General features: G+C 74.3%; 24 protein-coding genes and 1 pseudogene. 9 read left to right on the top strand and 16 right to left on the bottom strand.

The features are described from left to right. Positions 1-256, top strand: a pseudogene (locus tag AB0K00_RS51880) (transposase); the annotation flags it as partial. 101 nt (positions 257-357) lie between these two features. On the opposite strand, the gene AB0K00_RS51875 reads toward AB0K00_RS51880, so the two are convergent. The 4 genes from AB0K00_RS51875 to AB0K00_RS51860 form a co-directional block, all read right to left on the bottom strand. Then, positions 358-1,167, bottom strand: coding sequence for an SDR family NAD(P)-dependent oxidoreductase (locus AB0K00_RS51875; RefSeq protein ID WP_363538263.1), 810 nt, complete (start codon positions 1,165-1,167; stop codon positions 358-360). A 65-nt stretch (positions 1,168-1,232) separates the two neighbouring features. Continuing rightward, positions 1,233-2,147, bottom strand: coding sequence for a hypothetical protein (locus tag AB0K00_RS51870; RefSeq protein ID WP_363538262.1), 915 nt, complete (start codon positions 2,145-2,147; stop codon positions 1,233-1,235). Positions 2,148-2,274: 127 nt separating this feature from the next. Beyond that, positions 2,275-3,405 carry a hypothetical protein gene (locus tag AB0K00_RS51865; RefSeq protein ID WP_363538261.1) on the bottom strand — a complete coding sequence of 377 codons (1,131 nt, stop codon included), beginning with the start codon at positions 3,403-3,405 and terminating at the stop codon, positions 2,275-2,277. Positions 3,406-3,423: 18 nt separating this feature from the next. Beyond that, positions 3,424-4,551, bottom strand: a complete 1,128-nt coding sequence (locus AB0K00_RS51860) for a C39 family peptidase (RefSeq protein WP_363538260.1) — start codon at positions 4,549-4,551, stop codon at positions 3,424-3,426. 146 nt (positions 4,552-4,697) lie between these two features. On the opposite strand from AB0K00_RS51860, the gene AB0K00_RS51855 reads away from it, so the two are divergent. Together AB0K00_RS51855 and AB0K00_RS51850 are read left to right on the top strand one after the other, a co-directional pair. Beyond that, complete coding sequence (locus tag AB0K00_RS51855) at positions 4,698-8,417, top strand: hypothetical protein (RefSeq protein ID WP_363538259.1); 3,720 nt, start codon at positions 4,698-4,700, stop codon at positions 8,415-8,417. A gap of 134 nt (positions 8,418-8,551) precedes the next feature. Beyond that, positions 8,552-9,265 carry a hypothetical protein gene (locus AB0K00_RS51850; RefSeq protein WP_363538258.1) on the top strand — a complete coding sequence of 238 codons (714 nt, stop codon included), beginning with the start codon at positions 8,552-8,554 and terminating at the stop codon, positions 9,263-9,265. Positions 9,266-9,269: 4 nt separating this feature from the next. Here the strand turns inward: AB0K00_RS51850 and AB0K00_RS51845 are convergent, their stop codons facing one another. Genes AB0K00_RS51845 through AB0K00_RS51825 form a run of 5 tightly spaced genes read right to left on the bottom strand, consistent with a single transcriptional unit; the run spans position 9,270 to position 16,018 of the window. Then, entirely contained in the window at positions 9,270-11,765 is a 2,496-nt protein-coding gene (locus AB0K00_RS51845) for a M48 family metalloprotease (RefSeq protein WP_363538257.1), read from the bottom strand. After that, positions 11,762-12,289 carry a hypothetical protein gene (locus tag AB0K00_RS51840; protein WP_363538256.1) on the bottom strand — a complete coding sequence of 176 codons (528 nt, stop codon included), beginning with the start codon at positions 12,287-12,289 and terminating at the stop codon, positions 11,762-11,764. The genes AB0K00_RS51845 and AB0K00_RS51840 overlap by 4 nt, the downstream gene beginning before the upstream one ends. A gap of 32 nt (positions 12,290-12,321) precedes the next feature. Further along, the gene (locus AB0K00_RS51835; RefSeq protein ID WP_363538255.1) at positions 12,322-13,194 is read right to left on the bottom strand and encodes a vWA domain-containing protein; all 873 of its coding nucleotides are present in this window, start codon (positions 13,192-13,194) and stop codon (positions 12,322-12,324) included. A gap of 11 nt (positions 13,195-13,205) precedes the next feature. Then, on the bottom strand, positions 13,206-14,615 hold the full coding sequence (locus AB0K00_RS51830) for a hypothetical protein (RefSeq protein ID WP_363538254.1): 1,410 nt from the start codon (positions 14,613-14,615) through the stop codon (positions 13,206-13,208). Further along, the gene (locus AB0K00_RS51825) at positions 14,615-16,018 is read right to left on the bottom strand and encodes an OmpA family protein (RefSeq protein ID WP_363538253.1); all 1,404 of its coding nucleotides are present in this window, start codon (positions 16,016-16,018) and stop codon (positions 14,615-14,617) included. Before AB0K00_RS51825 ends, AB0K00_RS51830 begins: the two co-directional genes overlap by 1 nt. Positions 16,019-16,209: 191 nt before the next feature. Between AB0K00_RS51825 and AB0K00_RS51820 the strand changes: the two genes are divergently transcribed. Continuing rightward, on the top strand, positions 16,210-16,635 hold the full coding sequence (locus AB0K00_RS51820; RefSeq protein WP_363538252.1) for a VOC family protein: 426 nt from the start codon (positions 16,210-16,212) through the stop codon (positions 16,633-16,635). 14 nt (positions 16,636-16,649) lie between these two features. Here AB0K00_RS51820 and AB0K00_RS51815 read toward each other — a convergent pair whose 3' ends face one another. Next, positions 16,650-20,846: a hypothetical protein gene (locus AB0K00_RS51815; protein ID WP_363538251.1), complete on the bottom strand. Its 4,197-nt coding sequence runs from the start codon at positions 20,844-20,846 to the stop codon at positions 16,650-16,652. Continuing rightward, a complete protein-coding gene (locus AB0K00_RS51810; protein WP_363538250.1) occupies positions 20,843-22,225 on the bottom strand; it encodes a hypothetical protein in 1,383 nt (460 codons plus the stop codon). Before AB0K00_RS51810 ends, AB0K00_RS51815 begins: the two co-directional genes overlap by 4 nt. 189 nt (positions 22,226-22,414) lie before the next feature. On the opposite strand from AB0K00_RS51810, the gene AB0K00_RS51805 reads away from it, so the two are divergent. Genes AB0K00_RS51805 through AB0K00_RS51795 form a run of 3 tightly spaced genes read left to right on the top strand, consistent with a single transcriptional unit; the run spans position 22,415 to position 25,919 of the window. Next, positions 22,415-23,728, top strand: coding sequence for a hypothetical protein (locus tag AB0K00_RS51805; RefSeq protein ID WP_363538249.1), 1,314 nt, complete (start codon positions 22,415-22,417; stop codon positions 23,726-23,728). A 1-nt stretch (position 23,729) separates the two neighbouring features. Then, a complete protein-coding gene (locus AB0K00_RS51800) occupies positions 23,730-24,680 on the top strand; it encodes a PfkB family carbohydrate kinase (RefSeq protein WP_363538248.1) in 951 nt (316 codons plus the stop codon). 27 nt (positions 24,681-24,707) lie between these two features. Then, complete coding sequence (locus tag AB0K00_RS51795; RefSeq protein WP_363538247.1) at positions 24,708-25,919, top strand: hypothetical protein; 1,212 nt, start codon at positions 24,708-24,710, stop codon at positions 25,917-25,919. A 10-nt stretch (positions 25,920-25,929) separates the two neighbouring features. Here AB0K00_RS51795 and AB0K00_RS51790 read toward each other — a convergent pair whose 3' ends face one another. The 3 genes from AB0K00_RS51790 to AB0K00_RS51780 are packed head-to-tail and all read right to left on the bottom strand — an operon-like array spanning position 25,930 to position 39,234. Further along, positions 25,930-31,173, bottom strand: a complete 5,244-nt coding sequence (locus AB0K00_RS51790; protein ID WP_363538246.1) for an amino acid adenylation domain-containing protein — start codon at positions 31,171-31,173, stop codon at positions 25,930-25,932. Next, positions 31,170-34,433 (bottom strand): amino acid adenylation domain-containing protein, encoded by a 3,264-nt coding sequence (locus AB0K00_RS51785; protein ID WP_363538245.1) that lies wholly within the window; start codon positions 34,431-34,433, stop codon positions 31,170-31,172. Before AB0K00_RS51785 ends, AB0K00_RS51790 begins: the two co-directional genes overlap by 4 nt. Next, positions 34,420-39,234: an amino acid adenylation domain-containing protein gene (locus AB0K00_RS51780; RefSeq protein ID WP_363538244.1), complete on the bottom strand. Its 4,815-nt coding sequence runs from the start codon at positions 39,232-39,234 to the stop codon at positions 34,420-34,422. The genes AB0K00_RS51785 and AB0K00_RS51780 overlap by 14 nt, the downstream gene beginning before the upstream one ends. A 167-nt stretch (positions 39,235-39,401) precedes the next feature. Between AB0K00_RS51780 and fdxA the strand changes: the two genes are divergently transcribed. After that, positions 39,402-39,710 carry a ferredoxin gene (gene fdxA, locus AB0K00_RS51775; RefSeq protein WP_363538243.1) on the top strand — a complete coding sequence of 103 codons (309 nt, stop codon included), beginning with the start codon at positions 39,402-39,404 and terminating at the stop codon, positions 39,708-39,710. 69 nt (positions 39,711-39,779) lie between these two features. Continuing rightward, entirely contained in the window at positions 39,780-40,199 is a 420-nt protein-coding gene (locus AB0K00_RS51770; protein ID WP_363538242.1) for an SRPBCC family protein, read from the top strand. A gap of 48 nt (positions 40,200-40,247) precedes the next feature. Here the strand turns inward: AB0K00_RS51770 and AB0K00_RS51765 are convergent, their stop codons facing one another. Both AB0K00_RS51765 and AB0K00_RS51760 read right to left on the bottom strand, forming a co-directional pair. Further along, positions 40,248-41,786: an amino acid adenylation domain-containing protein gene (locus AB0K00_RS51765; protein WP_363538241.1), complete on the bottom strand. Its 1,539-nt coding sequence runs from the start codon at positions 41,784-41,786 to the stop codon at positions 40,248-40,250. Between the two features lie 44 nt (positions 41,787-41,830). After that, a partial coding sequence (locus AB0K00_RS51760) for a beta-ketoacyl synthase N-terminal-like domain-containing protein (RefSeq protein ID WP_363538240.1) occupies positions 41,831-44,414 on the bottom strand: 2,584 nt, incomplete at its 5' end.

The raw sequence follows: 44,414 nt of genomic DNA, 5'->3' as shown, positions 1-44,414 counted from the left end.
ATGGGAACGGCCTGCGCCACCGGACCGGCTCACCCCGGCCCGCGTCCGACGCGACTTTCGGCACCTCCGCGCGACCAGCACCTGCCCCGCGAACGCACCGAAACCCACCCGGGCAGGACCCGGACGACCACCAGGCCAACCGAACCGCCACCCCACTCAACGCCACGACGTCCACACCGTCACCAGCAACGAACCCGGCAAACCAAACCTTGGAAAGAAGAAATCGACCAACCCTCGGCCGCGCCGCACAGGTTAAAGATCAAGCTCAGGGCATGCACTGGAAGTGGACGCTGCGGTGCAACCGTGGAATCAGCTGCTTGCACAACGCGCGGATCAGGCCGGTTGCCTGCCGGCCCGCTACACGCCGACGGCGGCGGCGCTCGCGTCCCAGAGGCGCGCCGCCGCGGCCGGGTCGCTGGCGTGCGGTGCCGGCGTGGTGAGCTTGTGCCCGACGTAGTAGCCGCCGTTGGTCAGCTCGGCGGCCGGGACGGTGGCCAGCCAGACCAGCAGCGCACCGGCCTGCTGCGGGGTGGTCAGGAACGGCGCGAACCGGTAGACGAGCCGGATCGCGCCCTCGCCGAAGTTGGAGCGCACGACCCCGGGGTGGAACGAGACGCTGGTGACGTCCGGCCAGCGGCGCGCGGCCTGCGCGGCGAACAGGATGTTCGCGGACTTCGCCGCCCCGTAGGCCCGCCCCCAGCTGAACTTCTCCGGGTCGCCGGCGAAGTCGTCCGGGTCCGGACGGCCGCGCGTGTGCACCCGGGACGCGGTGGAGATCACCCGGCCCCCGGTGAGCCGCTCCAGCAGGAGGTTGGTGAGCAGAAACGGGGCGAGGTGGTTGCCCTGGATGGTCGCCTCGTAGCCGTCCACCGTCCGCCGGTAGCCGCCGACCATGCCACCGGCGTTGTTCGCCAGCACGTCGATCGCCGGGTACGTCTCCGACAGGTACGCGGCGAGGTCACGCACCTCGGCGAGCCGCTCGAAGTCGGCCCGGAACCGCCCCGGCTCACGGCCGCCGCCCGCGGCCCGCACCTGCGCGACCGCGGCGTCCAGCCGCTCCACGGTGCGGCCGACGACCACCACCTGATCGCCCTGGGCGGCGAACTGCACGGCCGCCGCCAAACCCACACCGGAACTCGCGCCGGTGACCACGACAGTCCGCTCCATCATCGAAGTATCCCGCTATGGAGGGTGTCGCACGACCCGAGGCCCGGCGCCCGCCTGACCTTGCGTCAGTCCGCCGGCGGTGGCGCCGCGGTCTCGGCGGGGATCTGTTCGAACGTCTGCACCGTCCAGAACACGGCGAACAGGCCGGCCACGATGATCTCCAGCCAGAAGAGCGTGAAGACGCCGGTCAACCACAGCACCAGCAGCAGGACGGTGGCGCCGATCATCACCAGGGCGATGACGCTGTACCGGTTCCTGGGCAGCGTGGTGGGCGCCTGCCCGTCGACCGGCGGGCGTTCCTGCTGGTGCCGGCGGGCGTTGATGAACACCACCGCCAGGATGCAGCCGAACAGGCCGAAGGCGGCGACGTAGTGCGCGGTGTCGATGAACCGGTCCTCGGCCCCGACGAACACGCCCAGGGCCGCGGCGTAGACCAGGATCGCCACCAGGATGCCCAGCCAGGTCGACCTGCCGTGCCGGCCCGAGGGGCGCTCCCGCACCACGATGACGACGGTGGCGAGGATGCCCAGGCCGCCCAGCACCAGCAGCGCGAACATGTTGTTCTCCACGTTCGCCCGGGCGGCGGCCTCCAGCGCCCGCACCGACAGGCAGTCCACGCCGTCGGGCAGCTTGTCAGTGGCGACGCCGCACAGCCGCACCGCGGTGCGGAAGTCGTTGTCCCGGGAGGTGGGGACGATCGCGACCACGGCCGCGAACATGCCGCCGAGGTTGAGCAGCACGTCCTCGAGGTCGGTCGTCCCGCGCAGCGCGATCATGCACGCGCCGAGGCCGATCAGCGAGCCGACGAATAGGCTCTGCGCCGGCGTGTAGTAGTACGCGCTCACCGACGACAGCAGGTGCCAGCCCTGCTGGCCGGTCTGGTAGATCACCGACACGCCCAGGCCGATCAGGAGGGCGACCATGGCGATGCGTACGTAGCGGTACGACCTCGCCCACGTCTCATTCGGTAACGGACGCACCTGGCTCACCGGAGACCTCCCGTCGACGGGTCACCGCACGGACGCGTTGCGTACATCCCACGGCTGAGAGCAAGGTGCTCCGCCACCGGTTCGGCGTCCAGCGTCGTGTCCGCAAGCCGACGCTCGTTCACGGGATCGTGTAGACGGTGGCGGTGAACGGGCCGCCGGTGGTCCGAGTGACCGCCGCCGTCAGCACGGTCCCGTCGCTGCACGCCTTCGGGGTCAGCAGGACCGCCTCGGGGCTGTCGGACGGCGGCTGCGGCACGCGCAGCACCACCTCCGGCGCGGCGCCCGGCCGCCAACGGACCAGTTCCTCGCCGTCGATCTCGCGTTTCCAGTACACGTAGCCGCCGCAGCCGATGAGGCTCTGCCCGCGCGCCACCCCGAGGTCCACGACGTGGGTGCCGTCGGTGGCGGTGATCGGCGAGGCGGGCTGCACCGCCGCGCCCGGCTGCTGGACCGTGCGCACGTGCCAGCCGCCGACGGAGGCCGTGTCGAACGTGTCGCAGGCGTCCGGCGCGATCGTGTACGGCACCCCGGCCCGGATGCCGCGCCCGACCCGGCACCCGCCGAACCCGGCGCCCTTGAACAGGGTCCAGGTGGCGCCGTGCTCGCCGCTGCGGACGTACAGGATGAACTGTCCCTCCGGCGCGCACTCCACCGTGCGGCCGCGCATGGTGCCGAGGTCGACCTCGCCGACGCAGTTGCTGAACCCGCCGCCGACGCCGGCGCTGTAGATGTACCTGCCGTCCGCGCTGACGGTCGCCTGCGGGCCGTAGCGCGACAGTGGCGGCGCGCCGGGCACCTCGGCGACATTCACGGCCCGCCCCGTGGCCAGGTCGTGAATGACGCCGCGGGCCCCGCCCTTCGCCCCTTCCGGTGACTCGACGTCCTCGTCGACCAGCACGACGACGTCGCCGTACAGTGCCGCGAAGTCCGTCTGGAACCGCCGGTCCGGCACCTGGTGGCGCAGCACGACGCCACCGCCGTCGGTCCCGGCGCCGGTGCCGCGCCGTTCGACGACGACCGAGCGGGTGTCGCGCGGGTCGGGCCGCACCACGTACTTCGCGCTGACCGCGAAGACGCCGCTGAAGTCCTGGCTCGGCCACACCCCGGCGATCGGCCACCGGCCGGCCGGAGCCGCCGACGGCGTGTGCACCGCCGGCGGCTCCCCCCGTTCGGCCGGTTGCTCCGGCGTGCAGCCGGCCGCCAGTACCGCGAATGCCAGCACCGCCAGGCCGGGCCGCCGGACCGCCATCGGTTTCCTCCCCTGCCCTCAGTACGCGATGTTGCGCTGGCCGGTGTTGGCCAGGTTGGCCTTGCGGACGTTGGTGATGGTCTCGGTCGCGAACAGCGAGGGGTAGACGTAGTTCTGCGCCGCGCCGCCCGCCGGTTCGAAGATGCTGATGTTGCCGCCGTTGATGTAGTAGCCCTCACCGACGTCGAAGTGCCCCGAGGTAGTGCCGGGGTAGTACGACGAGACGGCCGGGCTCAGCTTCGGATGCAGCTGCACCGGGGACCGGCGGTCGACGATGTGGTTGCGCATGATGCGCGCCCAGTCGGCGTCGGTCCAGCTGGTGATCGAGATGACGATGTACTTCCCGGCGTAGTCGGTGCGGTCCCAGTTGGTGTAGGTGTTGATGGCGTCCTTCAGGTCGTAGACGTAGGTCGAGCCGCCCGGCCCGACGTTGAGCACGTCCGCCCAGTAGGCCTGGTTCTTGTTGTTCGGCGACACCGGGTCGTTCCAGGCGAACGCCTGCAACGAGGTCGGGCCGCAGTAGTAGCCGGTCTCCTGCTTCTTCGCCCGGTCGGAGCGGATCGTGTCGTAGAACGTCTGCGCGGCCAGCGACGTGGTGGCGGCCGTGGTCGTGGCGGACGGCGTCACCCAGGACGCGAACGCCGGGTAGCGGGTGGCGAAGTCCGCCGGCAGCGGCCGGCCCTTGGCGACGGCGTCGAAGTAGACCACCTTGCCGACCGCGGCCCGCGCCTCGGCCAGCTCCGCCTTCTCCACGGCCTCCCGGGTGGCCCTGGGCTTGCCGGCCCACCGGCGCAGCCCCGCCGCGAACGGCAGGTCACCGGTGCCGCCCGCGTCGGCCGCCGCCGCGGACACCTGCGACGTCAGCGCCGCCTGGTCGAAGCCCTCGGGCATCCAGCCCTTGTGCAGGCAGTACGTCATGCCGTCGATCGGCAGGCACCGCACGGCGAGACGCGCGAGCTCCGCGTCCGACGCCGACGCGAGCTGGGCGTCGCTCGGTGCCGCCGCGACGATCCGGGCGACCGCCGCGTCGAGCGTGGACACCGGCGCGGCCCCCGCGCCGGTCGGTGCGCCGGTCACCGCCGCGATCACCGCGGCGCCCGTGAGCGCGGCCAGGACCGTCCTGGCCCGAATGGATCGATGCGTCATTCCTCCCCTTCCGTAGAACCTGGGACGTGCAGCGTGGTGCGGGTCGTTCGGGGACCACGCTGGGCGGTGCGCGGGTTGACCGGTAGGTTGTGCGGCGCCGGACAAACAACGCCGGACAACCCCGTAGGACGACCATCAGCAGCGAGGTGACCGTGGGCCGGCCGGAGAAGCCCATCGACCCGCAGGCGGGCCCCGTGCAGCGGCTCGCGTGGCAGCTCCGGCAGCTGCGCGAACAGGCCGGCAGTCCCGGCTACCGGCTGCTCGCGCGGCGGGCGCACTTCTCCGCGAGCACCCTCGCCGAGGCGGCGAAAGGCGACCGGCTGCCGTCGCGGGAGGTGACCCTCGCCTACGCCGCGGCGTGCGGCGGGGACCCCGACGAGTGGCTCGCCCGCTGGACAGCCGCCGAGGAGGCCCTGGCAGGGCAGTCCGGGCCGCCCGCGCAGACCCTCGAACCGGTGCCGTACCGCGGGCTCACCGCGTATCGGGCCGAGGAGGCCGGCTGGTTCTTCGGCCGGGACGCGCTCGTCGAGCGGCTGCTGGCCAAGGTACGGCGGGTGCCGCTGGTCGCCGTTCTCGGCGCGTCCGGCGGCGGCAAGTCGTCGCTGCTCGGAGCCGGGCTGATCGGCACCCTCGCCAACGACCCGGGGTGGCGCACGATGCTGCTCACCCCGACCGCGCAGCCGCTGGAGGCGTTGTCCGGCGAGGTCGCGAAGTTGTCCGGCACCGACCGCGACCGGCTGCGCGAGGAGCTCGAGCGGGACCCGGCCGCCGCCGACGTCGCGATCCGCAGTGCCCTCGCCGCCGGCCCGCCCGGCGCCCGCGCGCTGCTCGTCGTCGACCAGTTCGAAGAGCTCTACACCAGCTGCACCGACCGGGCCGCCCGCCGCCGGTTCGTCGACGCGCTGCTGGACGTGAGCCACGGCCCGGACCGGCGCACCACGGTCGTGCTCGGGGTGCGCGCCGACTTCCTCGGCCACCTGGCCCAGCACGCCGAGCTGCTGGCCGCGCTCGGCGACGACGCCACCGTGCTGGTCGGCCCGGTCGGCGGCGCGGACCTGCGCGAGATCGTGACCCGGCCGGCGGCGCGGGCCGGGCTGAGCGTCGACACGGACCTGCTCGCGACGCTGCTCGCCGACGTCGCCGACGAGCCGGGCACGCTGCCGCTGGTCTCGCACGCGCTGCTGGCGACCTGGCAGCGGCGCACCGGGCCGGCGCTGACGTTGCGGGAGTACCAGGCGAGCGGCGGGGTGCGCGGCGCGATCGCGCAGACCGCCGAACGGGTCCACGCCGGCTTCGACGACGACGAGCGGCAGGCCGCCCGGCGGATCTTCGTGCGGCTGACCGCGCTCGGCGACGGCACCGAGGACACCCGGCGGACGATCAGCCGGGCCGAGCTGGACGGGATCGCCGACGAGACGGTCACCGGGCGGGTCCTCACGGAGCTGGCCGAGGCCCGGCTGATCGTGCTCGGCGACGGCACGGTCGAGGTCGCCCACGAGGCGCTCATCCGGGCCTGGCCGCGGCTGCACCGCTGGCTCACCGACGACCGCGCCGACCTGGCCGTGCACCGGCGACTGACCGGGGCGGCGCAGACCTGGGCGGCGCTGTCGAACGACGCCGGCGCCCTGTACCGCGGCGCGCAGCTGGTCGCCGCCCGCGGGCTCGCCGAGGACCGGCCCGGCGAGCTGAACCGGCTGGAGCAGGCGTTCCTGCGCGCCAGCAACGTCTGGGCGGAGGCCGAGCAGCGCACCGCCCGGCGCCGCGCCCGGCTGCTGCGCCGGCTCGTCGCCGGCGTGGCCGCGCTGCTGGTGCTGGCGCTGCTCGGCGGTGGCATCGCCGTGCGGCAACGGCAGGACGCCCGCCGGCAGGAGCTGGCCGCGCTGTCCGGCGAGTTGTCGCTGCGGGCCCGGTCACTGCTGGACACCGACCCCGAGCTGGCCGGGCTGCTCGCCGTCGAGGCCGCGCGGCTGCACCCGAGTGTGGAGAGCCGGGGCAGCGTGCTGAGCGCCGCCGCCGCACCGCGCCGCACCGAGCTCAACGTCGGTGGCCTGCCCATCGCCGCGGTCGCGTTCAGCCCCAGCGGTGCGCTGCTGGCCGCGTCCGCCAACGACGGCACGATCGGGCTCTGGGACCCGGCCCGCCGGGTGCACCTGGGCACGCTGCCCGCCCATCGGGGTCGCGCCGGCGGCATCGCCTTCACCGCCGACGGTTCGCGCATGGTGACGGCGGGCTTCGACGGCACCGTCGGATCCGTCGCCGTCTGGGACACCTCGACGCGTCAAGAGGTGGCCCGGTTCACCGAGGAGGCGATGACCTCGGCGCTCGCGTTCAGCCCGGACGGCAGCCGGGTGGCGGTCGGCGCACCGGGTGGGATCGCGCTGCACGACCTGCGCACCGGGCGGCGCACCGTCCTCGGTGGACACTCCGCGCCGGTCGCGTCGCTCAGCTTCAGCGCCGACGGGCGGTGGCTCGCGGCCACGGACGGCACCGGGCGGTTGTGGGACCTCAACGGCGCGCCCACGCCGGTCGACCTGCCGGGCGGGCCGGTCGCCGTGCTCGCCTTCGCCACGACCGGCACCGTCCTGGCCGGCTCCGCCGAGACCGACGGCGTGCGGTTGTGGGACGTCGGCAGCGGGACGCCGCGGCTGCTGCCGCCTCTGCCGGTCGACGGCCGCACCGCGTGGACGATCTCCGCGCCGTCGGCCGGGCGGCTCGCCGTCGCCGACGAGAACGGCGCGATCACCGTGTGGGACCTCGGCACCCGCCTGCCGCTGCGCACGTTCCAGGACCGGGGCCGCACCGAGACGGTCTCGGTCGCCCTCAGCGCCGACGGCACCATGCTCGCCTCCGCCGGGTTCAACGGCACCATCGTCGTGCGCGACCTGACCGCCGCCGCGTTCGGCGGCGCCACCGCGCCGGTCCGCGACCTCGCCGTCAGCCCGGACGGCACCGCGGTCGCGGCCGCCGGCAGCGACGGCGTGGTGCGGCTCTGGCACGCCGACGGCCGGTCGCTCGGCGCGCTCACCGGGCACCCCGACGAGGTCGCCGCGGTCGCCTACGACACCACCGGCCGGCAGCTCGCCGCCGTGACCCGGACCAGCGTCGTCACCGTCTGGGACGTCGCGCGGGGCGTCCACGCCGCACCGCCGTTCGCCGCCCGGCCGTCCGGCCCGTCGACCGACATCGCGTTCGCCCCGGACGGCGGGCTGCTCGCCACCGCGACGTTCGCCCCGGTCGTGTGGGATGTGCGGCACCTGGACCGGCCGGCGGACGTGACGGGGCGGTACCCGTCCCGCATCGTCACGTCGCTGGCCTTCACGCCGGACGGGCGGCGGCTGCTCGGTGCCAGCGTCGGCGGCTTCGTCAACACCTGGGACGCGAGCACCGGGCAGCAGCTCGGCCGGGTCAACACCGGCCAGCGGGCGGTCCAGTCCATCGCCGTCTCCCCCGACGGCACCCGCTACGCGACCGCCGGTGACAGCCGCACGATCAAGCTGTGGGACACGGCCACCGGGCAGCAGCTCGCCGAACTGGCCGGGCACACCGCGTCCGTGCAGGTGGTCGCGTTCAGCCGGGACGGGCGGCTGCTGGCCTCCGCCGGCGACGACCGGACCATCATCGTCTGGGACGTGGCCACCCGCCGGCCGGTGGCCCGGCTGAGCGGCCACGCCGGCCGGATCCGCGGCCTGGGGTTCACCACGGACGGGCTCGTCTCGGGCGGCGACGACGGCCGGCTGATCGGCTGGACGCTCGACGTGCGGGCGGCCGAGGAGCGGATCTGCGCGGCGGGCCGGGTGCTGAGCCGGGCCGAGTGGGCGGCGAACCTCGGCGACCGGCCGTACCGACCGGCCTGCGCCGCCCCCTGAGTCCGCCGCCGATCGTCCCCCGGGCGCACTCCGGTGCCCGGGGAACGTGACCCGAACTGGGCCGCCGGCCGACCGGTCGAACGACCGCATCCGGGGAATTGTCGCCCGCACCGGCAGCCGCGATGCTCGTTGGCATGCGCCATTTACGCGGCTGGTCCCTGCTGCTCGGCCCGGTCACAGCGGTCGCGGTCACGGCGGGATGCGGCACCACCACGGGGATGCCGGCGACTCCGGCCACGGCGGCCACCACATCGTCCGCCGCGGCGCAGCTGCCGGATCTGCACCCGGCCCAGGGCGACCTCACCGCCGCCCTGCTGGCCACCGCCGACCTACCGGGCGGATACACCACGATCGACGGCGGGGCCAGCCCGGCGGGGCAGCTCGGCGGCGGCGTGGAGCAGTGCGGAGCGGCCGGCGGCCCGACCACCGCGCCATCCGGCGCGTCCGCCGCCGCTCAGGTCTTCTTCCAGGGCGGGCCGATCGGCCCGTTCCTGACCGAGTCCGTGACGGTCACCGACGGCGCCCAGGCCCGCGAGTCGGTCGCCGCGATGGCACAGGCCGCCAGCCGGTGCGCGAACTTCACCGGCCAGGTGCCCGGCAGCGCGGCGACCATGCGCATGGCGATCGGTCAGCTCAGCGTCGGCGCGCTCGGCGACGCGACCGCCGCGGTGCGGGTCACCGCGACCGTCGACGGGTTTCCCGTGACGATCCACGCGCACCTCTTCGCGGTCGCGTACCGCGGCCTGCTCATGCTCGTCGTCCTCGCGCAGCTCGACGAGGTCAAGGCCGACGATGCCGAAGCCCTGGCCCGCAAGGCGTTCGAGAAGCTCCGCAAGCTCGGCGGGTGAGCCGTCACGGCGCCGACGCGCAGTAGCGCAGCAGGTTGCCGATGCCGGCCGCGGCCCGGTTCAGCTCGCGCAGGCTCAGGGCGGCGCCGGTGGCCTTGCCCAGGACCTGCATGGTCGGGTCGTCGGCGGCTTGCGCGGTCCGGGCGATGGCGGCGAGGTGACCGGCCGCGGTGCTGTCCGTGGCGCCGGCGATCGGCACGCTGCGGCTCAGCTCGAGCATCCGCGCGCACGCCTCGCCGCGGCGCATCGGCGGCACGGGGCGGCGCAGCTCACGGTCGACCTCCGTGACGTCGTAGGCGAGCCGGAGGTCCGCCACGGTCACCGGCACCAGCCACTCGCTGACCGCGAGCACCGCCACGGCGGCGACGACCGCACCGGCGCCGGCGCGAACCGCCACCGGGGCGACCCGGCGCCACCCCGCCCGCACCGGCCGCCCCGGCGCCGGCACCGGAGCGGGCGCGGGTGCGGGTCGTTTCGGCCGGTGCGACGCGAGCCGTCGCAGCCAGCAGCCGAGCGCCGCCGCCGGCAGGCATGCGAGCAGGAGGACGGCGTACAGGCCGAGCATCATCAACGCCAACGAGGCCTGGGGCGCGCGGTCGGATGCGTCCTCGCCCGGCAGGTGCCCCAACCCGGCGACCGTGGCGAGGAAGCCGCGACCGGTGGGCGCCGCCGAGGTCACGTGCAGGACCGCGCACAGCAGCAGGCCCGCCGCCACGGGCAGCATCAGCCAGCAGATGCGGGCCAGCACCGCCCACATGACACCGCGGCCTCCGGTACGCACGCCGAGGCCGAACGCCACGACGGCCGACACCACCACCGCCGGGAAGAACAGCAGGTAGGCGACCGGCCACAGCATGACCGGCCGCGGGTCCGACCAGGTCCGGACCACCGCGTCGTGCAGCAGCGCGTAGTCCGGGAGCACCACCAGCCAGTACCCGGCGAGCATCAGGCCACCGGCGACGGCGGCCGGGACCGGCGACGGCGCGTTCCGGCCGGCGGACGCCCCCATCCACCACAGCGCGAGCAGCGGCGCCGGCGAGGCCACCAGCAACGCAAGCGCGAGCACCAGGCCCTGACCGGCGGCGAGGTCGGCGGCGAGGAGGTCGAGCAGCCGGAACCAGGCCCCGACCCAGATCCCGGTGACGGCCGCCGTGCGGGTCAGCGCCCACAGGTAGGCCCCGGCGCCCCGGCCGGGCGGCGTGTGCAGCAGCCACCGCAGCACGCCCTGCATCAGCGCGGCCAGCAGCACGCCGGCGGCCAGCGCCGCGCCCGGCCGCTGCGTGACGAGCATGACGGGGCCGATGGCGCCCGGCACCTGCGGGGTGAGCAGGTAGCCGCCGAACACGCCGGCCGCGTACGCGATCGTGGCCGGCCAGGTGCGTGGCGGCGGCCCGACCGACACAGCCCGCCAGGCCGTCGCGCCGAGCACCGCCGCCGTGAGCCCCCCGAAGAGCGCCCCGCACACCAGGTCGGGCCCTGGTCCGCCGCCGGGCCAGGCGAGCACCGCCAGGTGGTGCGCGGGTGGGTACGCCAGCCCGGTCAGGGCCCCGGCCGCGCCGACCACCAGGACGTCGATCGCGAACAGCCGCCGGCTATCGCCCAGCATCGCCACCCGGTCGGCGACGGACGGGTGGTACCGTGCCCGCTTCCCGCCCTCGAACGCCCGCAGCGCCGCGATCATCGAGGGACGCGGCCGCACCCGCAGGTCGGCGTAGAACTCCCTGGTGCGCAGCACGGACACGCGCAGGACGAACAGCACCGCCAGCAACGCCAGGAGCCGAAGGCCGAACGTCACCAGCAGCACCGGGTTCCACCCGGCCAGGACAATGAACGGCAGGACGACGACAGCGACGAACGCCCGCCACACGGCGATCGTGAGGTAGGTCAGGTCGATGTCACGGTTGCGGATGTGGGCCAGCTCGTGCGCGATGATCGCGTCGCGGTGCGGCCCCTGGAGGTCCCTGAGCGCGATGCTCAGGGAGTACCTGCCGATCCGGCCGAACGCGCGGGTGACGTGGCGCGCCGCGTCGACGTGCACGGACACCCGGCGGCCGGGACCCAGCTCCCGCCCGACCGCGGCGGCCACCACCTCGGCGAGGGCGGGGTCGTGCAGCTCGATCGGGGTCACCTCGCGCCGGATGAGCACCGGGGTGAGCAGGTAGAGCACGATCGTGACCAGCACGAGCACGCCGACGAGACACCCGGCCGAGACGGCCGTGCGCAGATCCGCCCACGCCGCGCATTCGGTGTACCAGTCCAGCAGCCGGTCGGCGCCGACCCGGTCATGGATCCGCGCCGCCTCGACCGCGCAGCGCGTGTGTGCGGTGCCGACGACGTCGAGGTGCTCGAGCATCCACGTGTACACGTAACCGGCGCCGGTCAGCGTCGCTATCATCAGCAGCAGGAACCGGCCCGTCGTGGCCGCCGGCGACGCGAAGGGATCCGGCCCGGCGCCGGCGACCGCGGCGGACCCCGGCGGGCGCGGGCCGGTGTCGATCACTCCGGCCCGGCCGGCGGCTCGGCCTGGTTGAGCAGCTCCGGCAGGTGCGAGGTCAGCGCCGCGGTCAGCGCGGTCGCCACGAGCTGGGCGGTCTCCGCGTCGGCCCGATGCCCCACCATCCGGCGCACCGCCTCGCCGACCGCGGCGGCGTCACGGGCGGACAGCTGCGGCAGTGGGGTCGTCGCGCCGCGCGGCGCCGGCCGTCGCGCCAGCCTGCGCCGATATGCCCAGCGACCGACCCGGGAGGCCTGCTCGGTGAGCAGGTTCACCGCGACGCCCGCGGCGACCGCGTTGAGCGCGACGACGACGACCTGCACGATCAGGGGGCCGGAGTCCGCGCCGAGCGCCGCCGGCACGTGCGCGGTCCTGGACGTCGTGACGGCCCGCGTGATCGCCCGCCGGGTGGGTGCGCCGTGGTAGAAGCTGACCAGGACGACCGGCAGTTGGGGCAGCAGTCGCTCGTCGATGCTGCGCAGGATCTCTTCCGCGGCGGTCGCGACCGTCGGTGGCGGGTGCTCGGACATGGTTCGGGGTCTCCTTCCGGCGGGACCGGGGGTCAGCGGACCTGGAGCTGCTGCTGCACGAGATCCGCGATGGTCTGGCCGATGGCCAGCGCCGTGGCGTCGGCGTCGGTGCCGTCGAAGTACCGTGGCGCGGCGTTCGGCAGCGCCACCGACCAGTCCGCTGGCACGACGATCGACGGGTCGGGCACCAGCAGCCGCACGTGGGCGACCCGGTTGGCGGCGAGCAACGCCTTCGAGTCGTCGGCCGACGCGGGCAGGTCGTTGAGCTGACCGTCCGACAGCAGCACCAGCGCGGTGCGGCACTTCGTCTTCGGGAAGGCCGCCGCGGCCTCCAGGAGCGGCTGGAGCAACGAGCCGTCGCTGACCGACGCCGCCGCGCCGGGCGAAAGCGTCTTCGTCGCCCGCACCGGCTGCTGCCGCACCCCGACGCTGCCGGCGAAGTCGACGACCGCGACCTGGTCGGTGTCCTTCAGGTTCTTCGGCACCCAGGTCAGCAACTGCCGCAGCGCGGCGTCCCGGTAGGTGGCGTAGGACCCCATCGACCCTGACACGTCCAGGGCGACGATCAGGCGGATGCAGCTCGAGGTGCGACCGGGTGGCAGTTTCCATCCTTCGATCCGCGACGGCGGCGCGGCCGGCGACGGCGGGGGCGGTGGGGGCGGCGACGTGGTCGGCGCGGCCGACGGGCTCGGCGCGACCGACGGCGCGATCGACGGCGAGGCGGACGGGGACGCGGGCGCCAGCGCCTCCGGCCGGGGCTTCGGGTCGGGCCTGGTGCCGAACCAGGTGAACAGTCCCGCCAGCAACAGCAACGGCAGCAGCGCCAACGCCACCCGGCGCGCGGTGTCATAGGGGGCGAGCCGGCCCTGACGCAGCAGCGCCGGACCCCGTTGCAGCCGGAGCATGTCCTGACCCCCTACGGCTGTCGGTGGTTGTTGACGACCGCCACCGGCTCGGTCGCATCCACGATCGGGTCCGCGGTCGCATCCGGTCGCTGCAGCGGCAGCGGCACCGTCGGCAGGGTCGGCGCCGGCGGCTTGCCGGCCCGCTCCTGCACGCGCATGAGCCGGCCGCGCAGGCTGTCGATCTGACCCGACACGCCTTGCCGGTCCTGCGGCTGGAAGTGCGCCAGCGTGTCGATGGCGTCCTCCACCGCCCGCAGCGGCCCCAGCGCCAGCTGACCGCCGAACAGGTCCAGCTGCTCCGAGTCCGGCACCCGCAGCAGCGACGCGTCGACGCCGTCGCGGTGGGCGCCCCTGGCCTGGTTGAGCGGGTCGCGGGTCGGGGTCTCGGCCTCCGCACGGTTGTCGCTGATCATCGTCGCGCCGATCGCGACGATCCGCTCGCACAGGTTGAGCTGCGCCTGGATCTCGTGCCGCAGCTCGATCCAGACCTTGGCGTGGGTGGCCGCCGAACGGATGTAGCGCTGCCGCAGCTTCCGGAACGCCCGCATGCGCCGGCTGGTCTGGGTGCGGATCTCCGAGGGCAGGAAGACGCGGGCCGCGATGTCACCGACCAGGATGACCACGAACATCCACGCCATCGGCCAGGCCGGGATCACGGTGAGCGCGCCGAACGTGTCGTTCGCCGACGCGAACCGGTTGTGCACCAGCAGGAGCGTGGCGGTCGTCGCCGCGATCGCGATCACGGCGGCGACCATCGTGCCGAGCCGCTCACGCCGCCCGATTCCCTCGTAGTCCATGACCCACCGGTGGCCGAGCCGGCCGAGCACCCGCGCGGCCAGGACCCCGGCCGACGGCAGGAACAGCGCCAGCAGGAACGCGGAGATGCGGGGGATGCCGTACCACGGCACCCGGCGGTCGATGTCGGCGGCGAACGTCCCGTACCAGAAGACGACCTCGACGACGAGGAAGACCGTCTCCACGACCGTCAGGGTGTGCTCGCCGATCAGCGGCCGGTGCGGATCGAAATCCTCGGCGAACCGCTTGGACCGGCCGGTGAGGAACCGCCGGATCCTGCCCCTGGCCGGTGCCGGCTCCTCTGCCGGCGGCTCCCCCGGCACGGGCGCGTGCCAGTGCCCGCTCCACTGCGCCTCGTCCTCGCTCTGCTGCAGGTCGTGCCAGGCGACGGTGGCGTCGCGGGCGGCGTCGACCACCGCACGTTGCCCCTTCACCAGCCGGGCGGCCCGGCGACGGTCGGTGGCAGCGAGCGTCTGGTCGACCTGGATGAGCACCGACAGCTCGGCGTTGGTGACGCCCGGGCCGGCGACCTCCGCGCCTTTGCGGACCTCTCGCTTGAGCTCCACCCGGCGCCGGCCGACGACCCCGCCGAAGAACGCACCGAGGGCGTCGAAGAAGCGGGACATCAGCGGGCGCATCCCTTCGGCCCGATGACGATCACGACCCGGCGGTTCTTCGCCGCGGCCGCCTCGTCGTGCACGTTGCCGACGATCTCCGGTACGGCCGGACGCGACGACCCGTAGCCCTCAGTGGTCAGCCGCGACCGGTCGACGCCCAGCTGCACCAGCCGGCCGGCCACGGCTTCGGCCCGCTGCCGGGACAGCTTCAGCTGACCCTCCTGCGTGCCGTAGTTCGCCGTGTGACCGGCGACGACCGCGACCCAGTCGGCATGGCCCTTGAGCGTGTTCGCCACGTCGCTGAGGACCGTCCCGGTGTCCTGCTGCAGCGCGGCGCTGTTCGGGCTGAACAGCAGCGCCGTGGGCACCGTGATCTCCGTGCCGCAGCCGTTGGTCGTCTCGGTCGCCTTCGGCAGCTTCACCTCGTCCGCCGGCATGCCGGACGGCGCCGGGGTCGCGCTGCCACCGACCCGCGCGTCGAAGGTGACACTCGCCCCGGCGGCGCCGAGAACCGCTGTCCACACGCCTTCCAGGGACGTCCGCAACGCCTGCGGCAGCACGGTGCCGGTCTCCCCGAGCCCGGACCACACCACGGTCTGGCCCTGCAGGGTCGGCGGCAACGACTTCGCGTTCTTGATCGTGTCGGCCAGCATTTTCGGGTCGCTGTCAAAACCGGACCGGTTCAGGTCGAGATCGCCGGTGTTGGCGAGCCCGTCGGAGATCACCAGCAGTTTCTTGGGATTCTCCCGGGACGCCGCACCCAATGCGCCGAGAATGTCGCTGCCCGCGGCCGTCGGCAGCATCCGGTCCTCGTGCACCCAGAGACCGACGCACTCCAGCATCAGTTTTCGCGCATTGTCGGCGACCTGGGAATCGACGCCCGGCCGCGGGTCGAGTGCGACGACCCGCCCGACCGTCACCGCCTCACCCGCGCCGTGCACGGCCACCATCACCAGCTTGTTGCCGGCGACCTGCGCCTCTTTCAGCGCGCCCTGGACCGCCGGTGGCAGCTGTCCCCGCGCCGCCGACGCGGTGTTGTCCACCACCAGCGCCGTCGTCTCGGCCTTCTCGCCCGGCTTGATCTCCGCGGCGTCGGCGCACTGCGCCGCCGTCACCTCGCCTTTCTTTCCCGATTCGGCGGCGCTGTTGCCGTCACTGCCGCAACCCACCACCATCACCGCGGCCGTCGCCATGACCGCGCTAAGGACCCAGTTCGACTGAGCTTTCACCGCTGTGTCCATCCCCTTGGTTCGAATCTTGAAATGCACAGGTGTCCATGCACTGCAACATCCCGACCAATGGCACAACAACAGCATTCCCCCGGCAGAGCAGGCCCCGGCCGAAAAACGGTCCGTAACGACGGTTACCGCACCGACCCTGTAGTCGGCGCTGTTCAGGAACCGGCGCCACAATGGCAGACAATGCGCGCCAGGTGCCGCCTGAACGGACGAATTCGAACGCCATCCGCCGACTCGCCCCAGGGTCTGCACCCGCGACGACCAGATCGAGCCGATCGGGTGGCCCGCCGGTCGAACTCCGCCAACCAGCCTTCGGCGGCTACGCTGTCGCCAGCACCCGCCAAGCTCGACGGGAGTAGCCGCCGATGAGCGAACCGGAAGCCATCTTCGACTGCCGACCGAACCTCCTGGTCAACGATCTGCGGGCCAGCCTGGAGTTCTACCGCTCCCGCCTGGGCTTTCACGTCGGTTGGCACTGGTCCGACCGCCAGTCCCGGTTCCTGCAGGCCGACGAGCCTGCCGAACCAGGCGAACCCGGGACCGCGCTCGTCGGCCGGGACCAGGCCCAGATCATCCTGACGCAGGCCACGGGCGTCCACACCACCCGGCTGCATCTCGACGTCCACACATCAGCGCAGGTAGACCAGCTGTTTCAGGAATGGGCAGACCACGGGGCGGTGATTGCCGAGCCTCCCACGTTGCGTCCATGGGGAATGTACGAAATGCGCCTGCACGACCCAGACGGACACGTCCTCCGTGTCAGCGCCCCACCAGCCGTCACGAACAGTTGACCCGGGCTGTCGTCCTAGTCGGGCCTGATCGAAGTCGGCCGGAAGTCGATGGCCAGCACGCCGTCGTCGGTGGCGAGGATGGCGCTGCCGTCCAGGACGGTCATGGCTTTGATCGGATAGCCGATGCGGGCGAGGCCGGTTTCCCGCCGGCCGATCGGATCCCACCGGCGCACGCTGGTGTCCTCGCAGGCCAGGACGATGCTCGGCGTTCCGTCCGCGGCGTGGTCGACGGCCATGGCCAGCACGCCGCTGCCGACGCGCCAAGGCTCGGCGGTCTGCGTGCCCGAGGTGTCCCACAGCCGCAGGTGACCGTCGGCGCCGCCGGAGACCAGCACGGTCGACCCGGCCGGGTACGCGACGGCGACGACGGCCCGCACCCAGCCGGTGTGACCCCGCCAGGGGCCGTCCGAGGTGGCCGCGCCGTCGGGGTCCCATTGCCACAGTCGCAGCGTGCCGTCGGCTGATCCGGACGCGACGGCGTCCGTGCCGTCGGGCAGGGGCACGGCGGTGAGCGCCCACACCGCGCCGAGGTGGCCGGTCCAGGCTGCGCCGACCTGAGCGCCGGCGACCGGGTCCCAGAGGCGGACCGTCGAGTCGCTGCCACCGGTGACGATCAGGGAGCGCCCGTCGGCCGCGGTGACCTCGACCGCGACCCGGACCTGGCCGGTGCCGGCGGTCTGGACGACCCGGTCCTCGGTGCTGCCGTCCCAGATCCGCAGCGTGTAGTCGCGGCCGACCGACATGAGCCGGCCGTCGGCCAGCGCGACCAGTGACAGCACCGCGTCCGGGTGGGCGGTCCACTGGGCCAGTTGCCCGGCCGTGTCCGGCTCCCACTGCCGGATCTCGCCGTCGTTGCCGCCGGTCACCACGGTCGGGGTCGCACCGGGGCGGGTGCGCACCGCCACCGCGAGCACCTCACCGATGTGCGGGTCGTGGATCCGGTCCGTCGCCGCCGTGGGGTCCAGGGCCGGATCCCACAGCCGGACGGTGCCGTCGCCGCCGGCCGAGACGACCAGCCCGCCTCGTCCCGCCCGGGGCGCGCCGACCAGTGCCGTGATGCGTTCGGTGTGCCCGGTCCACGGTCGCCCGACGGGCCGGCCGTCGGCCGGGTCCCAGAGCCGCAGGGCGTTGTCGCCGCCGGCCGCCACCACCATCGTGCGGCCGCCCGCGGCGACGGTCGTCAAGGCTTGGACCGCGCCGCTGGACGGGTCCTCCCAGTCGACGCCGACCTGCGTGCCGTCGGCCGGATCCCAGCGGCGGATGACGCCGTCACTGTCGCCGGAGACGATGTGCAGGGTGCCGTCCTCGGCGGGCAGGGTGGTGACGGCGACGACCGGCGCGTCATGGCCCGTCCACTGCCGGTCGTGCGCGGGGTCGGCCGGGTCCCAGATCGCGATGCCGCCCCGCTCGTCGCCGGTGACGACCCGGATGGAGCCGTCCGGCGCCGCGAACGTCGCCAGTCCCCGGGACGTGCGCGCGTCCCGCCGCGCGGCGCCGATCTCGGCACCTGACTGCACGTCCCACACGCGCACCCGCCGGTCCTTGTCCCTCGACACCGCCCAATGACGGCCGTTGCCGTCGCCGCCGACGGCCAGGGCGAGGACGGCGTCGCCGGCGGCCAGCCATTCCTGTTGCTGGCCCGTGCCGAGGTCCAGGGTGAACAGGGACCCGTCCACGGCGCCGCACACCAGCAGCGACGCCGTCGCGGCGGGCCGGCTCACCGCGGCGATCGCCCAGATCGCCGGGCCGGCCCGGCGGGTCCACGGCCCGTCGATCGGCTGGGTCGAGCTGGGGTCCCAGAGCCGCACCGTCCGGTCGACCGACGCGATCGCCGGGTGCCCGTCGGCGTAGGTCACCACGGCGATGCCCCGGATCGCGCCGGTGTGCCGGCCGATGGTGCCCTGCAGGATCCGGCGGTTGAGCGCCGACCAGCGCAACCACCAGGCCGCGTCGGGGGTGGGCAGGTCCACGGCGTGGCCGACCTGGACCGTGCCGATCTGCCGGAGCCCGCACCGGTCCGTCGGCCTGGCCCCGGCCATGTGGTCGCGCATCACGGCCGTGCCGGCGATCGCCGCCGGCTGCTCACCCAGCCTGGGGCTGAGCGCGTGGGCGGCGATACTGTCCGGGTCGAGCCGGTCGAGCACCCTGGGATGATCGGCCAGCAGTTCCCAGGCTGCCTGACTGTCCGCCGCGTAGTCGGCGAGGTGCCGCACCAGGTAAGGGTTCGACTCAGCGGTCGGGAGCTGGTCATCGGGGAGGAACGCCTGCACGAGGGCAAGCCGCCCGTGCTGCGTCACCAGCGGCGACAGCAGTTCGGCGAACGTGCGGTGCGCGAGCCGGTAGACGGTCTGCCCGGACTCCGCGTCGATGATGATGTGCGGCGCGGCCAGCTGCAGCAGGGCGTCGGCGTCCTGCACCGTCGCCTGCTCGTCCGGGCGGTCGGCCAACGCGTTGGCGATCGTGGTCCAGGTCCCGCCGCTCACGGGCAGGCCGCGGCCTTTGGCCACCGACAGGGCGAGCAGGAGCGGGCGGTTGACCGGCGACGCCTCGACGAGCCGCTGGACGGCCGCGCTGAACAGCTCCTCGTAGCTGCGTCCCAGCAGGTCGAGCAGCTCCGCCTCGCGGCGCGCGGTCAGCGGGCCGGGCGTCGCGAGGATCTCGTGCACCGCCAGCCGTGCGTAGAGGAACTCCCGCGAGTCCGCCGTGATCGTCGCGACGACGTCGGTGATCAGCTCGTCGGTGACCGTGCCGGCCGCGGTCAGCCGGTCCTGGACGTAGTCGCCGACCGCCGCGCCGTCGTAGGCGATGTCGAGGGGCTCGGCCCCGTCGGGCAGCAGGGCGTCGAGGATGTCCCGGTTCCGGGTCGGCGGCAGGTCGGGGCCCTCGCGGGTCGACCGGCGGGTGCCGACCACGACCCGGGTGTGCGGGAGCGCGCTGAGCGGCACCAGCAACCGCCGGGCGATCGGGATCGGCTCCGCCGCCTCGTCCAACCCGTCGAAGAGCAACGTCACCGGCGCGGCGGCGGCCCGGAAGCGCGCGGCCAGCTCCCCGAGCAGCCAGCCGACGGAAGGGTCGTCGTCACTGGTCAGGCCCGCACGTCCGGGCGGCGCGGTCAGCTCGAAGGTCCTGGCGAGCCGGTCGACCAGATCCGACACGGTCGCGCCGGTCAGCAGGATCGCCGCCGTGAACACATGGTCGGGTGGGTTACGGCCGGACGAGATCGGCTTGAGCAACCCGTTGCGGGTCAGCAGGTCGCGCAGCTCCGGCTGCGAGTACGTGAGCAGCTGACCCAGCAGCGCGGACTTCCCGCAGCCGGGTGCGCCCGTCACCACCAGCAGACCCTGGTCCTGCTCGGCCAGCCAGTCGACGATCCGTGCGGTCTCGCCCGACCGCCCGTGGAAGAACCACATCAGCTCGCCGGTCTCGGCGCTCTGCGCCTTGGGCAGGAAGTGCCGGCGCTCGTCATCGGTGAGACCGCTGCGGACCCGCTCGAGTTCGGCCTGCACATCGAGGGTCACCCGCAAGAATCGCTGGTCCCGCCGGAGAACGTCCAGCGGCGTCAGCCCGATGGGAAGTGCGACGCTGCCGGTGAGGACCCGCGTCAGCTCCTCGCCGAGGCTGGTCAGTTCGATCACGTTCTGGCTGCCGACGACCGTCCGGAAGAAGATCTCCAGCGCGTCGGTGAACTCGCCGAGGTTCGTGGTGTCGTGCCCCGAGACCCCGACCACCAGGACCCGGTCGGGGCACTGGTCGTCCATCGTGTTCAGCCGCGCCGCGACGTGCCGGGCGAACTTCTTCGACTTGCACGTGTCGATGACCACGATCAGCCACGCGTCGGACCGGTTCGGGTGGCTGGCCCAGGCGGTCACCGCCGCCGCGATGTCGTCCGGTGACACGCCTCGCCAGCCGACCTCGAAGGGGCTGCGGGCATGCGCCAGCGCGTGGTGTTTGCCGTCCGACCAGCCGTGTCCGGCCCAGTAGAGAATCGTGTGCTGGCTGCCGCCCGCGGTCGCCCAGGCGCCCAACCGGTCCTCGACCGCGTCGGCTCCCCGTTCGTCGATGTCGACGGCCCACGGCTCCGTCTCGACCAGGAACGGCGCCAGGATGCCGGCCAGGCGTTCCACCTCGGCCTGGACCTTCAGTTTGGCGAACCGCGCGTCACGGTAGATGCCGATGGGCACCGGAAACAGCACCGGCGGTTCTGCGGTCACGAGGCGGCACCGAGGGTCGGGTCGATCGCCAGCACGAACTGGTCCACGGTAGGTGCGCTGCCATTGCCGTCCACCTCCACCCGGTAGAGGCCCGGCGCGGGCAGCGTGATGTCGGCCTCGATCGCGCCGTCGCGCCGGACCAGGCCGACCCGGCGCGTGACGCCGGTGGCCGCGTCCTCGACCCGGCAGACCGCGTCGTCCGGCTTGTCGATCCCGCCGACCCGGGCCGTCACGGTCTCCAGCGGCGTCACCACGTCGGTGACGGCGAGGCTGAGCTCGCCGGCGCCCATCGGCGGGCCGAAGTGGTCGGGGTCGTGCTCGGTCAGGGTGGCCCGTACTTTCCGCAGCACCGAGTCCGTCTTGGCCAGCGCCGCGTGCTGCTGGGCGAACTCGCTGACGGCGGCCGCCTTGAGCGCCGCGCCGTCGCGGTAGACGGTGCCGTCGCCGGGTCTGGAGACGCCGGCGGACTGGCCGGCGTACATGCGTTCGTCCACGGTCACGACCCCGCCGGCCAGCCGGAGGCTCTGCGCGGTGGGCTGCTCGATGCCGATCACGGCGCGGTGCCCGCGCAGCCCGACGTCGGCGACGGACGCGTGCCAGGCCAGCGAGTCGGCCGCGAGCCGCCGGTCGCCGCCGAGCGCCTCCACCTCGGCCGGGCCGAGGCTGCGGGCGGTGTCGCCGTCGATGAGGCACCGGTAGGTCGGCAGCAGGTCGTGCACGCCCGGCAGGCTGTGTGCCAGCGCGGCGAGGCCGGCGTCGGCGTCGGGGCGCAGCACGGCGGTGAGCGGCCGCCGGGCCGGCAGCGGGAACGGGGCGCCGCGGCCGGTGTTCAGCAGCGCGGTCGCCTTGACCGCGCCGTAGAACGGGGTGCCGAGGGTGATGGTGGCGCGGATGTCGTCCAGCGGCGTGAACTCCTGGTGTGCCTGGCGGACCAGGAGGCCGCCCATGGAGTGGGCGATGAACACCAGCTGCGCCGGGCGGCCGTCCGGGTGGTGCCGGCGGGCCCGCTCGTGTGCCGGGTGCCGCCGCCACCGGTCCAGGTGCCGGCGGGCCGCCGCGGCCAGGAGCCCGCCGTTGTGCCGCACCGGCAGCCGCCAGTCGTACGGGAAGTCGAGGACGGCGGCCTGGTGTGCCACCGCGCCGGACACCATGGCCATCAGCTTGGTGTACGGCCCGAGACCGCCGAACGTCCGGAAGAAGGCCGGGAACTCGAGGAACTGGACCGGCCGGACCCGGTCGTAGGTGCCGCCCTGTTCGGCCTCGGTGAGCTGCAGGTCGGCCAGGCCGGCCCCGGTCGTCCAGGCCCGGACGTACCAGGACATGTCGCCCAGCCCCCAGATCACCCGCCGCGCCCGCGTGTCGTAGAGTTCACTTCCCATGATGCCGGGAACCACAACCACCGCGTCGTGCGTGATGTCGGGACGTCCGGAGCCATTGCCGACTGCCGATTCGCGAGGCGTCATACACCCGTACGTTAGCTATGACCACGGCGGTCGGAATCATCCTTAACGGCACGAAGCCTGGCGGAACGATCGTGACGACGTTCCTCTCCGCGATGAGGGATTGCCATGATGACCATCGATGACCTTCGCGAGCGGGCGCAGGCGTTGCGCAACCGTGGGCGCGCGACGGACGCGGCGCTGGTCGGCGAGATCGAGGCAGAGGTCCAGGAGTTGCACGCACTGCACGGCTCGGGTGTCGGCATGTCGCCCGAGCTGGCGGAGCGGCTGTCGCTGCTGGGCTGGCTGCTCTACGAGGCGTCCTGGCAGGTCGTGCAGCGGATCGAGCCGGGATTCGAGATCCTGGCCGACGCGTTCGGCGAGGAGAGCCAAGCTGCGTTCGAGCTGGCCACCCGGCTCGCGGAGGCGGCCCGGGTCATGCCGTGGCCGGAGCACGCGCCGCGGGCGCTCGGCGCGTTGCGCGCGCAGGCGCTCGCCGAGTCGAAGCGGGACACCGAGGACGGCTACGACCGGGCCTGGGAAGTGCACGAGGAGGTCCGGCTCAACCACGGGATTCTCCGGGAGGTCGTGACCACCCCGGAGGCGCAGCTGGCCCTGGACGAGATCCTGCTCCAGCTCGCCCTGGCCGAGACAGGCACCGCCTGCCGGACGGCCGAGCGCGTCATCTCCCGCTGGGGCGAGGGCGTCGAGTCCGGCGAGTTCCGGCCGACCGACGACGTCCGGTGGAGCCAGCGCATGTTCCGGGAGCTGTCCGACGGCATGCGCTACGGCGGGGAGGCCCTCGCCGCCGCGGCCCGGATCAGCGACCGGCACGGGTTCGCGGACGCCGTCGACGAGCACCGGCTCGCGCTGCCGACCGCGTTCCGCAATCCCGGCATCATGACCGCCCGGGCTGCGCTGCTGGTGCTGGCACTCACCGCGGAGATGGAGGGACTCGGGCGCAGCCCGCAGCACGGTCAGCGGTCCTGGCCGGAGCTCCGCGACGATCTGGTGCGCCGTTTCGAGGAGGCGTACCGGGCGGTCGAACGCCCCGTCATCGGCCCGGACGGGCGGGAGGTGCCGCTCAGTTACATCTACGTGCGGTCCCTGGTGCAGCTGCGGCTCACCGCGGCCGTGCTGGTCCCGGGACATTCGTTGCCGTCGGCGACCGTGGCCGAGCCGTGCCTGGCCATCGACCCGCTGGACGACACGGCCGTCGAGGCGATGTCGAGCTGGCTCACCGAGTCCGTCGACGGCCGCCAGCGCGGCGACGCCAACGTCATCGGCAGCGCCACGATGCCGAGTTTCATCCGCTCCGTGGAGGCGTGCCGGGCGGCGTACGGCACGGTCGGCGGCTACCGCGAATGGCGGAAACGGTGGCCCACACTCGACCGGTACGACGCGGAACGCGACCGGCGCGCCCGCGTCAAAGCCGTCCTCTGACATGGCCGGTCCCGGTCATGAGCGCAGCGGCACGCTCACCATCGTCGGCGACGTGCGCCTCGACATCCGCTCGATGCTGCCCGCCGGGGCGCTGGCCGACACCGCGGCCGACACGGACCTGTTCGCGCCGATGACGTTGACCGTCGCCGGCACCGCGGCGAATCTCGCGTCCTTCGCCGTCCAGCACTTCGCGCAGGTCAACGTCATCGCCGGCGTCGGCGACGACTTCGCGACGGCGGGCATCCGGGACCACCTGCAGCGTCTCGGCGTCGGCCAGCACCTGTTCGGCAAGCCGGGCCACGCCAACGCGACCACCGTGATCCTGCGCATGGGTGACGGCGCCAGGGTGATGGTCTCCAGCGACCCGTCGCCGAACCACCTGCTGTCGGTCGAGGACATCGACACCGTCGCGGCGGTGCTCGCGGCCTCGGACCTCGTCTTCACCGAGGGGCACTTCCTGCGGGGGGCGGCGTCCCGCCCGGCCGTGCACCACCTGGTCGACGTCTGCGCCGGGCTCGGCGTGCCGGTGTGCTTCGACCTGGTGCCGCACGACCTGGCCGGCTTCGTGCCGCTGGCCGAGCTCGCGCCGCTGCTGGCCCGCTGCTCGGTCGCGATCGCCAGCGCCCAGACGGCCGCGGCGCTGCTCGGCCGGCCCGGCGCGGAGCGGCAGGACGACGGCTTCGCGTGGTGGGCCGCCGAACAGCTCACGCGGGTGGTGGGGGCGGATACCACGTGGCTGATCCGGTGGGGACCCACGAACATCGAGCAGGTGGTGAGCTCCCGGCCCGGCGCCGCACCCCGCGCCTACGCGACCGGCTACGAGCTCGCCGCGGAGAAGACCGCGTACGGCGACCGGGTCGCGGCGGCCGAGCTGTGGTGCTGGCTCAACAAGGTCGACCTCGACGCGGCCATGCTGGGGCACGCCGGCGGCGCGCGCGGACAGGACGGCTGACCGCGCCGCTCGGGTAGGGTGCGATTCGTGACCGACGATGAGTTCGTGGCACCGGCCGCCTCGCTGCCCGAACGCGCACACGCCGTGTTTCCCCTTATCGCTCAGTGGATCTTCAGCGAGCCCATGGCCGAGCTGCTGGCGGCCTTCGACCAGCGGTTGCCCGCTCCCGGCGCCCCATGGGACGGCGCCGCGGACGACGCGGCGACCTGGCTCCACCTCGACGACGCGTTGCCCGAGGCGGTCCGTCCGATCTTCGACGAAGGCGTCGTGGCGCTCGCCGGGCTCTCCCCGGAGCAGACGGACACCCTGCGCCGGACCCTGGCCATCGAGCGGATGGCGGCCGGCCCGTTCAACTTCCGCGCCAACGGAGCGCAGTACAGAGAACGCTCGCAGGTCGCAATGGCCGATTTCGTCGACGGGCTCCGGGAGCGGATCCTGGTGCTGGCCGACGGCCTGGGGCTGGGCACGCCCCAGCCGCCGCGCCGCCGCCGCTATGACCGGACCCTGATCCTGGGCGGCGGATACCAGTCGCCGCAGCTGCGGACCCGCCATGCGGCGCAGCTGCGGGCCGGCGGCATCGACCTCGGTCAGATCAGCCTGCTGGGCAGCCCGCGGTTCCTCATGGTCGAGACGAACGAAGCCGGCGCCGTGCAGGACTACGCACCCGACGCGGTGGACGAGTTCGACCTGATGATCGGCGCCGCCCGGACCGAGTTCGGGCTGCGCCCCGAGCCGGTCCGCCTGCTGTGCGGCTGCGCCGCCACCGACCAGCTCTGCCCGTCCTGGCTGTCGCTGCACATCACCGGCGGCCAGGCGACGCCACCGCAGTACACCCACGAGCGCACGGTGGAGCTGCTGGACGGCAGCGGCCGGCCGGTCGCCGTCGCCCTGTCGGCGCACACCAGCCGGCCGCCCTACCGGCCCGACACCGGTGACACGCTCGCGTTGTGGTCGCGGCTGGCCGGACCCCGGGCCGGTGAGCAGGTGCTGCTGGTGACGAGCCAGCCGTTCGTGCCGTTCCAGGTCTTCGACAGCCTGCGCCGCCTGTACCTGCCCCACGGGCTGGACATCGACGTCGTGGCCTTTCCCCCCGAGTGGAGCGACCGGTTCTCGACCGCCGAGTCCTTCCTCCAGGAGACGCTGTCCGCGATCCGCTCGGCCCGGCGGCTCCTGGTCGACGCGACGGTGGCGCTGACGCCGGCGGCACCGCCGAGCCCCGGTGCCGCGGGCGAGCGGTGACGCCGGCCCGTCACGCGGCGGACCGGTCGGCGACGGCCTGGATCTCGTCGAGGGTGTCCGGGATCTCCGCTCCCGCCGACGCGTCGGGCAGGTCGTCCTCCATCCGGTGCAGGGGACGGTAGGCCAGGCCCAGCGCGCCCCAGGCCACCAGCAGCAGCCCGCACGCGACCAGGATCAGGCCGGTGCCCCGGTCGGCGCCGACACCCACCACCCGGCCGACCGTGTCCGCGAGCGCGCCGCCGGGCCTGAGCAGCGGCAGGACCGCGTCGGTGAGCGGCGGCGCGGTCAGGAACGCGATCGGGGTCATCGCGACCGCCAGCATCTGGTTGGTGGCCAGGACCCGGCCCTGGAGCTCCAGGCCCACCTTGACCTGGATGATGGCGAGCCAGTGCGCGTTGAGGACGGTCAGTGAGGCGTACCAGATGAGGCTGCCCACGGCGGCGGTCACGGTCGACGGCCGCACCCCCACCAGCACCGCGCCGAGCCCGACGCCGATGACGAAGCCGACCATGCCGGTGGCGCGGCGTTCGGCGCCGCCCCAGAGCACCATGGCGAGGGCGCCGAGGCCCGCGCCGACGCCGCTGCAGGTGGTGACGACGCTGACGGCGGTCGTGCCGCCGAAGGCGTACACGGTGGGCACGGTGACGGCCAGGGCGAGCATCGCCAGGTAGTTCTCCACCACGAAGAACCCGATCATGATCATCAGCGGGCGGCGCCGGACGAGGAACCGCCAGCCGCCGACGATGGCCCGCACGAAGGTCTCCTCCTGGCGGCGGAACAGCCGGTCGGGCAGGCGCACCACCAGGAGGGTGCCGATGCCCAGGAGCAGCGACACCACGTCGACCGCGACGACCCACGGCATGCCGAGCGCCGTGATCAGCGCACCGCCGGCGAGCGGCGCGATCAGCATGCCGATGCCGGGGCCGAGGTTCGCCAGGGCGTTGGCCTGTCCGAGGTACGGCTTGGGCACCAGCTGCGCCACCGCGGCCAGGTACGCGGGCCGGTGGAACGCGGTCACGGTGGACAGCAGCCCGGCGAGGAGCCCGACGCTCCAGATCTCCAACCGGCCCAGCGCGAGGAGGGTGACCACCACGGACATGATGGCGGCGCCCGCGCCGTTGCAGGCCAGCATGATGCGCCGCCGGTCGAACCGGTCCGCGACCGCGCCGCCCAGCGGCAGGATCACGATCGCCGGCAGCAGCGCCAGCATGGTGACGAGGGCGTAGTCGGCGACCCGGCCGTGCTGCTGGAACGCCCACACGCCCAACGCGAACGAGCTGAGCGCGGCGCCGACCAGCGACGCGGTCTGGCCGGTCGCCATGAGGTAGAACTCGCGCAGGTCGCGGCGGGCCCGGGCGCCGGTCACCGCGGTGCTGACCGGCGCCGGTGGCCGGCCCGCGCGCCAGTCCCGGACCGCGTCGGCGATGCAGCCGGCGGCCGCCGCGGCCTGGTGCTTGAGGAAGTAGTGCCCGGCCCGCGGCAGGACGGCGAGGGCCACCCGGTCGGCGAACGCGCCCCATTCCGCGTAGCGCTCCTCGTACAGTTCCGTGGACCGGTCCCGGGCGCCGATCAGGCACAGCACCGGCGCCCGCAGCCGGCGCCGGTCCGGGCGGGTCAGTTCGCGGGTGAACCAGGTCTGGGCCTCGTCCACGTCGTGGCGCAGCCCGCGCAGGATCACGTCGGCGTCGAGTTCCGCGTCGTCGTCGAGCCCGCCGAGGGTGCGCAGGAAGTCGCGGTACGCCCGGTCGGAGGTCCACCAGGTGGCGGGGATGCGCCGGTGGAGCCAGGCGGTGACCCGGCCGGGCAGCCGGGCGTTGGGGAAGCTGCCGCCGACGACGAGGCCGGCGACGTCGCGACCGTCGGCCTCCAGGCGCAGCGCCAGTTCGGTGGCGGCGGCCGAGCCGACGCAGTGGCCGTACACCAGCACCGGGCCGGGTGGCAGGTCGGCCAGGACCCGGTCGATGAGCTCCGTCATCGGCAGCGCCGGCTCGTCGGGCCGAGCCGGGTCGTGCCCGGGCAGCTCGACGGCGAGGACGGCCGCGCCCGGCATGCGCTGCGCCAGTTCCTTCGCGAGGGGCCCGTACGCGGCGGCCGAGCCACCGCCGTACGGGACGCAGACGACGGTGAGCGTGGCGGTCGTGGGGCCCGCCAGCCGGTGCAGCAGCCCGGCCGGGCCGCTGCCGCCGTCGAGGTGCGCGGCCAGGTCGCGGACGGTGGGGTGGGTGAACAGGTCGATGACCCGCAGCTGCGGGTCGATGGCGCGGACCGCGCGGACGGCCTTGAACGAGTCGCCGCCGAGGGCGAAGAAGTCGTCGTCGACCCCGACGTCGACCCCGTCGAGCACCTGGGACCAGGCCGTGGCGACCCGCACCTCGGTGAGGGTCTCCGGCGCGACCCGGGTGGCCGCGCCGGGCGGCTCGGGTACGGGCAGCGCGGCCCGGTCGACCTTGCCGTTGGCGGTCAGCGGCAGCCGGTCGAGGACGACGAACGCCGACGGGATCATGTAGTCCGGCAGCCGGTCCCGCAGCGCGGCCCGGACCAGGCCCGGGTCGGCGGTCGCGGGCGTGACCCAGGCGGCGAGCCGGCGCGTGTGCGCCTCGCCGACCGGCAGCACCACGGCCTCGCCGACGCCGTCGACCGCGCGCACGGCCGTGGCGACCTCGTTGAGCTCGACCCGGTAGCCGCGGATCTTCACCTGGTCGTCGACCCGGCCCAGGATCTGCACGAGACCGTGCGCGTCGACCCGGACCCGGTCGCCGGAGCGGTACCAGCCGTCCACGAACCGGTCGTCGGGTCCGTGCAGGTAGCCGCGGGCCACGCTCGGGCCGCCGATGCGCAGCTCACCCGGCACCCCCGCGGGCACCGGCCGGCCCGCCCGGTCGGTCACGAGGCAGTCGACGTTCGGCAACGGCCGCCCGATCGGGACCGTGCCGCGCCGACGGTCGACGGGGACCTCGCGCACGTCGCAGCCGAGCACGGAGACCGTGGTCTCGGTCGGGCCGTAGTGGACCTGCACGTCCAGGTCGGGGCGGACCGCCTCGATCCGTTCGATCAGCTCCCACGGGCAGGGCTCGCCGGCCAGGACGAGCAGCCGCCCGGGCAGCAGCGCGGCGAGGTCGCCGTGCGCGGCGAGGAGCTCCAGGTGGCTGGGCACCAGTTTCATCGCGGCGACCGGGTGCGCGGCCAGGTACGCGGCGAACGCCTCCGGGTCGGTGGCGGTCTCCCGGTCCACCAGGTGCACCACGCCACCGGTGCTCAGCGCCCCGAACAGGTTGGTCATGCCGAGGTCCGCCGCGTGCGTGGACACCAGGGCGAACGAGGGGTGCCGGCCGATGCGGTCGGCGACCGCGTGCAGGTAGTGCGTGATCTGCCGGTGCTCGACGGCGACGCCTTTGGGACGCCCGGTCGAGCCGGACGTGAAGATCACGTACGCGAGGTGGTCCGCCGGAACATCGACGGCCGGCGCCGGTTCGCCCGTGATGTCCGCGACGACGAGCGAGCCGGCGACCCGGCCCGCGAATGCCGCCTCGGTCAGCACGACCCGCGCCCCGGCGGCCTCGAGGATCTCCGCCACCCGCCCGTCCGGGTAGCCGGGGTCGATCGGGAGGTACGCGGCGCCGGCCTTCAGCGCGCCGAGCATCGCGACGGGCAGGCTGATCCCGCGTTCGGTCAGCACGGCGACGGGCTCCTCGGGCCGCACCCCGGCCGCCCGCAGTCGCGCCGCCACCACCGCGGCGCGCCGGTCGAGGTCGGCGTAGGTCAGCCGGCCGTCCGCGGCGACGACGGCGGTCGCGTCCGGTGTGAGGGTCGCGTGCCGCGAGATCAGCTCGTGCAGCGGCAGTTCCAGGTCGAACCGCGTCCGTGGTCCGGCCGGGCCGGGTCGCACGCCGGGTTCGAGGGGCAGGTCGCCGACCGGGCGGTCGGGCTCGGCGAGCAGGCCCGTGAGCAGTGCCAGGAACCAGCCCGCCAGCCGCCGCGCCGTGCCGTCGTCGAACAGGTCGGCGCGGTACACCAGCGAGCCCCGGTAGCCGTCGCCGGCCCGCGACAGCGTGAGGTTGAGGTCGTACTTGGTGGTGCGGACCGGCAGCTCGGTGACGTGCGCGTCCAGGTGGGCCAGGCGCATCGGCGCGGCCGGCTGCTCCAGGACGTTGAGCAGGACCTGGAAGATCGGGGTGGTGGCGAGGTTGCGCTCGGGCTGCAGCCGCTCCACGATCCGCTCGAACGGGGTCTCGGCGTGGGCCAGCGCGTCGATTGCCGTCTCGCGCGCCCGGGTCAGCAGTTGCCGGCCCGTCGGGTCGCCCGCACAGTCGGTGCGCAGCACCAGCGTACCGACGAAACAGCCGATCATCTTCTCGACGTCGGGATGGTGCCGGCCCGCGGCGGGGACGCCGACCGCGACGTCGTCGGTGCCGCACACCCGGGCGAGCAGCGCCTGCCATGCGGTGAGCAGCACCATGAACGGGGTGGCGCCGCAGGCCGCGGCCAGGTCGGCGACCTGCGCTGCGAGGGCGGCGGGCACGGCCACCGGCACCTGCCCGGCCTCGGCGCCGGCGATCGCGGGGCGGGGCCGGTCGGTCGGCAGGTCCAGCACCGGCGGCAGCCCCCGCAGCCGTTCGACCCACCAGTCGAGGTCCACTGTGGACGTCTCGCGGCCGGCCTGCCAGCGGGCGTAGTCGGCGTACTGCACCGCCGGCGCGGCCGGTGGCGGCCGCCGCAGCACCCGGGCGGTGTACAGCTCGGCGAGCTCACCCAGGGCCAGGTCGACGGACCAGGCGTCGAAGGCGATGTGGTGCACGACGAGCAGCAGCACGTGCTCGTCCGGGCCGGTGCGGCTGATCAGCGCGCGCAGCGGCGGCTCCTCGTCGAGCCGGAACGCCCGCTGCCGGAAGGCGTCGAGGGATCCGGCGACCTCGACGGGCACCGCCTCCGCCGCGCCGACGATCGCGGCAGGGGTGCCGTCGTCGTCGACGAACCGGCTGCGCAGCACGTGATGGCGGGTGGCGAGGTCGCGGATCGCGGCGGTCAGCGCGGTCACGTCGAGCGCGCCGGCCAGCCGCACGGTGGCCGTCACGTGGTACGCGACGCTGTCGGGCTCCAGCTGGTGCATGAACCACAGCCGTGCCTGCGCCGGGGACAGCGGCGCGGGCCGGTCCGGGTCCGAGACGGGGATGGTGGTGGCGGTGCGGGCGACGGCGCGGCGCGCCCCGGCCAGCCGCTGTTGGATCAGTGAACGCTGGCTGTCGGTGACCGTCACGCCTGCGTCACCTCGGCCAGCAGCAACGATTCGAGCGCGGCGGCGAAGCCCGCGAGGTCCGGCCGCTCGAACAGCAGCCGCACCGGCACCGGCAGGTCCAGCGCGTCCCGCAGCCGGCCGACGACCAGCGTCGCGGACAGCGAGTGCCCGCCGAGGGCGAAGAAGTTGTCGTGCACCGACAGCTCGTCGCGGTGCAGCACGGCACCCCAGACCTCGGCGACGAGCTGCTCCGCCTCACCCCGCGGCGCGACCCGCTCCCGCACCGCGTCGCGCGGCTCGGGCAGCGCGGCACGGTCCACCTTGCCGGAGCCGTTGACCGGCAGGGACGGCAGCGTCATCCAGCGGCGCGGCACCATCGCGTCGGGCAGCGCGGCCCGCAGCAGCGTCTCCAGCTCCGGCGGGTCCAGCACCGACCCCGCCCGCGGCACCACGTATCCGACGAGGTGCGCGTCGCCGCCGGCGCCGGCGACGGCAACCACCGCCTCGGCCACGCCCGGCACGGCCCGCAGCCGCGACTCGATCTCGCCGAGCTCGATGCGGTGCCCGCGCACCTTCACCTGGTGGTCGCGGCGCCCCAGGAACTCCAGCAGCCCGTCGCTGCGCCAGCGCACCAGGTCGCCGGTGCGGTAACAGCGCATCCCGGGCCGCACCGGGTCGGCGACGAACGCCGCCTCGGTCAGGTCGGGCCGCCCGTGGTAGCCGCGGGCCACACCGGCGCCGCCGATCCACAGCTCACCGACCGTCCCGGGCAGCGCGAGGCGGCCCGCGGCGTCCATCACGTACACCCACTCCCCGGCCATCGGGGAGCCGATCGGCACGGTGCCGCCGACGGGGGCGGTGACGTGGTGCATCGTGGACGTCACCGCGGTCTCGGTCGGGCCGTAGCCGTTCCAGAACTCGCCGAGGCGGGCCGTCAGCTCCCGGGCGAGGGCCGGGTCGACGGTCTCGCCGATGGCGACCGCCCGCACCGTCGGCGCCTGCCAGTCCGCGGCGACGAGCAGCCGGAACGTGGTCGGCGTCGCGGTCATCACGGTCACCTTGGACTCCGTGATCCGCTGCGCGACCAGGTGCCCGTCGACGGCCACGCCGCGTTCCAGCAGGACCAGCCGCAGGCCCCGGCCGAGGCCGACCCACAGTTCGAGGCCGGCCACGTCGAAGGAGAGGGCGGTCAGGCCGAGCATCACGTCGTCGGGCGTCACCGGCATCAGCTCGCAGTGCGCGGCGACGAACGCGGCGAGGCTGCCGTGGGTGAGCTCCACGCCCTTGGGGCGGCCCGTCGAGCCGGACGTGTACAGCACGTACGCGAGGTCGTCGGGCCCGACCGGCGGCAGCTCGTCCGGCTCGGTGGCCAGCGCCTCCGCCAGGTCGACGAGGACGGCGCCGGTGCCGTCGACGAGCGTCCGCGCCAGGTCCAGGGTTTCCGCCGCAGCGAGCACGACACCCGCGCCGGAGTCGCCGAGCTGGTAACGCAGCCGCTCCGCCGGGTGGTCGGGCTCCAGCGGCACGTACGCCGACCCGGCCCGCCACACCCCGACGAGCGCGGCGGGCAGGTGCCGGTCGCGGGGCAGGCAGATCCCGACCGGCGTGTCCGGGCCGGCGCCGTGCGCGCGCAGCGCGGTCGCGACCCGCGCCGCGGCGCGGGCCAGTTCGTGGTAGCTGAGCGTGCCGTCGCGGCCGTCGACCGCGACCGCGTCGGGCCGCGCGGCGGCCTGGGCGAGGACCGCGTCGAGCACGGTGGCGGGGGCGTGCGCGGGCAGGTCCGGGCCGGTGCCCAGGGCCAGCAGCGCACCCCGTTCGGCCTGGTCGAGCAGGTCGAGCCGGGACAGCGGGCGGTCCGGTTCGCGCAGCATGCCGTCGAGCAGGACGAGCAGCCAGCGCGCCCACCGTTGCACGGTCGCGGCGTCGAACAGGTCCCGGCGGTAGCTGATGAACCCGTCGTACCCGCCGGCACGGCCGGTCAGCGACAGGCTCACGTCGAACTTGTTGGAGTCCAGCGGGGAGTCGAGCCGTTCGGCGCGCACCGCCGGCAGCACCGGGTCGCGTTGGGGCGTTTCGAGGACGAACAGCATCGACTGGAAGATGGGCGTGGTGGCGGTGGAGCGTTCCGGCGCGACCGCCTCGACGACCCGTTCGAACGGCGCGTCGGCGTGCCCGAACGCTTCGAGGGTGGTGTCGCGGACCCGTTCGAGGAGTTGCCGCGCGGTCGGGTCGCCGGCCAGGTCCGTCCGCATCACCAGGGTGTTGATGAAGCAGCCGACGACGTCCTCGGTGGCGCGGTGGTGGCGCCCGGACTCCGGCACGCCGACCGCGACGTCCTCGCTGCCGCACAGCCGTCCCAGCAGCGCCTGCCAGGCCGCGAGCAGCACCATGAACGGTGTCGCGCTGCCGTCCCGGGCGGTCTCGCGGATCCGCGCGGCGAGGGCCGGCGGCAGGTGGACCGGCACGTAGCCGCCGGTCCAGTCGGCGACCGCCGGGTAGGGCCGGTCGACGGGCAGCGCGAGGGTCGGGGCGAGCCCGGCGAGGCGCCGCACCCACCAGTCGACGTGCTCGTCGGTGCCCTGGGCGGCGCGCGCGGCCTGCCATTCGGTGACGTCGGCGTACTGCAACCGGGGGGCCGGACGCGCGTCGGCGGCCGGCGGGGCCGCGTAGAGGGTGCCGAGCTCGTCGAGCATCAGGTCCTGCGACCAGGCGTCGGTGGCAATGTGGTGGACGGTCAGCACGAGGACGTGGTGGTCGGCGGCGAGGCGGAACAGCACCGCCCGCATCGGTGGCTCCCGGTCCAGCTGGAACGGCCGGCTCACCTCGGCCCTGACCGCCGCGGGGAGGGTCGCCTCGTCGGCGTCGACCAGGGTCAGTTCGATCCGGTCGGCCGGCCCGGCAACGGCCACCGGTTCGGCGGTTCCGGCCTGCGCTCCGGGTGGCACGATGACGCTGCGCAGGACCTCGTGGCGGGCGGCGACCTCACGCAGCGCCGCCAGGAGCGCGTCCGCGTCGAGCGGCCCGGTCAGCCGCAGCACGGCGGGCACGTGGTAGATCGACGTGTTGTCCTCGAACTGCGCATTGAACCATAACCGGCGCTGCGCCGGCGACAGCGGCTGCGGCGCGCCGGGGTCGGGCCGGCGCGGGATCTCCGCACCGGCTCCGGTCCGGGCGGCGGCGGCACGCGCGGCCGCCACCCGCCGCTCCATGAGCTCCCGCAGGGTGTCGCGGTCGCCGTGGGCGTTGTGGGTGTCGTGGGTGTCGTGGTCAGACAAGGTCATAGTCATTCCCCGAATGGATGTGGCCCGGTTCGGCCACGATGTCGTCCATGACAAGGCGCTCCAGTCGCTCGGCGAAGTTCGCCAGCACCGGATGGTCGAACAGCAGCCGCACCGGCACCGCGCAGCCCAGCGTGTCGCGCAGCCGGCCGGCGACCCTGGTCGCGGCGAGCGAGTGCCCGCCGAGGCCGAAGAAGCTGTCGTCGGCGCCGATCCGGTCCGCGGCGAGGACCTGCGCCCACACGTCGGCGACCAGCTGCTCCATCACCGACCGGACCGGCCGGTGGGACGTGTCGCCGCCCGGCTCCGGCAGCGCGGTCAGGTCTACCTTGCCGCTGGGCATGGTCGGCAGCGCGTCGAGCACCACCCAGCGGTGCGGCACCAGATATTCGGGCAGGCGGCCACGCAGGTACGCGGCCGCCTGGCCCGCGGTGACCGGGCCGGTGACGTACCCGACGAGGTGCGCCTCGGCGCCCTGCCCCCGCGCCGTGACCACCGCGTGCGCGACCTCGGGGTGCTCGCGCAGCACCGCCTCGATCTCGCCCAGCTCGACCCGGTGCCCCCGGATCTTCAGCTGGTGGTCGCGCCGGCCGCAGAACACCAGTTCGCCGTCCGGTCGCCGGCGGACCAGGTCCCCGGTGCGGTAGCAGCGCCCGCCGGCCACGAACGGGTCGGGCACGAACGCGGCGTCGGTCAGCTCCGGCCGGCCGTGGTAGCCGAGCGCGGGACCTTCGCCGCCGATCCACAGCTCGCCCGCGACGCCGGGCGGCGCGAGCCGGCCGAGCGGATCCATGACGTAGAGCCGCTCCCCCGGCAGCGGATGCCCGATCGGCACGGCATCGTCCACTTCGGACACCCGGTGCGCCGCCGACAGCACGGTCGCCTCGGTCGGCCCGTAGACGTTCCACAGCTGCCCGACCCGCGGCAACAGGTCGCGGGCCAGGGCCGCGTCCAGGGTCTCGCCGCCGGCCCACACCCGCAGGTGGGGCGCGCCGGTCCAGCCGGACGCGAGGAGGGTGCGCAGCATCGTCGGCGGCACGTTCATCACGGTGACACGGTGCGCGGCGATGCGCTCGGCGAGCCGGTACCCGTCCACGGCGCTGTCGCGGTCCACCACGACGCAGCAGGCGCCCGCGCCGAGCGTGGACCAGAGCTCCGCGCAGGACGTGTCGAAGCTGAGCGTGGCCACGGCGAGCATCCGGTCGCCGGGCCCGATGCCGGGTTCCTGCCGCAGCGCCCCGGCGAGCGCGGCGAGGCCGGCCTGCCCGACCGCGACCCCCTTGGGTGTCCCGGTCGAGCCGGACGTGTACAGCAGGTACGCCAGGTCCCCGGGCCCGACCGGCGGGAGTGCCACCTCCACCCCGGACACCCGGTCCAGGTCGAGCGGGTGGGTCCCGGCCACACCTGCCGCCGCGGCGGCGGTCGCGGTGCGGCACAGGACGGTCCGCAACCCGCCGTCGGCGGCGAGCCAGGCGAGGCGCTCCGCGGGCAGCTCGGGTTCCAGCGGCAGGTACGCCGCGCCGGCCCGCCACACGCCCAGCAGCGTCGCGGGCAGCCGGTGGTCGCGGGGCAGGCACACGCCGACGACCTCGCCCCGGCGGGTGCCGTGGGCCAGCAGCACCGAGGCGACCACGGTCGAGGCGTCCCACAGCTGCCGGTACGTCATCCCGGCGTCCGCACCGGTCACGGCGACGTCGTCGGGGCGCTGCCGCACGTGCCGCGCGACCGCGTCCACCACCGTGGCGGGCGCGTCCGCCGGGAGCGCCGGCCCGGCGGCGCGGCCCAGCAGCTCCGCCCGTTCGGCCGCGGTGACCAGCGGCAGCCGCGCCAATGGCCGGTCCGGGTCGGCGGCCAGCTCGGCGAGCACGAACAGCAGCCGGTCGGCGAACCCCTCCGCCCAGGCCCGGTCCGTCAGGTCGACGTCGTACTCCAGCTGCAGCTCGGTGCCGGCGGCGGTCTCGTTGACGAACACGGTGAGCGGGTTCTGCGCCCCGCCGCAGCTCAGCTCGCCGAGCAGGTCCAGGCGCAGGCTGCCGTGCTCGACGCAGACCGGCAGGTCGGCCGGCTGCGCGGACAGCACCACCGGGGTGAGCATCGCGCCGCGGGCAGCCGCGCCGACCGCTTCGAACAGGTCCTCGGTGGATGGGCGGGGCCGGTCCAGGGCCCGGGCCGTCGTCGCCGCGGCGGCCGCGATCGTGTCGCGGACCGTGTCGGTGGGTCGCAGCCGCTGCCGGACCGGCAGCACGTCGACGAGGGGCCCGATCACCCGGTCCAACTCTGGTCCGGCGCGCCGGGCGACGACGGCGCCGACCAGGACGTCGGCGCGGGCGGTGCACCCGGCCAGCAGCAGCCCGAGCCCGGCGAGCCAGCCGGCGAACGGCGCGGTGCCGCTCGCGGCGCAGACCTCCGCGAGCCCGGTCACCAGCGACGGCGGCACGGGGCGGGTCAGCCGCTCGCCCCGGAACCCGCCGGCGCCCGGGAACAGCTCGTTCGGTGGGGACGCGCCGTCCAGGTCGTCCCGCCACGGCCGTCCGGCTGGCCCGCCGGCTGCTGCCAGGGCGAGGTCGCCGACCTGTACCGGCGGCGGGTCGACGGTGCCGGGCGCGGTCAGCTCGGCCGCCAGCTCGGTGAGGAACGTCCCCGTGGACCAGCCGTCGAACGCGACGTGGTCGGTGACGACGACCAGCTCCGAGACGCCTGCGGTGAGCCGGATCAGTTCGACCCGCAGCAGCGGTACCGCGGCGGACAGGTCGAACGCGTGCCGGGCCGCGGCGGCGGCGATCGTGTCCGCCTGCTCCTGGCGCACCGCCGGGGGCCGGTCGCGCAGGTCGTGCTCGGTGACCGGCACCGCGGTGCCCGTGCCGACCACGGCCAGGGGTTCGCCGTCGCGTTCGACGATCCGGCTGCGCAGCACCTCGTGCCGGGCCACCAGCGCGGCCAGCGCCGAGTCCAGGGCCGGCCGCAGGGCCGCCGCCGGCTCGACCGGCCAGGTCAGCCGGGCCCGGAACGCCACCGTCGTCACGGTCGACACGGGGCTGATCTGCCGCAACGTCCACAGCTCGCGCTGGGTCGGGGTGAGCGGATACTCGACGGTCCCTTCGTGGCGCACCGGGCCGTGCCCGGACGGGGCCGCGCCCTGCTGCACGAGGCCGGCGAGGGCGGCGACGGTCGGCTCGGCGAGGAAGCCGGCCAGGGGGACCGTGGTGACGAACTCCCGGCCGGCGAGCGCGCAGACCCGGGCCGCGGCCAGGGAGTGTCCGCCGAGGTCGGCGAAGCGGTCGTCGACGCCCACCCCGGCGATGCCCAGCACGTCGCCGACGATCGCGGCCAGGGTCGCCTCCGTGGACGTGCGGGGCGCGACGTACGCCGCCTCCGTCGCGCGGCGGGCCGGCAGCGGGGGCAGGGCCGCCCGGTCGACCTTGCCGTTGGGGCCCAGCGGCAGCCGCTCGGCGACACCGAACCGGGTCGGCACCAGGTGGTCCGGGACCCTGCGGCGCAGCCAGGCGCGCAGGCTGCGCTCGTCGACGCCGGTCGCCTCCACGTGCCCGACCAGGTGGGCGGTGCCGTCGGCGTCGGCGACCGCGAGCACGCAGGCGCGGCGGACGGCCGGGTGCCGGGCCAGCACCGCCTCGATCTCGCCGGGCTCGACCCGGTACCCGCGGATCTTCACCTGGTCGTCGGCGCGGCCGGCGAAGCGCAGCACGCCGCCGGAGGAGCGGACCAGGTCGCCGGAGCGGTACCAGCCGCCGGCGAACCGGTCGTCGGGCCCGTGCAGGTAGCCGCGGGCGACGACCGGGCCGCCGATCCACAGCTCGCCCAGTTCGCCGTCGGCGACCGGGTTGCCGGCGCCGTCCCGCACCGACGTCACCGCGCCCGCGACCGGGCGCCCGATCGGCGGCTCGCCGGTGTCGTCGCGGCCGACCTCGGCGACCGCGCAGGTGGTGGTGCATTCGGTGGGGCCGTACAGGTTGAGCACCCGCCGCACTCCCGGGTTGGCGTAGATCCGGTCGACGAGGGCGCGGGTGAGCGGCTCACCGCCGGCGAACACGGCCCGCACCCCGGCCGGCAGCGGCTCGCGCAGCAGCGCGGCGAGCGCGGACGGCACGCCGTACACGGTGCTCACCTCGTCGCGGGCCGGCAGCGTGGGCAGCGCCAGGATGTTTTCGGCGAGGATGACGGTGCCGCCGGTGACGATCGGCAGGAACAGCTGGCTGATCGAGGGGTCGAAGCAGATCGAGGCGGTGGCGAGCATGCCGCGCAGCTCCTCGGCGGTGTACGCCGCCGCCTCCCAGCGCAGCAGGTTCATGGTGTTGCGGTGCTCGACGACGACGCCCTTGGGCCGGCCGGTGGAGCCGGAGGTGTAGATGACATAGGCCGCGTCGGTGCCGTCGCCGGGCAGCCCGAGCGCCGTGCCGTCGCGGTCGTCGCCGATCGCGTCGACGGCGACCGCTTCCGGGCCCGCGATCCGGTGGTTCGTGGCGCGGGTGGTGGCGACCAGGCGCATCGTGGCGTCGGCGGCGATGTAGGCGAGGCGCTCCGCCGGGTACGCCGGATCCATCGGCACGTAGGCGGCGCCGGTCTTCAGCACGCCCAGCAGCGTGGGCAGCAGGTGCTCGTCGCGCGGCAGGCACACCCCGACGAGGTCGCCGGGCCCGGCGCCGGCCCGGCGCAGCTCCCGCGCGATCCGGTTCGCCCGGGCGTCGAGCTCCGCGTACCGCGTGCGGACCTGCCCGGCGATCACCGCGACCCGGTCCGGGGTGCGCTGCGCCTGCTCCTCGAACGCGAGATGGACACGATGAGACACGCGCAGTCCTCCCCCGTGCATGGCACCGATGCCACGACGTTGCTTAGAGGAATCATGCCGCATCTATCTGTGCGACGAAACCGCATCCACGATCATCGGTTTTCCGCGCCGGCCGGAGACACCGGCGCCTTGAGCTGAAGTGCGGTTGAGATTTTATTCTCCGCGGCATGACCTTCGTGATCGCCCTACCGTGTGTGGACCTGAAGGACAAAGCCTGCCTCGACGCGTGCCCCATCGACTGCATCGCCGAGGGCGACCGCATGCTGTACATCAACCCTGATGAGTGCGTCGACTGCGGCGCCTGCGAGCCGGTCTGCCCGGTCGAGGCGATCTACTACGAGGACGACCTGCCCGACGGCTACGGTGGCTACACCGCCGTCAACGCCGAGTTCTTCGCCGCGGCCGGCTCCCCCGGCCCGGCACCGTCCGACCATCCGCTCGTGACGGCCCTGCCCCCGCAGGACCACGGCGCCTGAGTCTCGGACCGGCGGGCCGGCTGATAGGCTTCAATCAGTACAAATGCCTTGATCCACGTATTCATTGAGGTGATCGACATCGCTTCCATCCGTCACGAGGTCGTGGTCGCTCGGCGTCCGCAGGAGGTGTGGGACGTGCTGCGGGACGTCGGTGCGGTGCACCGCCGGCTGCTGCCGGGGCGGGTGCAGGACGTCAGCATCGACGGGAGCGTCCGGACGCTGACGATGCCGGACGGGCATGTCGTGCGCGAGCTCATCATCGACGTGGATGACGACGCGCGCCGCCTCGCCTATGCCGTCGTCGAGGGCGCCCGGCCCCCGCTGGAGCACCACCACGCGACGTTCCAGGTGTTCGACGAGGGCGACGCGCAGAGCCGGCTGGTCTGGGTCACCGACATCCTGCCCGACACCCTGGCCGACCTCATCCGGGAACGCTCCGCGCGCGGCGCCGCCGAGATGAAGCGGGTCATCGAGTCGTCCGAGCAGTGACCGTCCCTCCGGGGGAGGGTCACTCCCCCGGAGGCGCACGTCCGGCCGTCAGCGCTTGACGGGCCAGGGCAGCTTCTTGCGGTCCAGCTTCCCGCTCGGCGTCGTCGGCATCTCGCTCACCGCGACGACCGCGTTCGGCAGCATGTACTCCGGGACGCTGCGCGCCAGGAAGCCCCGCAGGTCCTTGGTCGACGGCACCGTGTCGCCGGACGGGATGACGTAGGCGACGAGCTTGGCGAACTCGGTGTCCTCGTCGCGCAGCGCGACGGCGGCGTCCTTGACGGCCTCGTGCCGGACCAGGATGCTCTCGATCTCGCCGAGCTCGACCCGGAAGCCACGGATCTTCACCTGGGCGTCGGCGCGGCCGATGTACTGCATGTCCCCGCCCGGCAGCGGAATCACCAGGTCGCCGGAGCGGTAGAGCCGCTGCGGCCCGCCGTCGGCGGCGAAGGGGTTCGGGATGAACCGGGCCTCGGTCAGCTCGGGGCGGCGCAGGTAGCCGCGGCCGACGCCGGGGCCGCCGACGTAGAGCTCGCCGACCTCACCCTCCGCGACCGGCCGCAGGTCGTCGTCCAGCACGTAGAGCTCCAGGTCGGGGATGGCCACGCCGATGACGCTGGCGGCGCTTTCCGTGTCGGCGAGGTCGATCTCCCGGTAGGTGGAGTGCACCGTCGTCTCGGTGATGCCGTACATGTTCACCAGCCGCGGCACCTGGTCGCCGTGCCGGTCGAACCACGGCCGCAGCGTCGGGATGTTGAGCGCCTCACCGGCGAACACGACGAAGCGCAGCGCGAGCCCGCTGCCCGGGCCGGCGAGCTCGTCGGCCGCGGCGAACTGCTTGAACGCGGTCGGGGTGTGGGTCAGGATGGTGACGCCCTCGGCGACGACCAGGGCGTAGAACTGCTCGAAGGAGCGGCTCACCGGCTGCGGGACCACGACCAGCCGGCCGCCGTAAGCGAGGGCCCCCCACATCTCCCAGACGGACAGGTCGAAGGCGGCGGAGTGGAACAGCGCCGTCACGTCCGACGGTCCGAAGTGGAACCAGTGCTCGGTGGCGGTGAACAGCCGGGCGACGTTCGTGTGGTCGATCAAAACGCCCTTGGGCCGCCCGGTGGAGCCGGACGTGTAGATGACGTAGGCGAGGTCGTCGGCGCCGGCCCCGCCCGGCGGGTTCCCGGCCGGCTGCTCGGCGAGGGCCGGGCCGAGGTCGTCGAGGACGAGCACGTCGAGGTCCGGCCCGGCGGGCGGCAGCTTGTCCTGCTGCGCGCGTTCGGAGACCAGCAGCGGCACCGCCGAGTCCTCGAGCATCAACGCGAGGCGCTCGTCGGGGTACTGCGGGTCCAGCGGCAGGTACGCCGCGCCGCTCTTGAGGATGGCCAGGACGGCCACGACCAGCTCGGCGGAGCGCTCGATGCAGACGCCCACGAGCAACCCCGGGCCGGCGCCCCGGGCGCGCAGCAGGTGCGCCAGCCGGTTGGCGCGCCCGTTGAGGTCCGCGTAGGTCAGCCGCTCGGCGCCGGCCGTCACCGCGATCGCGTCCGGGGTGTCCCGGACCCGGTCCTCGAACATCTGGTGTACGCACTGCATGTGGCTCTCCTGGTCGTGTCTTGAGGGTGTGGCCTGGTCCTGGGTCACTGCTGCTGCGCGGGACGTCCGTGGCCGTTGCTGCCCGCGACGGTCCGCGGCAGCTCGCGCGGGCGCGCGGACAGCCGCCGGCGCAGCCCCGCCACGGTCGACGCGTCGGCGGGCGGCGGCGTCACGGCCGTGACGGCCTCGGCGGCGACCTGGGTGGTTGCGCCGGTCCGGTACTGCTCCCGCCGGAACGGGTAGGTCGGCAGGTGCAGCCGGCGCGGGTGGTCGCCGCCGCGCCAGCGGCTCCACGGCAGGTCGTAGCCGAGGCAGTACAGGTCGGCGAGGGCCTGCAGGGACTCCAGCCAGTCCTGCGGCGCGGCGGCCCCGCCGGCGATGAGGTCCTCGGCGTAGCGGCGCAGCGCCGGCCGCCCGGTGAACTCGCGTGGCGCGCTGCCGCGGAAGCAGTTGGCCGGGGTCACGCCGGCCGCCGCCTGCCGCAGCGCGGCTACCGCGTCCTCGCGTTCCCGCACGATCACGGCCAGCCGGTGCCGGAAGTGCCTGCGCCCGGCCATCAGCGTGTACGCGACGTCGGGCAGGTCGGCGGCGGCGTCGCGCTCCAGGTACGCGGCCAGGTCCTCGACCCGCTGCCGCAGGCTGTCCTCGCTCTGTGCGGACAGCAGCAGCACCTCGTACGGGGCGGGCCCGGCGCCGCGCGCTGCCGACGGCGGGCGGCGCTCCTGGTACTCCTCGACGACGACGTGGGCGTTGGTGCCGCTGATGCCGAAGGCGCTGACCGCGCCGAGCAGCGGCCGGTCGCCGGTCCACGGCCGGGTCTCCCGGTTCACCACGAACGGGCTGTCGTCCCATTCGATGAAGTCGTTCTCCTCCTCGAAGTGCAGGCTGCCGGGGATGCTGCGGTGCCGGATCGCCTGGACCAGGCTGATGAGGCTGACCACGCCGGACGCGGCGAACGAGTGGCCGAGGTTGGTCTTGGTCGAGGTGAGGGCGCAGTGCCCGCGCCGGGTGGTGCGCCGCCGGAACACCTCGCTGAGCGCGTTGACCTCGATCGGGTCGCCGAGCCGGGTGCCGGTGCCGTGGGCCACGACGTACCCGATGTCGCCGGGGTCCACGGCGTAGCGGTCGTACACCTCGGTGAGCAGCTTCGCCTGGGCGGCGCCGCTGGGGGCGGCGATGCCGTTGGTCGACCCGTCGTAGTTGATGCCGCTGCCGCGGATCACCGCGTGGATCGGGTCGCCGGCCGCGACCGCGTCGGAGAGGCGCTTGAGCACCACGACGGCGACCGCCTCGGCCGGCACCATGCCGTTGGCCCGCTTGTCGAAGGCGTAGCAGCGCCGGTCCGGGGAGAGCAGCCCGGCCTCGTGCATGCCGCCGAGGGAGTCGGGGTGCAGCAGCAGGGTCACCCCGGCCGCGACGGCGGTGTCGCACTCGCCGCCGCGCAGGCTCTGGCAGGCCTGGTGGGTGCTGACGAGCCCGGACGAGCAGGCGGTGTTGATGGCCATGTTCGGGCCGTCGAGGTTGAGGAAGTAGGCCAGGCGCGCGGCGAGGACGCCCTCGTGGTCGGAGAGCAGCATGCCCCCGCCGCCGGTCTCGAGGTGGTAGTCGCCGCGTTCGACCCCGACGAACATGCCGATCTTCCCGGCCGTCACCTGGTCGTCGCCGTAGCCGGCGTCTTCGAGGGCCCGCCAGGACTCCTGCAGTAGGAGCCGCTGGCGCGGGTCCATCAGCTCCGCCTCGGCGGGCGAGATCGCGAAGAACTCGGGGTCGAACTCGTAGGCGCCGGGCGCCCAACCGGCCCACCACGGGCCGGGAATGCGGTCCGGGTCGGTGGGCCGCACGGCGTCCTTGCCGCCGGCGAGCAGGTCCCACAGTTCGTCCACGTCGCGTGCGCCGGGGAAGCGCCCGCTCATGCCGATCACGGCGATCGGCTCGTCGTCGCGGCGCCTGCCCGGCGTGCTTGGCGTGCTTGGCGCTGCGGCGATCCAGGGTCGGCCGGCCGGGCCCTCGGCCGACGTGCCCGCCGAGGTCGGCGTCTTCTGCGGGGGTGCGGCTCGGCGCGGGGACGCGGCGGCGCGGGTCGGCGCCGGTGCGGCCGGTTCGCCGCCGTAGAACGCGCGGACGGCGCCGGCGTGCTCGGCGAGGTAGTGGCGGGCGAGCCCGGCGACGGTCGGGTAGCTGTACAGGGTGGCCGGGGTAAGGACGGTCCCGAAGTGTTCGGTGAGGCGGGTCGCCAGCTGCGGGATGCGGATGGAGTCGATGCCGTAGTCGGCGAGGTTCTTGTCGGCGTCGACCCGGTCGGGTGCCATCTTGAGCACGCCGCCGAGGTGTTCCTTGAGGTCCTGGACGAGGCACTGTTCGACGGTCATGCCGCGCATGCCAGGCCGTCGTCCGGGTCCGGCCGGCGTCTCGGTCGCCTGTGTCGGCGCCTCGGTCACCTGGGCCGTCGTCTCGGGGGTCGATGCGACGGGAAGGTCCTGTCCGTCTGTGGGCACCCAGTACCGTTCGCGGGCGAACGGGTACGTGGGCAGGGTCAGTGGTTGCGGGGTGCCGTTGGGGTACAGCCGCTGCCAGTCGACGTCGCCTCCGGCGACCCAGCCGTCGGGGTCGGCCGGCGCGGCCGGGCCG

Origin of the sequence: Dactylosporangium sp. NPDC049525 (genome assembly GCF_040676755.1) — a bacterium.
GTDB lineage: Bacteria > Actinomycetota > Actinomycetes > Mycobacteriales > Micromonosporaceae > Dactylosporangium.
Note: the sequence above shows the minus strand (reverse complement) of the source record. Positions and strands in the feature narration are given on the sequence as shown.

Bases quoted from the DNA above. Each gene is read 5' to 3' on its own strand.
- AB0K00_RS51765 (WP_363538241.1), bottom strand. From the start codon at position 41,786: ATGCAGTGCGTACACCAGATGTTCGAGGACCGGGTCCGGGACACCCCG.
- AB0K00_RS51800 (WP_363538248.1), top strand. From the start codon at position 23,730: ATGGCCGGTCCCGGTCATGAGCGCAGCGGCACGCTCACCATCGTCGGC.
- fdxA (WP_363538243.1), top strand. From the start codon at position 39,402: ATGACCTTCGTGATCGCCCTACCGTGTGTGGACCTGAAGGACAAAGCC.
- AB0K00_RS51875 (WP_363538263.1), bottom strand. From the start codon at position 1,167: ATGGAGCGGACTGTCGTGGTCACCGGCGCGAGTTCCGGTGTGGGTTTG.
- AB0K00_RS51820 (WP_363538252.1), top strand. From the start codon at position 16,210: ATGAGCGAACCGGAAGCCATCTTCGACTGCCGACCGAACCTCCTGGTC.
- AB0K00_RS51805 (WP_363538249.1), top strand. From the start codon at position 22,415: ATGATGACCATCGATGACCTTCGCGAGCGGGCGCAGGCGTTGCGCAAC.
- AB0K00_RS51850 (WP_363538258.1), top strand. From the start codon at position 8,552: ATGCGCCATTTACGCGGCTGGTCCCTGCTGCTCGGCCCGGTCACAGCG.
- AB0K00_RS51860 (WP_363538260.1), bottom strand. From the start codon at position 4,551: ATGACGCATCGATCCATTCGGGCCAGGACGGTCCTGGCCGCGCTCACG.
- AB0K00_RS51840 (WP_363538256.1), bottom strand. From the start codon at position 12,289: ATGTCCGAGCACCCGCCACCGACGGTCGCGACCGCCGCGGAAGAGATC.
- AB0K00_RS51865 (WP_363538261.1), bottom strand. From the start codon at position 3,405: ATGGCGGTCCGGCGGCCCGGCCTGGCGGTGCTGGCATTCGCGGTACTG.
- AB0K00_RS51835 (WP_363538255.1), bottom strand. From the start codon at position 13,194: ATGCTCCGGCTGCAACGGGGTCCGGCGCTGCTGCGTCAGGGCCGGCTC.
- AB0K00_RS51810 (WP_363538250.1), bottom strand. From the start codon at position 22,225: ATGGGAAGTGAACTCTACGACACGCGGGCGCGGCGGGTGATCTGGGGG.
- AB0K00_RS51830 (WP_363538254.1), bottom strand. From the start codon at position 14,615: ATGTCCCGCTTCTTCGACGCCCTCGGTGCGTTCTTCGGCGGGGTCGTC.
- AB0K00_RS51785 (WP_363538245.1), bottom strand. From the start codon at position 34,433: ATGACCTTGTCTGACCACGACACCCACGACACCCACAACGCCCACGGC.